We start from the raw sequence: 57,671 nt of genomic DNA on the forward strand, positions 1-57,671 counted from the left end.
AGGAAGTCAGGGCTCAATCTACGTCACAGCATTTTCACACTCTGGTTGGGTACGAGCTCACTGTCTTCCCGATGTGACAAGTGCTAGCTAAACACTCATCAAGAAGAGATACAAGGTTGGGTTGAATGGAACGAAACCCAACAGGCTTAATATTTAAGCGCTAGTCGTTAGCCCCATGCTCCGTAGGAGATGGCTTTAAACCGCAAAAATCTATACCGCAAATAATTTCACCATCAAGAACATCGAGGCGCTTCGCTGCACAGAGCGATTACAACGCCTCAGAAAAACTTAAGTTTTTTATTGCCAAATCGATATCTGATTTATTTTCTTGATTATCTTTAAGCTCTGCAAGTATCTGTAAAATGTTTTCTCTCTGCCCAGGTGAAAGCTCTGAAAAATGCTCTTGCAAATGTTCAATTGTTAAATGTTGAGATGATGCTGCTCTAACTAAAAACTCAACAGTCCGTGTATTTTTATTTTTGATTACAACTTCTAATAGATTTTTCATTAGCCTATTTAAAAAGTTAAATTCACCATCGGCTAACTGCGCAAAAGTTATAAACCTTAGGCACAGGTAAAAAGACTGTTCAGACAATTTATGTGCGTTTTCACTTAAAAAATTAACTATATTAACGCCTTGAAAAAGTTTATGACTATAGCTTGCAGCTTCCCTTCTGTGGGCTTCATCTTTAATGTCCCTATAATGCCCATTCCCATCTATTATTTTGGTTTTTTCCTCAAAATTTCGTTGCAACCTTTCCAGTTGTAACTCAAGCAACTTTTCTCCACTTTCTAAATTTACAAGCCTGTTTAAAACGCTTTCCAAATTACCACTATCGATAATTTGCTTTGTATACTCTTCAAAAAGGCCTTCAGTTAAAAAACCATTTGGATCTTTTCCAATATGCTCTAAAACATCAAAAACTATTTGTTTTACTCTATCTTGATTTTTATCATCTGAAAAAAGTGTCCTACCAAAACGATCAAATCCCTCTTGCAAACGATAATCACTGCAGATACTTTTTGCTAATTCTTGTGTTGATAAAGATTTTATAGAATCAATAACAATTTGATCCCTGAGCTCATTTTCAGGAACAATTTCAAGTAAAAAACGCTTTAAATAATCAACCGTGTTTGGCTTTATACCTAAATGTTGCTCACCGCTATTTTTATTACTTTTAAGGTCGTTTTTACTTTTATCAGTTATATCTTCCTTAAGATTCAATAATTCCTTAAATAATGCATTATAGACATGCGCAGTTCCACTATTTGTTAAGTCAGCTATCAAATTAGAGAGGGTTTCATTTATTGTTTTTTGCTTGCCATCTTCTATCTTAGCTATTGGTAACGATTTACCATTAACTAAGCTTGTGTACGAGTTTACAAAAGCATTAAATAACGCAGGCTCCGCCTCACGTAATGTAGTGAGTAATAATAAAGAGCCAAAATCGATCTCTCCCAATAACTTTTCTTTAGTCCAGCATTTACTAATACGCCGCATTACTCGTTTCAACATTCGAATTGAAACTATAAAGTTATTAGAAATAATTGCTGGCCGATAAAAAGCCTCATGAAAAGCAAGTGGTTTTTGCTTAAAATATTGTTCAGAGCTACTTATTGATGAATGTGTTAACAACATATCATTATCGAATATTTTACTTGTGCATAACTTTGCCCAATTACACAGTATGTTTTTGAAGTCTTGGGATATTATTGTCTCTATATGATCAGCAACTTTACTTAAAGCTACAGCATATTCCAGCTTGTCATTAGCCATTGCAGCAATAAAGTTGATATTACTTAAACCCCTGTTTTTTAACCTATTAAGCAACACAGCTATATCATTTAAGCGTTTTTCGTTCTCATCGCTTGTTCCGCGATCTACATCTTGCAGGGTGATCAGTAATTTATGATTAGTTGCCTCAAGAACATCATTAAGCTTTTGAAAGCTTTGCTCAATATCAATTGGGCCTGCGAGTAGTGTGGATGCAAATTGAAATATGCTGCCGCCTGACTTTAGCGCTTCGGTATAATGTTTAGGTAGCGCACGAAATGCGCACATATCGATATGCTGGCTGATATCATCAATAATATGGCTAAGTACTACATGTGCAACACTGCCGCTTGTTGTGCCCCATGTTGAAATATCACTGTGGATCCAGACCCCATTTTGCTTAGGGGTTTTAGCTAAATCATTTGCAATGCAATCAACTATACTGCTTTTTCCACATCCAAATGGCCCACACAGCGCGATATGTTGCGCTCCTCTTTTCTCATATCCTTCCTTATCACCACCTGTTAGCAACCGCTCGGTAATACGCTTTGTATAAGCCTGCAAATTTGGTTCTAATTGCACTGTGTCTTTAATGATTGAATCGTCTTTAAACCAGCCTTTAAACTCATCTAATATTTTAAAATCATTTGAACTAAGGCTTCTCGTGCGCTTCAAAGTTATTTGATTACGATTCCATTTAGCTTTAATGCATTCATTTACATATTTGCCTATCAAAAATATTGCAGAGAATATGTAAACATCCACTGTTATAAAAAGCGGCCAGCTAAAGCCTATCTGACTGATATGCCAATAAATGAAAGCTGTACTAGTCGCTGCGATAAGAGAGAAGCATACAACTAAATTAAGGCTAATTCTTTCATTGCTTTGTTGATAAGCTGTAATTATAGAAGAGCCTAAAATTAATACGATGAAATACTCAAAACAAGAAGTAGCAGCTATTAACTCTTCTTGGTTTGAAGTGAAATACAAAATCGCCCCTATAATAGTTACCGATAACCATAAGCTCATTGTCACCGGCGGATATCGCCAGCTAAATACAACACTGCGTATGGGGTGCGATATATAAAACCTATCAAGCAGGAGCTTTATGCCAATACCCGCTAAAAATGCGCTACTGTAATACAGGATTGGATTGGCATTTAAAATAGCGCTCCAACTTGAATATGCCTTTTGCACAAAGCCGACTTTGCTTAAAAATACAGTAATTGTTGCGGCGGTAATTGCGCACAATAAAAGAGAAAGCCAGCGTCTGGCTGTAATGGGGAGTGTTTTAACTTGTGACAACTTAATATCCTTATCAATACGTTACCTAACCAGTCTATATCAATTGAACATTATTGAATAAGCAAGTTTAATAAATAAAACCGCCTATCTTGGCTTCACACTCGGATGGCGCTATGACTTGTTGGGTTTCGCTTCGCTCTACCCAACCTACGCTTTGATATAAAAATGGAGTTTTATTCCTTTAGGTCTTGTTTTGAGTTTAGGGCGAAAATCAAAAAAGAATGTACCGATCTTATTCCTTCTACAACCCTTAGCGATTTTGCTGGGCGATAAATGCAAGCGAGTGCTGGTTGAATAAGTCAGGGCGTTCCACATTACAAACATGGCCGCAATGGTGAATAGTTTGCAGTACGCTGTTTTTATGGCGCTTAACCATTTCTTTAACAGGGCCAAGGAACATATGATCCTCCTTACCCATAATGTAAAGAATGGGAATATCAATGTCTTTTTCTTTGAAGTATTGCATTAAAGGATTTACGTCCATGGCTAATTTAAACCATTTTATAAACTCTTTTTGGCACAAGCGTTTTGCTTCACGAACAAACAAAAGTCGAGATTCTTTATGGCGCTTTTTAGGCATCATAATAAAAGCAAATAAGCGATACAGCCACATATAAGGCAAGAAGTGTTTAAAAGTATTGCCTAAATAAACCAAGGTATTACTGCGAGTATTAAAACGAGTAACCGCTCCACCTAGCACCATGCTAGAAACATATTGCGGCGCAATTTCAGCAATATTTCGAATGAGTATTGTGCCCAATGAAATACCAACAAAGTGTGCGCTGGTGATATTGTTGTGATCTAACACATCAATGATGTCTTTAGAGACATTATTAAATGAATAATTATTATCAACAAAGTTTTGTACTAAGTTATTCGATTTACCGTGACCACGAAGATCTAGTAACAACACATTATATTCTTTTTTATAGGCTTTAAGCTGACGAAACCAAATTGCCGAACTACCACCTGCTCCATGGACAAATACAACCCATGTTTTACTGGTTTCGTGCGCAAAAGTAGTATGGAAAAGAATGTCTTTGCTCATTACAGTTAGTGGCCTATTTACTTCGTTTGGCATATTCAATTGTAGGAAGTATAACGGAGTTTAATAAAAATCTCTTATGAAGTTCAGATCAATGGCTTCTACTTAACAGCTTTTCGGTGCAGATTCTGATTTTTAAATGCAAACCAATAAAAATGACCTTCCCCTATTTTTACGTTATGAAAACCGCCTACCTCGCTTTGCTGCTCGCGTGACACTATAGCGTGTTGGGTTTCGCTGCGCTCTAACCAACCTACTTTAAAATTATAATGTGGTGCTGCCGCTTAAGGGGTTGCTCACTTTTACACCGCTGTTTCGTATTCATGACACTTACCCTTCAATTTGGTCTAATTAATTAGTCTACAAATCCTCTCAAAACATGAAATTTTTAGCTAAAAACTATATTCTTGCGCGCGATTATTATTTAAATAATGGATAAACACACACATGACAACATCTCAAGATGCAACGCTTTCAAATGCATCAACAACAGGTGCACACACACCTTCAAACACACCCACTTCTAAATGGAACCTGCACGATACGCAGTGGACTTTAAGCCTTTTTGGTACCGCCGTTGGTGCGGGTATTTTATTTTTACCTATTAACATTGGTATTGGCGGTTTTTGGCCGTTAATTATTTTGGCATGCTTAGCATTTCCAATGACCTTTTGTGCACACCGTGGATTAGCGCGTTTTGTACTTTCATCAAAAAATAAAGATGCCGATTTTACCGATGTAGTTGAAGAGCACTTTGGTGTGACTGCGGGGCGGTTAATTTCTTTATTATACTTTTTATCTATATTCCCAATTTTGCTTATTTACGGTGTGGGCTTAACTAATACCGTTGATAGCTTTATGGTTAATCAAATGGGGATGGAATCACCTTCTCGCGTGTTGCTTTCGGGTGTATTAGTTGCAGGTATGATTAGCTTAATGATGGGCGGCGAGCGCTTAATGCTGCGTGCCTTTGCTATTTTAGTTTACCCGCTTGTGGGTATATTGTTCTTTTTATCACTTTATTTAATCCCAAGCTGGCAAATGCCAGATATGACAATGCCTGAAATGGGCAGCTTTGGAAAAACATTGTGGTTATCGATTCCTATTATTGTGTTTTCGTTTAGCCACGCAGCGGCTATCTCAAGCTTTGTAAACGTGCAACGCGGTCACTACGGTGAACAAGCTACACATAAGTCTGAGGCGATTTTAAAGCGCACTAGCTTACTACTTATTACCTTTGTACTGTTATTTGTGTTCTCTTGCGTGCTGTCGCTTACAGGCGAGCAAATGGCAGCGGCTAAAGCCGCTAACGTATCGGTTTTATCCTACCTTGCTAATATTACTGATAACTCGTTTATTGCCACACTTGGGCCGCTTGTGGCCTTTATTGCTATTACATCGTCGTTTTTGGGTCACTTTTTAGGGGCACGTGAGAGCTTTACGGGTTTAGTAACTAAACAAACAAGCTTAAGCGCAAAAGCGGCTGATAAAATTGGTGTGTTAATTATGTTTTTAGCTATTTGGTTTTGCGCTGTTAAAAACCCAAGTATTTTAGACATGATGGATCAGTTATCGGGCCCTATCATCGCAATGATTTTATTCATCATGCCAATGATTGCAGTTTATAAAGTGCCTGCACTTCATAAATACCGCAACCGTTTAAGCACGCTATTTATATTAGCGGTTGGCTCACTTGCTGTATTTGCACTTATTTACAGCATGATTAATTAATACGCTATATATTCAAAAGCCCAGCTAATTTAATTAGCTGGGCTTTTTTAGGCATAAAAAAATGGCGCTCACTGAGCGCCATTTTTAATTTAATTCGTTGCTATTATTCTGTATCTGGCAGGTTACGGCCATAGAATATTTCTTGCATTTCGCGAGTCAGCTTAGAGCGGATCTCGTCTTCTTCTTCATCCGATAACTCATCAGTAGAAAGGCCGAATAAATAGGTATTTAAGTCGGTTTCTTTTAACATCATTTTAGTATGGAACAGGTTTTCTTGATACACGTTCACGTCCATCATTTGGTACGCTTCTTTTGTATCTTCTGTCATGAAGTTTTGAATCGAGCTAATAGCATGATCAATGTAGTGCTTAACACCGTTTATGTCGCGGGTAAAACCACGAACGCGGTAGTCTATTGTTACTACGTCTGACTCAAGGCTATGAATTAAGAAGTTTAACGCTTTAAGTGGCGAAATAATGCCACAGGTAGATACTTCAATATCAGCACGGAATGTACAAATACCATCATCAGGGTGAGCTTCTGGGTATGTGTGTACACAAATATGGCTTTTATCTAGGTGTGCAACAACTGAATCAGGTAATGGGCCTGGTGCTTCGTCAGCATCGTAATTTTGCTGCTCTTCTACTGGTTCTTCTGAAACCAAAATAGTTACACTTGCGCCTTGCGGTTCATAATCTTGGCGCGCTACATTTAAAATGTTAGCACCAATAATATCAACAACTTCACCTAAAATATCGGTTAGTCTATCTGCACTGTACTGCTCATCGATATATTCAATATATTCTTTACGTTGTTGCTCGGTCTTTGCGTAACAAATATCATAAATACTAAAGCTTAAACTTTTGGTTAAATTGTTAAAGCCATGAAGTTTAAGTTTATCGAAGGGTTTGTTCATAATAAACCAACCTATAAATTAGTGGGTTCTGCACCTGCAGAATGAAAAGTTCGCGGATTTTATACGAATTTTCCTCGTGGAAAAAGCGTTATTTTGCTTGATCTTGCACAACTTCGTGGCTATGCGTAATTTCTACTGTTTTATCAAGCATTAATGCAACCGAGCAATACTTTTCAGCAGAGAGTGAAACTGCACGTGCAAGGTGCTTTTCAGACACATTATTGCCTTTAACAACAAAGTGTAAGTTGATTTTGGTAAACACGCGCGGTGCTGTTTCGGCGCGTTCTGCACTGAGTTGCACTTGTACGTCTGAAAAATCTTGTTTAGCTTTTTTTAAAATACTAACCACATCAACTGATGAGCAACAGCCAACTGACATTAAAACCATTTCCATTGGGCTTGGTGCTGCGCTATCGCTGCCGCCATCAAACACAACATTGTGGTTAGAATTAGAACGGCCAATAAACGTATCGCCTTCAACCCATTTTACATTTGCTTGCATTGTTATATCTCAAAAAAATATTTTCTTGATTGTAAGCAACTTAGCCGTAGTTGCAAATGAAAATGCAACGCAGGGCTATAAAATGGCTAAGATTGTTGTGCTAATGCGCTATCAAAGAGGTTTTTCACTAAACCTGCAAATTCATCTATAAAGGCATGCTGTTCAACCGTGACAGGCTGTGAGGTGATGCTGCTGAGGACTTCTTCTAAATCGTAAACTATGCCATCAACTTCACGTACAATTTGACTACGCTGCTCTGTGTTGAGGTCTGTGTGCTGCTCGCAAATAAGCATCACATTTTGTGCAATAACGTCTTCGATTAATTCCATTACTGTTGGAGCGCCTGGTTTTATTTCGCCTGGCTTCTCAAACAATGCTAAATTTTGAGTTAGATACATGATCAAATCATCGTACCCTTGCCTATCTAAAACCATTATGCGAACCACCTAAATATATTTAATTATGCTGATTTAAGCAGAAAGAGTCGATAATTACTAGCCTTGTACGATAGCAATACAAAAAAAGCAGCCGAAGCTGCTTTTATAATAATTAAGTAGTATTACTACTTAATCTATTTTTAAGCCTGGGCTTAGTGTTGCTGGCATCGCTACTTTTTCAAGCTCTACTGAAGCAACTGGGTATGCACAGTAATCAGCTGCGTAATACGCGCTTGCTCTGTGATTGCCCGATGCGCCAATACCACCAAATGGTGCTGCGCTTGATGCGCCAGTAATTGGGCGGTTCCAGTTAACAATACCAGCGCGAATACGACGTAAAAAATGGTCGTAATCTGCTGCACTATCACTTAATAAACCAGCCGATAAACCAAAGGTTGTATCGTTTGCTTTATCAATGGCTTGGTCAAAGTCATCAAAGCGGAATACTTTTAAAAGTGGTCCAAAATGTTCTTCATCTGGGAAATCACTAATATTTGTACACTCAATAATACCTGGTGTTACAAAACCGGTATTGGCTGTGTGCTCAAGCTCTACTAATACTTGAGCGCCAAGCTCGACAAGCTCGTTTTGCGCTTTAACCATGCCTGCAGCTGCCGCTGATGAGATCATAGAGCCCATAAATGGCTGGTCTGCATCATCGTAGTTGCCTACTTTAATTGCTTTAGTTGCAGTGATAAGGCGCTCTAAAATTGCATCGCCTTTGCTACCTTTAGGTAAAAACAATTTACGTGCACAGGTACAACGCTGGCCGCTTGAGATAAACGCTGATTGAATAATATCGTGAACAACTGCTTTAGTGTCTTCAACGTCAGTAATAATAAGTGGATTATTACCACCCATTTCTAGCGCTAAAATTTTACCCGGTTGACCCGCAAACTGTTCATGTAAAATATGACCAGTACGCGAAGAACCCGTAAAGAACAAGCCATCAATCCCTTTGTGAGCAGCAAGGGCTTTACCCGTTTCTACTTCACCTTGAACGAGGTTAATTACACCAGCTGGTAAGCCTGCTTTTTCCCACAGTTTAAGCGTAAGCTCGGCAACTTTAGGAGTAAGCTCAGACGGTTTAAATACAACCGTGTTACCTGCTAAAAGCGCTGGCACAATGTGGCCATTAGGTAAGTGACCCGGAAAGTTATACGGACCAAATACGGCTACAACCCCATGTGGCTTATGACGAATCATCGCACGCCCAAGTGGCATTGCGTTTTCTACGTCGCCAGTGCGCTCTAAAAATGCTTTTTCAGAAATGGCAATTTTACCAACCATAGCACCCGCTTCTGTGCGCGTTTCCCACAGTGGCTTACCTGTTTCTTGTGCAATAGTAATAGCGAGCTCTTCGCTGTTTTCTTTTAATTGCGCTGCGAATGCTTTAATTATTTCTAAACGCTCAGTAAAGCTTTTATCAGCCCATGCATAAAACGCTTCGCGCGCTGCATTTACTGCGGTGTCTACTTGCGCCGCAGTTGCTGATGATGCCTGCCAAATAACGTCGTTATTTGCAGGATTTACTGAATTAAATTCTGTGCCTTGGCCTTGTGACCATTGACCATTAATAAATTGTGCAGGATGAGTCATATACTTTCTCCTAAATTAAATCGTGGTTGCACTAACAATATCGCCAGTTTGCAAATGCAATGCATCTGCTACTTCTTGCGATAAAATAAGGCTTTTTGCGCGCTCGTCAAATGTCATTGGTGCAACGGTTGCTCTAAAATCTTCAAGCTTTTCGTTAGCTAGTAACACCATGGTGTCGCCAGTCATTTCGCCAATTTCAACGTTAAAGTTATTTGCATTACGAATCGTCGCAATGTTATCTACTTTTGCTTCAACCGTTGGGCCGCCGTCAAAAATGTCTACGTAGCCATTAAACGTAAAGCCTTCGCTTTTTAATAACTCGATTGCTGGGCGTGTGTTGTCGTGTACTTTACCTATTACGGCTTGCGCATCTTTACTTAGCAAATTTACATAAATTGGGTATTTAGGCATTAGTTCAGCAATGAAAACCTTTTGACCAATACCTGTTAGGTAATCGGCTGTTGGAAAATCCATTGAGAAAAAGTGCTCTTCAAGCCACTGCCAAAAAGGGCTACTGCCGTTTTCGTCAGACACACCGCGCATTTCTGCAATCACTGTTTGTGCAAAACGCTCTTGATGCTGCTTTATAAACATAAAGCGCGCTTTTGAAAGTAGCTTACCGTTACAATTTTTACGATAGCCATCTTTTAAAAACAATGTGCAAAGCTCTGTAGCGCCTGTGTAGTCGTTACATAGCGTTAAAATATCAACCGCTTTGTATACGTCTAATGTGCGCGAAGAGTGAATCACTTTACTTAAGTGATAATGATAAAATGCATCATCAAGCCCTACCGCAGCTTCAATTGCAGACGTACCTACAACATCACCGGTTTCGCTATCTTCAAGAACAAACAGGTAGCCTTCGTCACCGGGTTGTGACGTTTGCTTAGCAAATGAACTTACAGAATGGTCTATTTTCTTTTGCAATAGTTCTTCGTTTAATGGCAAAGACGTAAAACCATGCCCAGATTCGTGGGCAATTTTCAGTAATGCTGAGTAATCATTTTGCTGGATTGGGCGAAGGATCATCATGAGTCCGCTTGCTCCCTTATAAATAACGGTAAATAGGAATTGCAGGGCAAGCGGTGCTTGCCCTTAATTGGTTGGCTTAAGTCGCTTATGCGCTTACTACGCTTGCTACTGCTTTTTCGAAGCGTGCCATACCTTCGCGAATGTCCGCTTCAGGAATTACTAAAGATGGAGTGAAACGTACTACGTCTGCACCGGCAACTAGTGACATAAGGCCTTGCTCAGTACCCGCCACTAAAAACTCTTTTGCACGACCTTTGTATTGCTCGTTCACTACTGCACCAATTAATAAACCTTGGCCACGGATTTCGCTAAATACGTTGTATTTTTTGTTAACCGCGCTAAGTAGTTCATTAAATAATGCGGCTTTTTCTTTTACGCCAGCCAGTACTTCTGGAGTATTTACTGTATCAAATACAGCTTCTGCAACAGCACACGCAAGCGGGTTACCGCCATAAGTAGAACCATGTGTGCCTACTTTAAGGTGCTGTGCAATTTCAGTTGTTGTGATCATAGCGCCAATAGGAAAACCGCCGCCAAGTGCTTTAGCCGAAGTTAAAATATCAGGTACTACGTTTAAGCCTTGGTATGCATATAAATCGCCAGTACGGCCAACACCTGTTTGAACTTCATCAAAAATAAGCAGTGCGTTATGTTTAGTACATAAATCGCGAACACCTTGAGCAAACTCATCAGTTGGTGAAACAATACCGCCTTCACCTTGTAGAGGTTCCATCATTACGGCACATGTTTTATCGCTGATAAGTGCTTCAAAAGCAGCAAGGTCATTGTAATCGCAATGTACAATGTCGCCAGGCTTAGGGCCAAAACCATCTGAATATGCAGCTTGGCCGCCAACAGTTACGGTAAAGAATGTACGACCGTGGAAACCTTTGTTGAACGCGATAATTTGTGATTTTTCTGCGCCAAACTTATCAAGTGCAAAACGACGCGCTAATTTAAGCGCGGCTTCATTTGCTTCTGCGCCAGAGTTGGCAAAGTAAACTTTTTCAGCAAATGTCGCATCAACCATTTTTTTAGCTAGGCGAAGTGCCGGCTCATTGGTCATTACGTTAGATAGATGCCAGATTTTTTCGCCTTGCTCTTTTAATGCGCCTACTAATGCAGGGTGGCAATGGCCAAGACAGTTAACTGCAATACCACCAGCAAAGTCGATAAACTCTCGACCTTGTTGATCCCACACGCGAGAGCCTTCGCCTCGAACAGGAATTACGCTTGAAGGTGCGTAGTTAGGAACCATTACGTGATCAAATAATTCGCGATTGACTGTCATTTTATTTCCTCTTAATTGTGAGCAACACAAAACATCAAAATAGGTGTTTGGTTAATATTTGTAACCAACTTTATAGGCAAGATCAGTAACCTGATAATTGCGCAAAATTGCTTTGTGGTTCAATTTTCAGACGCACATTATTTCAGAATTACTTATATCTGTCTCGTTAAAAACTTTCATGTATCCCTTGAAAATAAAGGGCTAAAGATATTATTTCATAGATAGTGAATAACTATTTGCATAGCTATTTATGCTTATTTTTAGGCAACTAACCGCATGAGTACAGAGGCGCACACGCTTTAATCGGCAAATATGTAATATAACAATAAGATGAGAATGAATGGTTAGTCGCAAAAAAATTAACAAAAAATTCAGATTTTTAGTCAATTTGAATAGCTAAATTGGTAAAATTACTCGATTGGAGGGTTTTTAGTTCCGTTTTAGTGAACTTAAAGTGCGAAAACCAGCTTAGAGCTTCATCAGGTTCTATAAGTTGATGTTCTTTTAAATTAAGATATTGAGAATAGCACCGTGCCTTTAGCATTACTTCTGTTAATGGCAGTAATGTATCGCCCTTATCTACCCCATTTACTAGCTGCTGCATTACCCCTTTAAACGGTAAATATTTAAAAGCCATTTTGTCTATTACCTTAGCGCTTACTTCTATCGATTTATTGCTAAGTAGAGTAGTTAAAAATAGCGGGTCGGGCTGAAGCTCTAATAATGCGGTGTGTAAATCTTTTTGGTTTTCATTTCGGGCTAGCTGTACTTTACGTTGCCATATTTGCTCAAACGTTTTTAAGTACAAGCGCACTAATGCAATTCGCCCTACATCTAAAAGCATCCCAAGGGTAAATGCATGAACGTCATTTACATTATTAATTTGTGCAATTTTTTGCGCAGCAATGGCGTTTGCCATGGCACTGTCACGTAAACGACGTTTTAATAACGAAAATGGTTCGGTGCTATGTGGCATCCAATGACGAGCAGCAAATGTAGGAATAACTAGCTGTAAGTTATCAAGGCCAATATAACGAAGGGCAAGCGATGGCTTATCTACTTTTACAGACGTGTTTTTACTACGTTGATTACGATAGTAAGGTAAATTAACGAGCGTTACTAACTCCCTACCCAACCAGCTTATATCATTAACCAATGGCTCTAAACGCCCTACCGACGCTGACTTTACCGCTAATATATCGAGTATATTGGCAATGCCATCTTCAATACCTATGGTGCTATGAATTACGCCATCTATATCTTCGAGCTGCTTATATATAGCTGTTTCAATTGTTTTGTGCAGTTGCTCACTGGCTTGAGCGCGGTACTTATGATGTGCAGTACTGCTTTGCTGGCGTTTATTCTGTGCGGCCACTTCAACCTGCAGCAAGGTACGCTGCTTCATGGGTTCGCCGTAATCTATATCTAATGTATGAATGAAACCAATTTGCTGATGCGCAAAGCTATGCCCAAGCAATAAGTCATGAGCTCGTTGGCTTAGTATTTTGGCAGTACGCTGCTGGGCTAAAAGTTCAGTCATGACATCCATTAATAAAGTATAAAATGCTATGTGTATTACAACATTAGAAGCGAGTTAAAAAGTTATCAAGCAGTTCTAAGCCTTGAGCAGTTAAAATAGCTTCGGGGTGAAACTGCACACCTTCGATAGCAAGTTCATTGTGTAACAACCCCATAATTTCGTCAAACTCGCCTTGCTCAGTTTGAGTCCATGCGGTTACTTCAAGCTCTTTAGGCAGAGTTTGCGCTTTAACCACTAAAGAATGATAACGACATACCGTTAACGGATTAGCTAAGCCTTTAAACACCCCTTTATTAGTATGAACTATGGGTGATGTTTTACCGTGCATTACTTTTTTAGCACGAATTACATCTCCACCTAAAGCTTGTGCGATAGTTTGATGCCCCAAGCAAATCCCTAAAATAGGATATTGCCCTTTTAGTTGCTCAACAACATTTAGTGAAATACCCGCTTCGTTAGGGGTGCATGGCCCTGGCGATAACACGATGTGCTGCGGGTTTAACTGTTTTATTTGTGCAATACTTAGCTCGTCATTACGTTTTACTAAAACGTCTTGATCTAAACGCTGAAAATATTGCACTAAGTTGTAAGTAAACGAATCGTAGTTGTCGATCATCAACAGCATTACACAACAGACCTTATAAATTATTGACCACTACTTTACACAAGTGGTACTAAGCGCTGCATTCTACCACTATTAATTAACCAACATAAATTAGCAAAAAGCGTTAAAAATTAACTCTTTTAGCTAAAATGCTTAAAAGCCTTTAGCGGGTATTGGTTTACTTAACCTAAACTTTGGTTAAGAGGTTTACTAACGTATTGAATCATGATGATATTTAAATTTATTTTCTCTAGCCAGAGATTCCTTGCACCTTGAGCAATAATATCGAACCCTAAGCTTTTTACGATTAGTTAATACACCTACGTAGGCTGTATACCCCAACAATAAATTATTGACCTCTAAAGTACGTGCGTTTATTGATCGCACTATTAAATACTTTGGTGAAATGCCTTACTGAGCAAAATAAACGGATTGCTTGTGCTACATCAAATTAGCGGCTCGATGGTTGAATTATATCTATGTAAGCCCCAGTGTATTATATGAAAGGCAGTAATCCACTTATACAACTCACTTACTTGTGAGCTCATTTATATCCTACTAAGGAGCGAATATGTTAGGCGAAGATCACTCATTAACAAATGACTTTCCAGAGTACTTAAAGACCATTGCCGAGTTAAATGAAAGCGATACTGAATTTGCAAAAAAAGCAGATAAGTACGACAAGCTAGATAAAGAGATTAGAGTGTTAGAGCTCAAAGATGCGCCCATAAGCGATGAACAAATGCATCTATTAAAACACGAACGTACAGAACTAAAAGATTGGCTATACGAACGCTTGCAGCAAGAGCAGTAATGCAACTAAAAAAAGAGCTCACTGATGAGGTGAGCTCTTTAGATCAACAATGGGTATTTTCTCTAAAACTTTACAAAGCCACCCACAGGTTTCATAAATACACTGCTTGCGCCCGCAAAGGCTTGTGCAAACTCTTCTGATAATTGACTAAATACCCTTACTTTATCCATATCAACTACGCTTAAAAATAGTGGGCCACTTTCGCCCCAACCAGCAAGATGCGCTTTAGCAGCATCTTCATCTTGGTAACGCTCATAAATATGTACATTGCGCTTGTCTTCACTTACTGTCCACTCATACATTAAAGTGCCCGCTTCACTTTTAGCCAAAGTAACTAATCGTGCCATTACCAGTAAAAACTCATCGTATTTACCTTCTTTAATTTGGCCTTGTACTGTCCAGGTAACATGATTTTTCATTATGCTTTACCTAATTTAAGCTGTGCTAAAATACTGTCTAACGTATCTACCAGTTGTTGATTTTTCGCATTATTAAGTGCATCAACATGAGGAGGCGCGAAGCGTCCTGTATCGTTATCAAAATACAGGCCTGCGGCATCTTTAAATTCATCACTAAGCGCTGCGCGACAAAAAATATCTGCGCCAATTTTTAAATCCCCACCATCTATACCGTAAGCGTCTTTTACCATTTTGCTTCCCAGTAAAGATTTAGGGTTTACCGATACAACTAATGGCCCAGTATCTTTAAGCTCAAGCCCTAAATGACGCGACCACATAGTAATAGCCAATTTACTTTGTGCATAAGCCGCACTATCAGAAAGTTCAGTGTTACCCATAAGTGCATTTAAGTTAACGCTTGATTGCGCAGCTGATGACACATTAACCACTCGCGAATCATGACCAAGAACAGGTAACAATAGTTTTGTAAGAAGATATGGCGCAATCGTGTTTACAACAAAGCGAGCATCAAGGCCATCAATTGTTGTAGCATCAACTAATTGATAAACGCCTGCATTATTAATAAGTACGTCAAGCTGGTTATTATTTTCGGCCAAATCGGCTAATACATTTTTTGCCAAAGTTTGAACTTGGCTCATATCGCTTAAATCAGCAATATAAGTATGTGTACTTGCATTTGGATATTGCTCGGTTAAAGCTACTTGTAGCGCATTGAGCTTTGCTTGGCTGCGGCCATGTAATAATACGGTGTGACATTGTGCTAATAACATCTTTGCAGTTTCTAGCCCAATGCCATCGGTTGCGCCGGTAAGTAAAATTGTTTTGTTCATGTTGATCTCTCCTTACTTTATTTTCGCTATATTAGCACCCCGACTTACTGCTGATAATTAGGCCAATAGTTGAATCAGTTTATAGAATTAATTGATAAAGCTAAGCCTATGTTAGTTAATATAAAAGCATTCCTTTAAAAGGCAGATGAGTGTTTAAGCTGAATATTTTTTATGCTTTTATTTGAATTACTCAGCAATCATAACTATTGTTTTTAAACCACCTTAATAGTAGTATTTATCATATAAATACACTTTTCGAGAAATAACATGAAAGTTTTAATTACTGGCGGCATGGGTTACATAGGTAGCCACACATGTATTGCATTGCATGAAGCAGGTATTACGCCTGTTATTTATGATAACTTGTCTAATGCAAGTGCGCGGGTACTTGACCAACTCGAAAAGATTACAGGTACTCGGTTTGAGTTTATTTTGGGCGACATACAAGACGAGCAACAGTTTAAGCTCGCTCTAAAACACACTAAAGCCGAAGCTGTTTTTCACTTTGCAGCTTTAAAAGCCGTTGGCGAATCTACCGAGCAACCGCTGCGTTATTATCAAAATAACGTGTCGGGCACATTAAGCATGCTACAAAACATGCAAGATGAAGGCGTTAACCATATTATATTTAGCTCATCGGCTACAGTATATGGCGAGCCAGACTACCTCCCTATTGACGAAAAGCATCCTATACGCGCAACTAATCCTTATGGTTGGACTAAAGTCATGGTTGAACAAGCCATGCAAGACGTATGTAATGCCAACAGACAATTTATGGGTATTGCGCTTCGTTACTTTAACCCAGTAGGTGCACACCCAAGTGGTTTATTAGGTGAAAGTCCTAATGGTATTCCTAATAACTTAATGCCATTTATTGCCCAAACTGCAGTAGGTAAACGTGACGTGGTTAATATTTTTGGTGACGACTACGACACCGAAGATGGCACAGGTGTGCGCGACTATATTCATGTTTTAGATTTAGCTAAAGGTCATGTTGCGGCATTTATGCAGCATAAAACAGATACCGCATTTCATGCTTACAACTTAGGCACAGGGCAAGGTTATTCTGTGCTTGATATGATCAACGCATTTAGCGCATCAGCCAATAAAGATATTCCGTATAAGATTGCGCCGCGCCGAGCAGGTGATATTGCCTGTAACTACGCCGATGCCACAAAAGCGCAAAACACACTTAACTGGCACGCAGAACTAACACTTAGCGACATGACAAACGACACATGGCGCTGGCAAACTAATTACCCAAGTGGGTTGGAGAGTTAACATGGCTTTATTAGAAAGTACTCACAGACGTAAAAATCCGCTAACGGGTCGTTGGGTATTAGTGTCACCACATCGTAATAACCGCCCATGGTTAGGCGCAACAGAAGCCGTTAACGAAAACGTATTACCAAAACACGATGAAAACTGCCCACTTTGCCCAACTAATACCCGTGCAAATGGCGACAGTAACCCTGATTATAAATACACACACGTATTTAGAAATGACTTTGGTGCATTAACGCCTAATGCCAGCGAGCAATTACAAAGCTTAGAATCAGACAGCGATTTATTTATTGCCGACGAAGCCAGTGGCGAATGCCGCGTAATTTGTTTTTCTCCAGAGCATAATAAAACACTTCCAGAGCTTGAGCACGATGCATTGCACGAAGTAGTGAAAACCTGGAAACAAAATTACACAGAGCTTGCACAGCAGTACGAATGTGTACAAGTTTTTGAAAATAAAGGCGAGATCATGGGTTGTTCGCAACCTCATCCTCACGGCCAAGTATGGGCTCACTCGCATTTATCAACCGAAATAGAAGCCGAAGATACCCAGCAGCTTGCTTATTATAAAAAGCATGGCACAGCTATGCTTGCCGATTACGCACAAAAAGAGCAAGCGGATCAAACACGTGTTGTATTTGAAAACGAACATTGGCTTGTTGTGGTGCCATTTTGGGCAGCGTGGCCGTTTGAAACAATGCTAGTAACTAAAGATAATATTCAAAACTTTAGCCAGTTAAACGATGCGCAAACAGACGCTTTAGCACAGGCACTTAAAGTATTAACCACTAAGTACGACAACGTATTTAATTGCAGCTTCCCATACTCAATGGGATGGCACAATGCACCCGCTAACAGAGGCTCTGATGAGCAACATTGGCGCTTACATGCACACTTTTATCCGCCGCTACTTCGCTCTGCTACTGTTAAAAAACACATGGTAGGCTACGAAATGCTAGGCGAAAGCCAACGCGATTTAAGCGCAGAAACCGCTGCTTCTATTTTAAAAGCAGCCAGTACAACACACTATAAAGATACAGCAGGACACACAGATGAAGCTTAACGAATTCCAACAACAATTTTTGTCACTGTATGGCGCGCCTGCTCAAGGTATTGCTGCAGCACCGGGGCGTGTAAACCTTATTGGCGAATTTACCGACTACAACGACGGTTTTGTTTTACCGTGTTCGTTAGAGTTTCGAACCCAAGTGATGTTTAAAGAACGCGACGACAATATTATTACTGTGCATTCTTTAAATTACCCAGGCGAAAAAGACAGCTTTAGTGTTGATGAAGAAATCACTGAAGGCCAGTCGCAGTGGGGTAACTACATTCGTGCTGTTACTTATGTTCTTAAAAGAGCGGGCTACACACTGCGTGGTGCCGACCTACTAATTGACAGCAACTTACCGCAAGGTAGTGGCTTGTCGTCATCGGCCGCACTAGAAGTTGCAGTTGGCGGTATGTTTAACCATATTGCACAGCTTGGTTTACCGCCAGAGCAAATTGCGCTATTTGGTCAAGAAGCCGAAAACGACTTTATGCATTGCCAATGCGGCATTATGGATCAGCTTATTTCAGCTAAAGGCGAGAACGGTCATGCACTATTAATCGACTGTGAAAACCTCGCAACTAAATCAGTTAAAGTTCCTGATGATTTAAATATTGTTATTGTTAATTCAAACTACCCGCGTAAGTTGGTTGATAGCGAATACAACCAGCGCCGCATTGACTGCGAACAAGCTGCTGTAAAAATGGGTGTAGAAACACTTCGCCAAGCCACCATGGCTGGCCTGCAAGCAGTAAAAGCGACATTAAGCGAAAACGAATATAAACGTGCACACCACGTAATTAGCGAAAACGACCGTGTAATTGCAGCAACTACTGCACTACAAAATAACGATATGGATGCACTTCGTACGCTAATGGCTGCATCGCATCAATCTCTTAAACACGACTTTGAAGTAACCGTACCTGCAACCGATGGCCTAGTAGAAATTTGTAAGGAAGCGATGGGCGATCGCGGCGCAGTACGTATGACGGGTGGCGGCTTTGGTGGCGCAATTGTATGTTTGTGTCGTGATGCTGAAGTACCTCTTATTAAAGCAGCGGTAGAAAAGCATTACTTTGAACGCTTTAATTTAAATGCTGATATTTACGTATGTTCAGCGGGTTCAGGATTACAAATTACGTCTTTTTAAATAAACTTAAGGAATAAGCATGGCAAAGGTTAATTGGGGAATTATTGGGTGTGGCAATATAGCTCACACCTTTGCTAAAAGCATTGCGCATTGTAGTGATGCACAGCTTATTGGCGCAGCTTCAACGAGTATGCAGCGCGCTAAAGAATTTGCAACACCGTACAATATTCAAGGCTACGAGAGCTATCAAGCTCTTATGCAGTGCCCAAATATAGACGCTATTTATATTGCCAATACGCACGATCAACACTTTAAAACTATCGCCCAATGCTTAACACACAATAAGCACGTGCTAAGCGAAAAACCAATTACCGTTAATGCTGAGCAGTTACAAAGCCTCACTGAGCTTGCAAAACAACAAAACTGCTTTTTAATGGAAGGCGTTTGGATGCGGTTTTTACCAGCCATAGTAAAATTACAACAGCTCCTAAGTGAAGGTGTTATTGGTAATGTGCACAGTGTTAATGCCAACTTTAGTTTACCTGGCAGCTTTGCCGACACTCACCGATTAATGAACCCTGTAACAGCGGGTGGTGCCCTGCTCGATTTAGGTATTTACCCTATTTCGATTGCTGATGTGGTATTTAATAAAGCCCCTGAACACATCAAATCCTTTGTACATAAAAGCACAACCGGCGTTGATGAGCGAAGCACTGCTATAGTTGATTACGGTAACGGGCAATTTGCATCTCTTGCCAGCGCACTGCAGCAAAATGGCCCAACAGAAGCATGTATTAATGGTGAGCTTGGCTATATTCGAATACCTCAGTTTGTAGGTGCAAAAACACTAGAGCTACACATAAACGACCAAGACCCTCAGTACTTTGAATACAACTTTAGTGACGATGAAAACTTTAAGTTTGAAATTGCACATGTCACGCAGTGTATATTACAAAAACAAACCCAAAGCAGCGCGTTGCCCCTCGGTACTAGCTTACGAGTTATGAACATAATGGATACCTTGCGAGCACAGTGGTTGCTGCAATATAGCAATGTCGTCGAGTCGGCTGAACTGACAAATTAAAAAATAAAAATACACAACAAGGACACACAATGACACACACACTCAAGGCGCTTTCAAAAGCCATATTACTTGCAACGTGCAGTTTATCTGCCAGTGTAGCTGTTGCTGAATCTAATAAACCAGAGCAGCTATACCCGCCAATCACTAGCGAAGTACTGCCAGAGCTTGCAGCTAAAGGTAGCTACAATGTAGGTGTGCAAACACTTAATTTAGTTAACCCTGCGCAATTTGACCCCGCTACACAAGGCCGTAAAGATCGTCCTTTAAAAGTAGAGGTATGGTATCCGGCTGCAAATACAGCAAAAGCGCCACTTACCAGCTACACAGATGAAACTCGCTCAGGTAAAGAGTTTACTTTGCAAGCCGATGCAATGCGTGATGTCGCCATTAATAATAAAGAGCACTACCCTGTCATTGTGCTTTCGCACGGTTATACCGGTTACCGTACAATTATGTACTACCTTGGCGAGCATTTAGCGTCGCACGGTTACATTGTGGTAGCTATTGACCATACTGACTCAACCAATGCCGATGTTGATTTTAAAAACGCACCGTTCTCTGGCTTTTTTAGCACGCTTATAAATCGCTCACGCGATCAGCAGTTTGTAATTAATTACTTTAATGAGCAAAACAACTTTGCCAGCAAGCAGGTAGATAACAAAAGCGCAGGTGTAATTGGTTACTCAATGGGTGGCTATGGCGCGGTAAATACAATAGGTGGTTGTTTCGCTTTCAATGAGCAAACTACGGCTATGTTTACGGGTATGAAAGACCCAGCTCAAATTAAAAAAGTACAGCAATTACTAAACAGCTGCGCTGGTGGACAATACCAAAATCCAAAAGTAGACCCTCGTATAAAAGCCATGGTGGCCTTTGCACCGTGGGGCGGACAGCACGCTATATTTGATGCCAAAGCAATGGAAAATATTAAAGTACCTTCGCTTTATGTGGCCGGTGACTTAGATGACATTTCAGGCTATGAAGGCATTAAAAGTCTTTATGAACAAACAGGCAGCAAAGATAAGTACATGCTTACTTACAAAAATGCACGCCATAATATAGCACCACACCCAGCCCCTGCTATTGCACAAAGCAGCAGTGAGCTAGATATAGGCCATTACTATGAGCCTTCGTGGTCTATGCGCACACTAAACGAGACCAACAAACACTTTGTACTTGCCATGATGGATTGCCACGTAAAAGGCATAGACCGCGAGTGTAAATACTTAGATTTACCACAAAACGGCGACCAAGCTGTTGTTGACGGTAAACCGCTGCCACAGTGGCGCGGGTTTGATAATCGCTTTTCTACCGGTATGGATTGGCAACAAGCTAAACCTCACACCAAGCAATAATAAACTTTAAGCGGTTGTTTTAATCAATAGCCGCATACGCCCTTAAAATAATGCAAAAATAAAACGCCTTTTATATAAAAGAGTTACCAGCAAATATTAGCGTGTTTATTTTTTAATCTGCTATTTTAAGAAAAAACCATTGCCATTAACTTCGGTTAAAGGCAATCTAGTCATATATAAGATAAGATAAATAACATAAATATCATGTCCAAATACATACTCTCAATTGATCAAGGAACCACAAGCTCTCGGGCCATCTTGTTTACAAAAGATGCAGACGTTTTTGGTACAGCACAACAAGAGTTTTCGCAGCACTTTCCACAAAATGGTTGGGTAGAACACGACCCTAACGATATTTGGCAAACAGTGCTTAGCACTAGTCGCGAAGTCTTAACTAAAAACGATGTAAAGCCTGAAGAAATTATTGCCATTGGTATCACCAATCAGCGCGAAACCACTTTGGTATGGAACAAAAAAACAGGCAAAACAATTTATAACGCTATTGTATGGCAAGACCGTCGCACCAGTGACTATTGCGAAAGCCTAACAACTGATGAGCTTTGCCAAACAATAAGCGATAAAACAGGCTTACTGCTCGACCCTTATTTTTCGGCCACTAAAATTCGTTGGATTTTAGATAACGTTGAAGGCGCACGCGAACAGGCCCTTGCAGGTGAGCTCGCCTTCGGTACGGTTGACACTTACCTACTTTGGCAGCTAACAGGCGGCAAAGAGCACCGCACCGATGCAACCAATGCATCGCGCACCATGTTATTTAATATTCATACCCAGCAGTGGGATCAAGAGCTTCTAGAGTTATTCGATATTCCAGAATCTATGCTGCCAGAAGTAATGGATTCAGCTGACGAGTTTGGTTCAACCAGCGCTGATATTTTTGGCGCGCCAATTCGCGTATGTGGTATTGCAGGCGATCAACAAGCTGCGCTTGTAGGACACGCATGTTTTGAACAAGGCATGGCTAAAAGTACTTACGGTACTGGCTGTTTTTTAATGCTTAACACTGGCGAAAAAGCACTGACCTCAGAAAACCGCTTATTGACCACTGTTGCCTATAGATTAAACGGCAAGCCAACTTACGCCATTGAAGGCAGTATATTTATGGCTGGCGCAACTATGCAGTGGATTGTTGAAGGCTTAAAGCTACTTAGCCATGCTGGCGAAAGTGAGTCGATGGTTAAAGATGTACCGCTCGACCATGGTGTATTTTTAGTGCCTTCGTTTACGGGTTTAGGCGCTCCTTACTGGGACCCTAATGCACGTGGCGCTATTTTAGGGCTAACACGCGACTCTGGTATTAGCACTATTGTTGCTGCAGCGCTGCAATCAGTTGGCTACCAGACCAAAGATTTACAAAAAGCGATGGAGCGTGATGGCCTTCGCCCAAGTGTGCTTCGTGTAGATGGCGGTATGGTAAAAAATAATTGGGTTATGACCTTTTTATCAAATATTTTAGGTGCAACAGTTGAGCGCCCAACAGTGACCGAAACCACTTCTTTAGGGGTCGCTTATTTAGCAGGCTTGCAAGCAGGTGTGTACGAGTCGACTGAACAGTTATCTAAAATGTGGACATGCGACCGTCGCTTTGAGCCCACCATGAGTGCCGACGAGCGTAACGATCTATACGCAAAATGGCAGCACTGCGTAGCTCAAGTCTGCTTAACGAATAAAAACTGCCCGCAGTAAATACCAAGTGGCTAAGGCCAGTACTTTAGCCACTTTGCTTTTTTAACTTAGCTAAATGCTAGATTTAAAAGGCATGCTTTACTGCTTAAAATTGAAAATGGATTGGCGTCAAAATTAACGAATAAAAAACTGGGTTTTCTATTGTCAAATGAAAACAGCAGCTTTATGATGCTTATGTCTTATTTATATTACAAATAAAAAGGTTAGCTCGGTGGAATTAGCAGATAACGAATATGACTTACTAGTCATCGGTGGCGGTGTAAACGGCACTGGAATAGCAGCTGATGCAGCTGGCAGAGGGTTAAAAGTTCTATTGTGCGAACAATCAGACCTTGCCTGTGCAACATCTTCAAACAGTTCTAAGCTGATCCACGGCGGTCTGCGCTACCTTGAGCATTACGAATTTAGATTAGTAAAAGAAGCGCTAGCAGAGCGTGAAGTGCTACTTAAAAACGCACCTCATATTATGTGGCCGCTAACCTTTAGATTGCCGCATCAAAAACACCTGCGCCCAGCTTGGATGATTCGTATTGGCTTGTTTATGTATGACAACCTAGCAAAACGCGAAACACTAGCGGGTTCTCGAAGCATTAAATTTGGTGAAAATAGCGTTTTAGAACCCTCTATTACTAAAGGTTTTGAATACTCAGATGGCTGGGTTGATGACTCTCGCCTAGTCGTTTTAAACGCCCTAGCAGCGCAGCAAAAAGGCGCCGTTATTACCACGCAAACTAAGTGTGTAAATGCTAAACGTGAGCAAGATAAATGGCAGGTAACCCTTGAGCAGCAAAAGAGCAAAGCTAAATACACCATTTCTGCCAAAGGGATTGTTAATGCTGCGGGTCCTTGGGTAGCTAAATTATTTGACGAAGCACTAACAGAAAAATCACCACAAAATATTCGCCTTGTAAAAGGTAGCCACATTGTAGTGCCTCGCATTCACGATGAAAAACAAGCTTATATTTTACAAAATAAAGATCAGCGTATTGTGTTTGTTATTCCGTTTGAAGATGACTTCTCACTTATTGGCACAACCGATGTAGAGCACAAAGGTGAAGCACAAGACGTTAAAATTAGTGATGAAGAAATTGATTACTTAATTGATATTACTAATACCTACTTTAAACAACCGATTAAACGCGAAGACATAGTACATACCTTTTCTGGTGTACGCCCATTACTTGATGACGAATCAGTTAATGCACAAGCCGTTACTCGCGATTATAAATTAGAGCTTTCGAGTGATGCTAAGCAAACACCTCTACTGAGTGTGTTTGGCGGAAAAATTACAACTTATCGCAAACTTGCCGAAGCTGCGGTTAATAAGCTTGAAGACTTTTACCCACAAATGAGCAAAGCGTGGACCAAACATAGTCCGCTCCCTGGTGGTGATTTTAGCTCTGTAGAAGCACTTAAATCAGAGCTAAAAGCAAAATACGAATGGCTACCTGAAATAACACTTAAACGCTTTGTACGCACTTATGGTACTCGTGCTAAACATATTTTAGGTAGTGCAACTGGGTTGAGTGATTTAGGCCAAGATTTTGGCCATGGTTTATTTGCAGCAGAAGTAGATTACTTGCTAAATGAAGAGTGGGCAGAAAACGCATACAATATTTTATGGCGCCGCAGCAAATTAGGACTACGTTTTAATGAGGCGCAAGTTGCTGCGCTTAATGATTATATTGAGCATAACCAAGCAGCTAAAAGCGCTTAACTATCAAGTTATAATAGCTTCCTGTTAACCCCTTCATAATTTAACCGCTATAAAGGGGTTTATTTTTTTGACTCTAAATTAAATAAATAATTAAAGCCACTAAGCGTCGCTGTTTTAATATCAAACTCAACACACTTCACACCTATTTGGTTAAGCGCCGTAGTAAAACACTTATTGAGCTGCTTTGTGCCAATCACCACAACTTGTGTATCACTTAATAATTGCCATTCGCTAGCGTGGCGAGCTGCTCGTACATCGCTGCCAATTAATACACCCGATAAATAGGCTTTGGCTTGTACTGGCGTTAACTCCTTTGAAAGCTGGCGGGTACGCACACTAAAAATACCATGTGCCAAGTTACCGCTATCACTACCTAAAGTTAGCTCACAGCCTTGCTCAAATGCTTTAAAGTCAAACTCACCCTCTGCGCAGTCGTTAGGAATTAAAACACTTTGATGACATAACAAATCATATAACTCACCGGTCATGGCTGTTTTAAAGCAAATGATTTCGCCATTGTTTATGAGCACCCATTTGGTATGTGTGCCAGGCAAACAGAGTAATATTTTACCTTGTTGATACTCTGGGTTTTGCTTTAAAAACCCTAAAATTTGCAGCTCTTCGCCGCGCATTACATCAAACAAGCCATTTTGCAGCGTACACTTTGTGCCAGGTAGCGCTTTAATAATATGTCCATCGCAATCAAAGCTAACCGCAGCATTAAGTAGCCCTTCGGGATTAATTGGGCATTCTAAATAAGGCGTTTCGTGCCAGCCGATGCTTGAGGTAATTTGTCCTGCAATATATATAGGTAAGCTGCCATATTCTTGCATCCACACTGCAATGGTGTCGATTAGGGTTTGCTCAAAATTTTGATTTGCTTTAACAACGCCAGGGCCATCACGTTGTGCTAATAGTTTAAGTGTTGATTGCGCTCGTACTTCGCACAAATAAGCGCGTAAATGGCTCGTGCCCCAGTCAACAGCAATAAAAAGAGATGAAGTAGCCAAGCTTTAAAGCCTCCCACCGTCAATTTTAATACTTTGCCCGGTGATCATACTGCTTTCATCGGCGGCTAAAAAGAGTGCCAAATTAGCAACATCTTCAGGAGTTACTAATTTTTTAAGCGCCATGGCTTCCATCCACTTAACTTGCTCTTCTTCGGTAAACCAGCTTGCTAGTTGACGGTCGGTAGCCACCCACCCTGGTAAAATAGCGTTAACGCGAATACCAAACTCGCCGTAATCGCGAGCCAGTGCCTTAGTCATACCTATTAGGCCTGCTTTTGCGGTTACATAGCCTGCCATTTGAGGTTGTCCCATAATAGCGTTAATAGAACTAAAGTTAATGATACTGCCCGCTCCATCGCTCTTCATAAAAGACATAGCAACTTGAGAGGCAAAAAATGCAGGGTTTAAGTTTATTTGTAAGCACTGATCCCAGTCTTGCACTGTAACGTCTTCGCTTGCTTGACGGCGATCGTTCGCTACATTATTAACTAGTACATTAATAGCACCAAAAGCGGCGCATGCATCCACAAGTGATTGCTGAAGTGCATGAGAGTCAGTTACATCAACTTGCCTATACCATAGTTTTGCATTAGGTAAATCACGAATAAGCGATTGCGCTGCCTTATCATCAATATCTATAAATGCCACTTTTGCATTTTGGTTTACAAAGGATTTAACCATTGCTCTACCAATGCCTGATGCACCGCCTGTAATAAAAATAACTTTACCAGAAAGACTATGATATTGAGCTAGGGTGTTCAAATTCAACTCTCCATACAGCGCATTTTCCATTTTAATTAAACCCTTTATAAACTTACATTTACAGTATAAAGAGCCAAACTAAGTTGTTAGTGCTGTGCTAAAATATTTAACTAATTAAAAGTTTATATCATATCCTTAAGTACATTAATATGATATATGATATATAATAAAGCAATATATCAACTCGGAATCCTGCGCAATGAAAAGCCAACCCCGTCAAAATTTAACACAACAATTAACCCACGATTTGGGTTTTGCTATTGTGCGTGGTGTTTACCCTGTAAGCGAAGGCCTGCCTTCTGAAGCCGATTTATGTATAAAGTATGATGTAAGTCGCAGCGCTACCCGCGAAGCGGTAAAAATGCTCTCTGCTAAAGGATTAATTTCATCGCGTCCTAAGCAAGGTATTCGTGTATTACCTGAAAGTAGCTGGAACATGTTTGATACCGACGTACTACGTTGGATTTTAAGCAGCAAACCATCACTGTCGTTATTAAAAGAGTTTACTCAAGTACGCGTAGCCCTTGAACCACAAGCGGCCGCTCTTGCAGCACTAAATGCAACCGCAGAACAACTCGCTGATATAGATAGTGCCTTAGCCCGTATGGCTGAAGCAGACGAAGGCTTAGACGACCCACTAGAAGCCGACATTGCTTTTCATACCAGCATATTAGTGGCCAGTAACAATCGCTTTTTTGTGCAGTTAACTGAGTTTATTAGTACAGCCCTTAGAGTAAGTATTCGTTATACAAACCACATTAAAGGTGTACCGGGCGCAGATGTTGCTAAGCACGCTGATATTTTAGAGACCATAAAGTCACGCGACCCTGAGCGCGCTAAAAAAGCAGTAGAAACAATTTTAGAAGAAGCACTACAGTTAATTGAATCTAAATTAGTGTAATGTTAGTTCAACATATTATATAAATATTGAGTCCATCGAATTTACTCTTTGCAGTATATTTTATGGACTTTTTTATTGCCTATAAAACTTAAATTACAGGCATTAAAAAATCCGATATCAGTCTCCTGATATCGGATTTTTAATTATTTAAATCAGCTTAATAACTCGGGTTATTAACTAAGATAAAACGCCTTTTTACAGGCTAGAATTACAATCCTAATTTCTTCTCAAGATAGTGGATGTTAGTACCACCATTTTGGAAGTTTTCATCTGCAAGAATTCTTTTATGCAAAGGAGTATTAGTTTTAATTCCGTCAATTACTAGCTCGTTAAGTGCATTGCGCGCGCGGGCAATAGCTACGTCACGGTTTTCACCGTAAGTAATTAACTTTCCAACCATTGAATCGTAATGTGGTGGAACCGTGTAGTCAGCGTAAATATGGCTGTCCCAACGAATACCTAAACCACCAGCAGGATGGAAACGTGTAATTTTACCCGGTGAAGGGATAAACGTTTCAGGGTCTTCAGCATTAATACGACACTCAATAGCATGACCACGAATAACAACGTCGTCTTGCGTGAATGATAATGGCTGACCCGCAGCAATTTTTAACTGCTCTTTGATTAAATCAATACCAGTAACCATTTCAGTTACAGGGTGTTCAACCTGAATACGTGTATTCATTTCTATGAAGTAAAACTCGCCGTTTTCGTATAAAAACTCAAACGTACCTGCACCGCGGTAACCGATTTCGATACATGCACGTGTACAGCGCTCACCAATAAACTTACGTGTTTCTGCAGTAATACCTGGCGCTGGTGCTTCTTCAACTACTTTTTGGTGACGACGTTGCATAGAACAATCACGTTCACCTAAATGTACTGCATTACCTTGGCCATCTGCTAATACTTGAACTTCGATATGGCGTGGGTTTTCAAGGAATTTCTCCATGTAAACCATGCTATTACCAAAGAACTGCTTAGCTTCTTGCTGTGTTAATGCAATTGAATCAATAAGTTCAGATTCGCTACGAACAACACGCATACCACGACCACCACCGCCACCAGCGGCTTTGATGATTACCGGGTAACCGATTCGTTTAGCGATTTGCATGTTACGTTCTTTATCATCTGATACCGGACCATCAGACCCTGGTACACATGGAACGCCTGCTTTACGCATTGCTGAAATAGCAGAAACTTTATCACCCATAAGGCGAATAGTGTCACCTTTTGGACCAATAAATACAAAACCACTTTGCTCAACTTGGTCGGCAAAATCAGCGTTTTCTGCAAGGAAACCGTAACCTGGATGAATCGCTACAGCGTCAGTTATTTCAGCCGCAGCAATAATGCGCGGGATATCTAAATAACTTTCAGTTGCTGATGGTCTACCAATACAGATGGTTTCATCTGCAAGCAATACATGCTTAAGATCGCGATCCGCCGTTGAATGCACAGCAACCGTTTTGATCCCAAGCTCTTTGCAGGCGCGCAATATACGAAGTGCAATTTCACCTCGGTTTGCAATGACTACTTTATCTAACATTAGAGTTGGCCTTTTAGGTTACGCTATTATTCAATGATGAATAGAGGTTGATCAAATTCTATTGGCTCGCCATTTTCAGCTAAGATAGCTCTTACTGTACCGGCTTTATCTGACTCAATTTGGTTCATCATTTTCATAGCTTCGATAATACAAAGCGTATCGCCAACTTTAACTTGCTGACCAACTTCTACATACGCTGGAGCTTCAGGAGACGCTGCTGCATAGAAAGATCCAACCATTGGTGATTTAACTTGATGGCCAGTAGGTTCTGCTGGAGCTGCTGCTTCAACTGCTACAGGAGCTGCTGCAACTGGAGCTGGGGCTGCTGGCGCTGGTGCATATTGCTGTGGAGCAAATTGCGGGTAACCAGGGCCTGCGCTCATGTTGTTACGGTTAATACGTACTGATTCTTCACCTTCAGTGATTTCTAGCTCAGCAATACCTGATTCTTCTACTAATTCGATAAGCTTCTTTATCTTGCGAATATCCATTACACGACCCGCCTGTTTGTTTGTGTGTTAATTTAAAATTAAATCGAGTTTTTCAACCGGCTCACAGCGGCATTTAATGCTGCGTGGTAACCCATTGCACCTAATCCACATATCACGCCTTGTGCCACATCAGAAAAATACGAATGATGACGAAAGGCTTCACGTGCGTGCACATTACTTAAGTGCACTTCAAAAAACGGAATATCAACACTTAGCAATGCATCACGTAATGCAACGCTTGTATGCGTAAATGCAGCAGGGTTAATTATTATGTAATCAACCGCTTGCCAAGCACTGTGTATTCGCTCAATGAGGGCTTGCTCACTATTACTTTGAAAATGTGCTAACTCAACATCTAGACTATCAGCGGCACTGGTTAGTTCGCTCATAATTTCACTTAGCGTTTTAAAACCGTATTTATCCGGTTCACGCTTGCCAAGCATGTTCAAATTTGGACCATTTATAACTAAAAGGTTAAATTTTGCAGCCATAATACGCGATATATCCTATAAGTAATGAGTTAAGCGGTTGCTAAGTAGTTTTTCGCTTTTAAGCAAGCAGAAAAAAGTAATGTAGCAACAAATTCTCACGTTAACCAACTATTATAGTGATTTCGATGTAAATAGCAGCAAAATACTGGTCCAATCTCTGTTTTGGGAACGGATAACTAGGAGGGAGTCGTAAGCCACTTGGTATATCCAAGTGGCTCTATTGCACTATTATTGTGCGCTGGCGCGCACTGTAGCAAGGTGTTTAGCAAAATCGTCTGCGTTTAAAAAGCCGGTTACACGTTGTGTAGTTAGCTCTTTACCTTGGCTGTTAAAAAACAAAATACTAGGTAAACCAAACACGGTGTACTCTTCCATTAGCTCAATTGTTTTATTGTCACTGTTAGTTAAATCAACTTGAATTAACTGATAATGGCTAAATTCACTTTGCACTTTGGCATCTGGAAACGTGTAATGCTCAAACTCTTTACACGCCACACACCAGTCAGCATATAAGTCGACCATAACCATTCGACCTTCATTACTCGCTTGCGCTACGGCCTCTTTTAGCTCAGCTAAATCCGCCACCTTTTTAAACTCATTACTTTGTGAGCTTACTTGCACAGCTTGTACTGGCCAAAAGTAGTTTTTAGTTAACGTAAACCCTGTCATAACTAATAGCGTTGCAGCAAACCATAATGCAGTTTTTAACTTGCTTTGTGTTTGGCTACTTTGCCAGTGATGTAGGTAAAGTGCCGTTGCTAATGCAAGCACACCGGCCATTAATAATATAATGTCGGCGCTTACTAGTCGCTCAAGTAATATAAGCGGCACAACAAGCATTACAAAGCCAAACAAGGTTTTAACTTGCTCCATCCAACCACCGGCTTTAGGCAGTAATTTACCACCAGATGTACCAAGTAATAAAAGTGGTAACCCCATACCTAAACTAAGCACGTATAGCGTTAAACCACCTACTAAGTAATCACCACTTTGCGCTACAAATAAGAGCGCTGCCGACAGTGGCGCAGTAGTACACGGTGATGCTATTAATCCCGACAGTACACCCATTAAAAATACGCCAACGTAGTTGCCGCCTTTTTGATTGTTACTTACTTGAGTTAGCTTGCTCATCATACTGCTTGGCAGTTTTATTTCGTACCAACCAAACATCGACATAGCCAATAATACAAATAGTAAACTAAAGCTAACTAATACAAATGGATGCTGTAAATACCCCTGCACTTGCCCACCAAGCGCCGCAACAACTAAACCAAGTGCTGCATAGGTAACTGCCATACCTTGTATATATACAAACGACAACGCAAACGCTTTTTTAGTTGAAAGGTTTTGCTGACCCGCAATTAAGCTCGACAAAATAGGAAACATAGGGAATACGCAGGGCGTAAAAGCAAGGCCTACACCAACAACAAAAAATATAAGTAAATTAGTTATTAAGCCCTGACTTGCTAACTGTTCAGTAAAAGTAAGCTCTTTTTCGGTATCATCAGAATTTGTTGTAGGTTCAGTAGCTGGCTCGCTAAGTGCTGCAAATGTACTTTGCGCAGTTGCTGCTTCATCTGTAGTGTTATTTTGGTCTACATTTTTAATCTGTGCGCCACTAATAACACTAAGTGGGATGCTAATTACTTCTGGTGGATAGCAAAGCCCTGCTTTTGCACAGCCTTGGTAACGAACTTTAACCACGGCGCCTTCGGTTACATTACTTAGCTTACTAATAACACTCGCGGAATTAAAAAAAACCTCTGTTTTACCAAAAAATTCATCTTCAATAATTTCGCCACTGCCAGAGTCGCCTACTTGAATGTTTGCACCTTTGGCGATAATTTCTATTTTCTTTTTATATAAATAATAGTCTGGCGCTATATCCCAACCTACAAACAAGGTACTGCCTTGTTGGTCAAAATCAAAAACAAACGCTTGGTCTACAGGTAAAAAAGTCTGTTGCGGAGGCCCAAGTAGATCACCAAGCACATTATTAGTCGCAGCCTTTACGGGTACAGTTAATAATGTAACCAACAATAAAAAGAAAAAACGCATTAATTCAGTACCTCGTCCATCCAATTAAAATACGCCAAATTACCAGTTGAAACTTCTACAACCTGAATCTCCGGCACTTCGTAGCTATGTAGCTCTTTTATTGTTAAAAACACATCGTTCATTTTATCTGCTTTTGTTTTTATAAGTAGCTTGGCTTCAGTTGCTTCTGCTACTTCGCCCTCCCACATATAAATAGAGCCCATGTTAGGTAAAATATTTACACAAGCTGCTAGCTTTTTTTCTACCAACGCCCTTGCTAGGCTGCGTGCTTCTGCTTCATCTTTGCAGGTCGTAAAAATCATTTTAAAATGCGTAGTCATTATGAACCTATACTTATTGGACAGTGTCTAGCTTCATAGTATCTGATAGCCGATACAATGTGTAGACGCTTAAATATCAGTAAAATGACTATACCTATGCCCTAACCTTGAAAAGAGACCTAGTCACCCTCATTTATATTTCATCAACTCTTTTGAGTGTCATTATTTAGAGAGCGCTATGTTTAGATTTTTATTTGTGTTGTTTATCATCATCCCTATTATCGAAATCGCCTTACTGATTCAAGTAAGCGATGTGATTGGCGGATTTGCAACAATTGCACTTGTTGTTATTACCGCGATTTTAGGTGCCAAAATGGTTAAAACACAAGGTATGGGTGCGCTGCAAAACGTACAAGCGCAAATGGCGCAAGGGCAAATGCCAGCCAAAGAATTATTTACCGGAATATGCGTTGTAATTGCAGGGGTATTATTACTTACCCCTGGCATTATGACCGACGTGTTTGGATTACTATTATTAACGCCTGCAATTCGTAACAAACTGGCCGCAGGCCTTGCTAGCCAAGCAACTGTTAGAATGAGCGCAGGTAGGCAACAAGGGCCATCGCCGTTTGCTGGGCAGCAACATGCTGAACGAGAGCAAGGGCAAATGGAACGACCAACGACTATTGATGGCGAATATGAGCGAAAAGATTAAAAATTTATCATTTTTTCTCTTGGAATTTTACACTCTACCCCCATTAATGAATGCAAATTAGAAAAGCTTTTTTCTGTACTGTTCAGAAACTGTTAGGAGAACTAAAAAACATGAACATTCGTCCTTTACAAGATCGCGTAATCGTTAAACGTCTAGAAGAAGAAACAAAATCTGCTGGCGGTATTGTATTAACTGGCTCTGCAGCTGAAAAATCAACTCGCGGAGAAGTTGTAGCCGTAGGTAATGGTCGCGTTTTAGATAACGGTGACGTGAGAGCGTTAGAAGTTAAAGCCGGTGACACTGTGTTATTTGGCTCATATGTTGAAAAAGTTGAAAAGATCGAAGGTCAAGAGTACCTGATCATGCGTGAAGATAATATTTTAGGCATTGTAGGCTAAACCTACTTTTCGTTTATAAACATTTAAGAATTTAGAGGAATTTAAAACATGGCAGCAAAAGAAGTACTTTTTGCAGGTGACGCACGCGCTAAAATGCTAACTGGCGTAAACATCCTGGCAAACGCAGTAAAAGTTACATTAGGTCCTAAAGGCCGTAACGTTGTACTAGACAAATCATTTGGCTCTCCAGTTATTACTAAAGATGGTGTATCTGTAGCAAAAGAAATCGAACTTGAAGACAAGTTTGAGAACATGGGCGCACAAATGGTTAAAGAAGTTGCATCTAAAGCAAATGATGCAGCCGGCGATGGTACAACTACCGCTACAGTACTTGCACAGTCTATTGTTAATGAAGGCCTTAAAGCTGTTGCAGCAGGCATGAATCCAATGGATCTTAAGCGCGGCATCGACAAAGCAGTTATTGCTGCTGTTGCAGAGCTTAAAGCGTTATCTGTTCCTTGTTCTGATACTAAAGCAATTGCACAAGTAGGTACTATTTCAGCTAACTCTGATCAAGAGATTGGTAATATCATTGCTCAAGCAATGGAAAAAGTAGGCCGCAACAGTGGTGTTATTACTGTAGAAGAAGGTCAATCACTTGAAAACGAACTAGATGTTGTTGAAGGCATGCAGTTTGACCGTGGTTACTTATCTCCTTACTTTATCAACAGCCCAGAAAAAGGCACTGTTGAACTAGATAACCCATTTATTCTACTTGTAGATAAAAAAATATCTAACATCCGCGAATTGTTACCAACATTAGAAGCGGTTGCTAAAGCAAGTAAACCACTACTAATCATCGCAGAAGACCTTGAAGGCGAAGCACTAGCTACATTAGTAGTTAATAACATGCGCGGTATTGTTAAAGTATCAGCTGTTAAAGCACCTGGCTTTGGCGATCGTCGTAAAGCAATGCTACAAGATATCGCTGTATTAACTGGCGGTACTGTTATTTCTGAAGAAATCGGCTTAGAGCTTGAAAAAGCAACAGTTGAAGACCTAGGTACAGCTAAACGCGTAATTATCACTAAAGATGATACAACTATCATTGATGGTGCTGGTGAAGAAGCAGGTATTACTGGTCGTGTTTCTCAAATTAAAGCACAAATTGAAGAAGCTACATCTGATTACGATAAAGAAAAACTTCAAGAGCGCATGGCTAAACTAGCTGGCGGTGTTGCAGTAATCAAAGTAGGTGCTGCTACTGAAATCGAAATGAAAGAGAAAAAAGACCGCGTTGAAGATGCATTAAATGCAACTCGTGCAGCGGTTGAAGAAGGCGTAGTACCTGGCGGCGGTGTTGCACTTGTACGTGCTGCTAGCAAGCTAGTTGATTTAGTTGGCGACAACGAAGATCAAAACCACGGTATTAAAGTTGCACTTCGTGCGATGGAAGCACCACTTCGTCAAATCGTAACTAACGCAGGCGACGAAGCATCAGTTGTAATTAACGCAGTTAAAGGCGGCGATGGTAACTACGGTTACAACGCAGCAACTGGCGAATACAACGACATGATTGAAATGGGTATCCTAGATCCTACTAAAGTAACACGCTCTGCGCTACAGTTTGCAGGGTCTATTGCGGGTCTAATGATCACTACTGAAGCAATGGTAGCTGAAATCCCTAAAGACGAATCTGCTGGTGCACCTGATATGGGCGGCATGGGTGGAATGGGTGGTATGGGCGGCATGATGTAATCATCCCCTAAACACCTAGCTCAAATAAAAACCCAGCTTCGGCTGGGTTTTTAGCTATTGGGCACAAATAAAGTAAAAGCCACAGGTGTGGCTAATTAATAAAATGACTTCGCGTATCCCTTTGCTTCTTAAATGCATGCCAAGCCATACTCAGAGTTAATTTTATTTATTAAAAATTATTAAGGATATTAAGATGAATAAAAAACCTGAACTAATCATCTCATCACTCGATGCAGATAGATTGTATGACTTAATGGAATCATTGCCTGCAGGTAGCTTTGCTAATAAAGAAGAATTGGAAGCTGAACTGGCACGAGCGACAATAGTCGAACCTAAAGATATGCCATCGTCAGTTGTAACAATGAACTCAACTGTAAACTTTATTGTTGAGTCTTCTAAAGAAGAATTTACGTTAACCTTAGTGTACCCAAAAAACAGTGACTCTAGCGGCGATAAAATATCGATATTATCCCCCGTTGGTAGCGCATTACTTGGACTAAACCAAGGCGACGAAATTGAGTGGCCTAAACCGAGTGGCGGCTTAATAAAGGTAAAAATAAAAGAAGTAACCTATCAACCAGAACGTGCTGGCGAATTACACAGATAAACATTTTATGCATTTAACGCTAAAACTCGACTTAAAGTAAACCCAGCCTCGGCTGGGTTTTGCTTTTTATTATAAACCAGATTGTTACTGTTTAATTTATACCTATAAATAAGCTACATACTGCGAGCATATACCTTACTTGATCGTTTACTAAATATGATAAAAAGCACATTTATTTAATAGTACGGAGTGAGCTAAACATGGCTAACGTTCAACAGCATATCGGCAGCATTGCATTAGTTGTTAAGGACTACGACGATGCCATTGAGTTTTATACTCAAAAGCTCAACTTTAAGTTAGTCGAGGATACTAACTTAGGAGAGGGTAAACGCTGGGTGTTAATTTCACCACCAAATTCAAACGGGGCTTGTTCAAATGGGACTAATTCGAGCAGGACTAATCTACAGCTTGCTAAAGCCACAACGCCCGAACAAATTAGCGCTATTGGTAATCAAACGGGTGGTCGCGTGTTTTTATTTTTGCATACTAATGATTTCTGGCGAGATTATAATTTAATGCTTTCTAAAGGCGTTACATTTAACGAAGAGCCTAGAGTAGAACCCTATGGCACCGTAGTGGTTTTTGAAGACCTATATGGTACAAAATGGGATTTACTGCAGCTTAATAATTAGTTATGTAAAGTGACGCTTGAACTCACGTCACTTTATTAACTAACTCTCTTACAACTGGGAATAAATCACTGGGTAGCATTCCTCTTTGCCCGTCTCGCTCACTTGCGATATCACCGGCTTTAGCGTGCAGTGTTACACCATAGCGTGCTGCTTCATCAATAGTTAAACCTTGAGCAAGTAATGCCCCAATAATACCAGTGAGTACATCGCCACTGCCGCCAACTGCCAGTGCTGGGTTGCCATCTTCACATACCCACGTGTGCTGGGCATTATCTATTAATGTTCCAGCGCCTTTTAATACACAAGTCGCGTTATAGCGCTTGGCGCAAAGGCGGGCATAATTAAAACGGTCTGATTCTATGTCGCTAGTACTAACACTTAGCAGACGCGAAGCTTCGCCTGGATGTGGCGTAAGTACGCATTGCTCTAACATATACGATGAAGCTTGCTTAGCGAGTAAATTAAGGGCGTCTGCATCTATAACCAATGGCATTTTATTGTTTTGGCAATATTGCATTACTTCATCGAATGTTTGTTGTGCCCACTCGTCTTGCCCAAGCCCTGGGCCAATAACAACGCAGCTTGCCCACTCTAGCGCTTGATGTAAGTTATTACTGCTTACCATAAGTTCTGGTCTGCCAATACTAATAGGTGTTATTGAGCTTTCGTGTGTATACACCCTTACCATACCAGCACCCGTTCTAAGAGCTGCTTCACTACTTAACCTAATTGCACCTGCAGTACCTTGATTGCCACCAACACATAAAAGCTTGCCATGGCTGCCTTTGTGACTATTGATTGCCCGCGTGGCAATTCCTTTAAAGCTATTAATATTTATCAAGGTACCTGATGATTGAGCTATACAAGTAAACGCATCGCCAATTGCTAAATCATCAAAAACTAACTTACCGCTATGTTGTTTACCTGCCGTCGTTGTGAGCCCTTGCTTTATACCTACAAAAGTAACGGTTGAAGTAGCTTGTACTGCGCACCCTAAAGGCTGTCCTGTATTTGCTTCAATGCCTGATGGAATATCAATGCTTATTACGGGCTTACCACTGTTATTTACAGCGTTAATTATATTCGCAAAATTATCGCGCACGGCGCTATTAAGCCCAGTACCAAGGAGCGCATCAATAACGATATCGCACTCATTAAGAGCATCTTTTGTAAAATGAGAAACCACCCCACCCGCTTCTATCCATAGCTGCTGCGCTTTTGCAGCATCACCTTTTAATGTTTTTTCGGGTTCAGCAGCGCATACTGTTACCTTTTTACCTGATTGCATAATAAGCCTAGCTACAACGTAACCGTCTCCAGCATTGTTACCATGGCCAACAATGACTAATGTATGCTGCGCATCAAATAACTGCCATTGCTTATATACAGCCTCTCCTGCCCGCTGCATTAGGGTAAATAAATCGCAATGACTATTTTTAGCCGCTAAAGCTTCATTATCTCTTACTTGTTGTGCGGTAAATAAGGTTTTATTAAGCATAAAGGCTCCTTTAATAGGTGATAGTTCACCTTATCAAATACTTATATCTAGCGGCTAGTTCTGTTGGCAATTTTAAATTGCAATTTTATTTAAAGTCTAACACTGCCACTTCAATTTAAGCATGGCTCACTTGAGCACGTCTAACTTGAGCAAGGTGAGCTAATTAAAGTACAATGCAGTTAATTAAAGGCTTGGTTTACTTGTAATCCAAGCCTGTTTATTTTAGGTAGAGAAAAGCATGGCACAAACTCGCGGTAACTTATTTATTTTATCAGCCCCTTCAGGTGCTGGTAAATCAAGCTTAATCAATGCGTTATTAAAAAAACACGCTGATATGAAAGTATCTGTATCACATACAACTCGCGCCCCTCGCCCAGGCGAAGAAAATGGTGTGCATTATCACTTTGCATCTACAGATGAGTTTAAAGCGCTTATTGCCAAAGATGACTTTTTTGAATGGGCCCAAGTGTTTGACAATTACTACGGCACATCAAAGCAGGCTATTGAGTCGCAACTTGATGCGGGTATTGATGTGTTTTTAGATATTGATTGGCAAGGCGCGCAACAAGTGCGCGAAATAATGCCAAGCGTGAAAACTATTTTTATACTACCTCCTTCAAAAGAAGAGTTAGAGCAACGCTTAAATAATCGTGGCCAAGATTCGGCTGAGGTTATTGCCTCTCGTATGGCAAAAGCACAATCTGAAACATCACATTATAACGAATACGACTATGTAATTGTTAATGATGACTTTGAGAGCGCGCTTGGCGACATAGAAATGATTGTAATGGCTCAGCGCTTAACCCTAAAAGCGCAAGAAGAACGCCATCAAGTTTTACTAAATAGCCTGCTTAAATAATTTAAGTCTATTTAAATCAGGCTTAGACAAGTAAAACTGATAAAAATTGAACACTGGCTATTGGCGAAAGTGGCTGCTTGCAGTAAACTACGTCTTTGATTTAAATTATTTTTGGAGTGCTGTGATGGCCCGCGTAACAGTTGAAGATGCAGTAGATGCAGTTGGTAATCGTTTTGACTTAATTTTAGTTGCGGCTCGTCGTGCCCGCCAAATTGCTGTTGGTGGTAAAACTCCACTAGTAGACCCTGAAAACGATAAGCCAACGGTAGTTGCTTTACGTGAAATTGAACTAGGTTTAGTTGATAGCTCTTCAATGGACTTAATTGACCGTGAAGAACAACAACACCAAGAAGCAGCTGAATTAGCTGCTGTTGCTGCTATTGTTGGTGGCAACCAATAATCGACCTCCCGGTCTGATTTAGCCAACGGCGCAGTATTTCTACTATAGCCGTTGGCAATCCTCTCTTTTCATCGTATATTCGTAACTTACCTAATTTGCTTCACTAGAACATTGGAGTGTGAATGTATCTTTTTGAAGGTCTTAAAAAGAAAATCTCAGAATACTTGCCCGCTGCTGATGTAGAGCTGGTTCAAAAATCTTACGTGGTAGCCCGAGAGGCCCATGAAGGACAAACTCGCTCGAGTGGCGAACCTTACATAACGCACCCAGTAGAAGTAACCCAAATTCTTGCAGGCATGCATCTTGACCATGAAACACTCATGGCCGCGCTAATGCATGATGTAATTGAAGATACTGATTTTAGTCAACAAGATTTAGCCGAGATATTTGGCGAAACTGTTGCAGAGCTAGTTGAAGGTGTGAGTAAGCTCGATAAGCTTAGCTTTAAAGATAAAAAAGAATTCCAAGCTGAAAACTACCGCAAAATGATTATGGCAATGACCCAGGATATTCGAGTCATTTTAATCAAGCTTGCTGATAGAACACACAATATGCGTACTTTAGGCGCATTGCGGCCAGATAAGCGCCGCAGAATAGCGCGTGAAACACTAGAAATTTACGCACCAATTGCAAACCGCTTAGGTATTCACGATATTAAAAATGAACTTGAAGACTTAGGTTTTCAAGCTTTATATCCTATGCGTCATCGCGCACTTAAATCGGAAGTTGCTAAAGCACGCGGTAATCGCAAAGAAGTTATTACTAATATCCAGCATGAAATAGAAGCACGTCTTGAAGAGTCAGGCATTAAAGCAACTGTGTCAGGCCGTGAAAAACATTTATATAGTATTTATAAAAAAATGCTTAATAAAGAACTGCTATTTAACGAGGTTATGGATATTTACGCGTTTAGAATTGCAGTTGACTCTATGGATACGTGTTATCGTGTATTAGGTGTAGCTCATAGTCTTTATAAACCTATTGAAACACGCTTTAAAGATTATATTGCAGTACCAAAAACAAACGGTTACCAATCGCTTCATACTTCATTAGTTGGTCCACACGGTATACCTGTTGAAATTCAAATTCGTACTCACGATATGGATCATATGGCCGACAAAGGTGTAGCGGCGCATTGGATGTATAAAAAAGCAGGTGATGGTGCAGGTAATACTTCGCAGCAACGTGCTCGCCAGTGGATGCAGAGCTTATTAGAGCTTCAGCAAAGTGCGGGTTCATCATTTGAATTTATTGAAAATGTAAAAACTGAGCTATTCCCAGAAGAAATTTACGTATTTACACCAGATGGGCGTATTGTTGAGCTACCGATGGGTGCTACCGCAGTCGATTTTGCTTATGCCGTGCATACAGATGTAGGCAACACCTGCGTAGGCGCGCGCGTTAATCGCAAGCCGCACCCTTTAAGTAGGCCCTTAGATACAGGGCAAACGATAGAGATAATAACAAGCTCAGGTGCTCACCCTAATGCAACATGGCTAAACTTTATTGTTACTGGTAAAGCGCGTTTGGGCGTTCGTAACTACCTTAGAAGCCAGCATCATGAAGAAGCTATGCTTTTAGGGCGCCGCTTACTTGATTCAGCATTAGGTGAAAACAAACTAGATAGCATTGCTGATGAAAATATAGCAAGAGTACTTGAGGAGCACGAACTAACAACGCTTCTTGAATTACTTGTAGAAATTGGCTCTGGTAACCTAATGAGCATGTTAATTGCCAAACGCCTATTACAAAATGACAGTGACGACTTAACTGATATTACCAGCCAAGCCAAAGCGACCATTATTGGTACTGAGGGCATGCTAGTTAATTACTCTAAGTGTTGCCGACCTGTACCTGGCGATGCTATTACAGCTCATGTAAGCCAAGGTAAGGGCCTGACCGTTCACCGCCAAGAATGTAAAAACATCCGTGGCTGGGAAAATGAGCGCTCTAAATACTTAGTTGTAAAATGGGACGACAACCCAGAGAAAGAATATATTGCAGCTCTGAGAGTTGAAATTATTAATCATCAGGGGGCTCTGGCTAAATTAACCAATGTTGTTACTACAACCCAAGCCAATATTGTAGAAATTACCACCGATGAAAAAGAAAGTAATTTATACGTGATAGATTTAGGGGTTACCGTTAAAAACCGTATCCACGTTGCTAACATTATGCGCCGCATTCGCGTTATGCCTGATGTACAAAAAGTCTATCGTAAAAAGTAAAATAGGAAACACATGAATAAAGCATTTATCTCTACCGACAAAGCACCTGCTGCCATTGGCACTTACAGCCAAGCAGTTAAAGTAGGCACCGCTGTTTATTTATCTGGTCAAATTCCATTAGTGCCAGAAACGATGGAAATGATTTCAGAAGACTTTAGTGAGCAAACGCATCAGGTATTTAAAAATATCACTGCGGTATGTGAAGAAGCTGGCGGAAAAATTCACGATTTAGTGAAAATAAATATTTATCTAACTGATTTATCTAACTTCGCCACTGTAAATGAAGTTATGAGCCAATACTTTAAGCAACCTTACCCAGCGAGAGCTGCATTAGGTGTTCGTGCACTTCCAAAAGGTGCACAAGTTGAAATAGATGGAATAATGGAACTTCCTTCTACCAATTAAGTATTACAGGCTATAGAGCCTCTCTATAGCCTTTCTTTCCCTCTTAGCACTTCGTTCTCTGTGACTTCTTGACTCAAATGTAAATTTCTAGCAATCTGTAGTTGTGTTTTAAAAAACAAACTTAACTTAAGTAGTAAAAAAGGATTAACTCGTGTTTAAGCTTGCCAACAATGGAAATGTTTTACTTGATGTAAAAGAACATATTCCTCCCAGCGCTGCATTTATTTTAGAGGCTCTCGAAAAGTCAGCTTTTTGCGACTGCAAAATAGATCATGACGCTATTAATGATTTTTTTAAAAACGAAAACACACAACACACTCTGGTTGTAGCAACAAAACACAATGCCACTTTAAATGTAACAATTAGCGACGATAAAATGCTGGCCATTGGCGAGCTAACCCTTGCCCAAGGCGGAAAATTATTAAGTTTAGAAGATGCAAAAAAACAACTCGTTAAAGCAGGAATTGTGCGTGGCTATAAGCAAGCATTTTTAGAGTTGCTACTGCAAAAACAGTTTGAGCATACAGCGGGTTCTGTCGTTAAGGGAGTATTAGCTAAAGGTAGGCTACCAAGTGATGGTTTGGCCACCAAACTAATAACAACCGTAGAGACTTTAAAAGACCGTTTAAAAACCCCCAAGCTCAAAGAAGATGGCAGCGTGGATATGCGCGACTTTGGCAAGCTTGCAAGCGTAGAGCCAGGCTCTGTGCTTATTCGCCAACAACCAGCAACCCCTGGTAAAGAAGGCTTCACCGTAATAGGTGACATACTGCCCGCAAAACCCGGAGAAAATAAACAATTAGTGGCAGGCGAAGGCACCGAAATATCAAAGCTAAATCCGCTTGAACTAGTCTCTACTATTGCAGGTGTTCCGGTTGAAATTAATAATGGTATGCGTGTCGACGATATTTTTACCATTTCAGATGTAAACGTAAAAAGCGGCCACATTGACTTTCAAGGCAGTGTTATTGTTACCCGTAATATAGACCCTGGAATGAAAGTAACAGCCAAAGGCGATATTACTATATTTGGCACTGTTGAATCAGGAGAGCTTACCGCAGGCGGAAACATCACCGTTAAACAAGGCATTATTGGCCATCAAAAAGCCGACGAACAATCACTGTCTTGTAAGCTTATTGCACGAGGTGATATTCACGTATCCCATTCACAGTATTGCTACCTAGAAGCAAATAATATTTTTATTGATCGCCAAACAAGCCACTGTGTAATGAAAGCTAAACGCTTACTGCAAGTTGGTCAATCCGACTTACCTAAGGGTAAAATATTTGGTGGCGAAATACTCGATGCAACGACCCTCATTGCTGGCGAAATAGGGAATGAATCAGGCGCTAAAATGATTATTAACCTAGCGGCTTCTGGCGCCGAAATAACCGCTGATACTGATAATTGCTTTAAAGACTTAGCTAAAACAGATGCACAGCTAGACACGTTGCAAGCAGCACTAGAAAAAACTGATTTAGTGAAAGATGCCGAAAAGAAAAAACTATTAATTACTAAAATTGGTGCTACTCAAAAGCATTATTGTGAGCAGGCAGAGCAATTAGAAAAACGTCTTTCAAACTTAGATCACGACTTACACGATTTACTTAACGACGCTAATTTAGCGGTAAATTCTGTTTTGCATTCAGGTGTAGAGATTCATATTTTTGATAAAGTACTCAAAACAATCCGCAATTACCCTCCGTGCAACGTTAAACTTTTGAATAACAAAATTGAAATAGAGTTCAAAACAAGCTAATAACAGAGTGCTCTATTGAGCACTCAAATTTATTCACATTTAAAGTAGACCGCTTACCTCAGCATGTGTTTGCTGCGGCCATACACCCACTTGTACTTGACCAATATGCTGCTTTTGTAGCAAGAGCATAGCCAAGCGCGACTGCCCTATTCCACCGCCAATTGTTTGCGGAAATTTACTTTGTAGTAGCGCTTTATGCCAATCAAACTCTAAGCGGTCTTCATCTCCAGTAACCCTTAACTGCGCTTTTAAAACTTCAGGACTTACACGTATACCCATTGATGAAATTTCAAAGGCGTCTTCAAGTACTGGGTTCCATACTAAAATATCACCATTTAAACCCATGTATTGCTCGCATGTCGGCGTAGACCAATCATCGTAATCAGGGGCTCTTACATCATGGATTTTGCCATCACCAAGCGCGCCACCAATACCAATTAAAAATACAGCACCATACTCTTGTGCAATGGCTTTTTCGCGTTGTTTAGCGCTAAAGTCAGGGTACATTTTACGTAGCTCTTCACTGTGCACAAACTTAATGTCGTCCGGTAAAAAAGGCGTCAAACCATAAGACTCACTTACAAAAGCTTCCGTCTCTTTTATCCCTTTATAAATAGATTGAACAGTTTGCTTTAGTGTTGCCAGCGAACGCTCTGTGGTTTCGTTAATTACTTTTTCCCAATCCCATTGATCAACATATACAGAATGAATAGGACTTAATGAATCTTCATCTGGGCGCAAAGCTTTCATTTGAGTGTAAATACCCTCACCAACACCAAAGCCATAAGTTGCGAGTGTTTTACGTTTCCACTTAGCCAGTGAATGCACCACTTCGTAGCGGCTATCTGTAATCGCTTTTACATTTACAGCAACTGCGTTTTCATGGCCGCTTAAGTTATCTTGCGTGCCGTCACCTACTTTAGCCAAAATAGGGGCTTGAACCTCAACCAGCCCAAGTTGGGTTTCTAGTTGCTGTGAAAAAAATTGCTTAACTTTACTTATTTGCTGCTGTTGCTGCACATAGTGTGAACTCATAATAATTGGCCTCATTCCCAGTTATTGTTACTTGCTTAATTGATAAAAAGCGCCCTAATGAGCGCCTTTAATGAGGTTAATGTAACGATTTGATTAATTAATTCAATATCCCATAACAAAAATAGCTTTAACATATTAAAACCATCAATTAAGTGGTATAAAAATCATATATTCGATAATTTTATGAGAAAAATATAATGGAAAATTATTTAATCGATAATCTCGATAAACAGATACTTCATGCATTAATGGAAAATGCCCGTACTGCGTACGCCGAATTAGCAAAAAGATTTAATGTAAGCGCAGGGACAATTCACGTAAGAATTGAAAAAATGAAGCAAGCAGGGATCATTACAGGCACCCAATTAACGATTAATACTAAACAGTTAGGCTACGATGTGTGTTGCTTTATAGGTATTAATTTAAATAACGCACGTGATTACCCACAAACACTTATAAAGCTAGAAGCATTGGAGGAAGTGGTAGAGGCTTATTACACAACAGGTAACTACAGTATATTTATAAAGGTAATGACAAAGTCCATTGATCACTTACAAGATGTGCTGATTAATAAGATACAAGCAATAGAAGCCATTCAATCAACAGAAACACTGATTTCTCTACAAAATCCAATTAGCCGTACGGTAATGCCTTAACTGTAAAAATCTCGTATAATTGCCGAAAAAAGAGGATAACCATGCAGCAAACTCGCTACCAAAGAATCGAAGACGTACTTTCGCGCCGTCAAACAGACTTAACCGTGTGCTTAGAAGACGTGCACAAACACCATAACTTATCTGCAATAGTACGAAGTGCTGATGCGGTTGGTTGTCATCACGTACATGCTGTATGGCCTGAAAAGCAAAAATGGCTAACTAATAACACCTCAGGTGGCAGTAAAAACTGGCTAGAGACGCACTTACATAGAAATATTGATGATGCTGTTACTGCAATGCGTGAACGCAATCCAGAAATACAAATACTCGCGACTCACTTATCAGAAGATGCCGTTGATTTTAGAGAAGTAGATTACACCAAGCCAACGGCTATTATTGTTGGACAAGAAAAAACAGGGATCTCAGAAAAAGCCCTAGAATATGCCGATCAAAATATTATTATTCCAATGCAAGGCATGGTGCAATCGCTAAATGTTTCAGTTGCTGCTGCGCTAATATTGTTTGAAGCACAGCGCCAACGTGAGCTGGCTGGTTTATATAATAGAGATATGTTGAGCGCCGAAGTTAAACATCCACTCTACTTTGAAGGCTGCCACCCTATTATCGCAAGGCAGTGTAAACAAAAAAAATTACCTTATCCTGCACTTGATGAAAACGGCGAAATAGTCGCTGACGAGCAATTTTGGCAAGCTTTAAAACATACTTGATGGACTAAAGCTCTGTAAGTACACTTAACTTATTCACAAATAATAAGATTGATATAATTTGTCTAAACCTAGCTTAAATCAATACCCAATTACAGAGCTCAAAGGGGTCGGCCCAAAAATGGCTGAGCGTTTGTTAAAGCTAGGTATTTTAACTGTGCAAGATATGCTTTTTCATTTGCCACTTCGCTATGAAGATCGCACTCGCTTATACGCGATTAATGAGTTGTCACTACATAGCCACGTGAGTGTTGAAGCAACAATTGAAACAAGCCAAATCACGTTTGGAAAAAGGCGCATGCTTGTTTGCCAAATCAATGATGGTACTGGCAGGCTAACACTACGATTTTTTAATTTTACCGCCGCACAAAAAAACGCATTTAGCGCTGGTAAAATAATACGTTGTTTTGGTGAAGTGCGCCGTGGCCGTGTTGGCTTTGAAATGAGTCATCCTGAATACAGCATCAGCGATACCTCTAACGAGCAGCCGGTAGCGACAACATTAACGCCCGTTTATTCAACAACCGAAGGCTTAAAGCAACTATCGATTAGAGCTTTAAGCGAACAGGCTATTGATTTACTAAATAAATACTCAGTAGAAGAACTACTGCCTTCACAGTGGCAGCCATCAAATATGCCGCTAAGTGACGCCTTATTATTACTGCACCGCCCACCAAATGATGTTGATGTAACTGCATTAGAGCAAGGTACTCACCCTGCTCAACAGCGCCTTGTATTTGAGGAGTTACTTGCTCAAAACCTCAGCTTATTAAAAGTACGAGAGCAAGGGCAACAAGTTAAAGCCGTGGCATTAAATCCGGTAAACACATTAGAAAGCCAGTTTTTAGAGCAACTTCCTTTTGCCCCCACAAATGCGCAAAGCCGCGTAGTTGCTGAGATTAAAGGTGACATGCAACACGCGTATCCCATGATGCGTTTAGTACAAGGCGATGTAGGCTCTGGTAAAACCTTAGTAGCAGCACTTAGTGCACTAACAGCCATTGCGCAGGGCTTTCAAGTCGCTTTAATGGCTCCTACTGAAATTTTATCAGAGCAACATGGTGTTAATTTTACAACGTGGTTTAATCAACTAGGTATAACCGTTGCTTGGCTTGGCGGTAAAACAAAAGGCAAAGAGCGCGTAGCAACACTTGAAAAAATAGCCTCCGGTGAGGCGCAAATGATTGTAGGTACTCACGCTTTATTTCAAAATGAAGTTAAGTTTAATAACTTAGTGCTTATCGTTATTGATGAACAACACCGCTTTGGTGTCCACCAGCGTTTATCACTGCGTGAAAAAGGTAAATTTGGTGATTGTTACCCTCATCAACTAGTCATGACCGCAACACCCATTCCACGTACACTCGCCATGACCGCCTATGCCGACTTAGAAACCTCTGTGATTGACGAGCTGCCACCTGGGCGTACGCCAATCACAACAGTGGCACTTCCTGATACTCGCAGAGACGATATTATTGCCCGCGTTAAATTAGCGTGCAACGAGCAAGGCCGCCAAGTTTACTGGGTATGTACACTTATTGATGAATCTGAAGTACTGCAATGCCAAGCAGCTGAAGATAGTGCACTGCAGTTAAAAGAAGCATTACCAGAGCTAAACGTAGGCTTAGTACATGGGCGAATGAAATCAGCTGAAAAACAAGCCATTATGAGCGAGTTTAAAGCAGGTAATATACACGTATTAGTAGCCACTACGGTTATTGAAGTTGGTGTAGATGTCCCTAATGCGAGCTTAATCATTATAGAAAACCCCGAGCGCTTAGGCTTAGCACAGCTGCATCAGTTACGTGGGCGGGTTGGCCGTGGCGCTACTGCATCGCATTGCGTGCTTTTATACCACGCACCACTGTCTCATACTGCTCAAAAGCGATTAGGTGTACTACGCGATAGTAACGATGGCTTTGTGATAGCAGAGCGCGATTTAGAAATTCGTGGCCCTGGTGAAGTACTCGGTACAAAACAAACAGGGTTAGCCGAGTTTAAAATTGCCGATCTTACCCGCGATAAGCACATACTTAATCAAGTAAGGCCAATTGCACAGCAAATGCTTAAGCAACATCCAGAGGTTGTTGACCCACTAATTCAACGTTGGTTGGGTAACAAGCAAAATTACGCGCAAGCGTAACCACTCTATTTTATACTTTTGAGTTTACTAAGTTAATTTACTAAATTAGCTTACTAAAGATATAAAAAAGTCAGCTCTAAACAATATAAAGCTGACTACTGATATCTCAATAGAGCAGCATAAAAGCGATTTTCGCCCTTTACTGCTCTTAGTTAAATTTAAGCTTTGTTAAGCTCAAATATAAGCGATGTTTGCGGGAATGAAATTGGCATTTGTAAACCAAACTGCATTAACGCTTCACCGGTAAATGTTTGACCATTTACCGCAGCAATAGAAGATGGACGATACTCTTCAAATTTTACCGGCCACACTAAATTAAGTGTGTACTGCGCATCGGCATCTAGGCCAACAAAACGAAGCTTATTAGGCGCTGTACGCGGTGTTTCGCGAACGCTGTTATAGGCGAATAACGCTTTTGTTTTTTGCTCATCGATTAAACCAAAGTTAATAGATAAATCGTCGCTATCTAGGCGGTATAAATCGGCAGCATGAATAAACTCACGATGCTCTTTGTGAAGTGCTATTGCCGCTTTAAGTGCATTGTATTCGTGATCGGTCAGCTCACGTGGGTCCATTTCGATTCCCATGTGGCCAAACATTGATACCGCAACACGCATTTCAATACTTACATTACGCCCTGTAATATGACAATCGCGTGGGCCTACGTGAGCGCCCATTACCGACGATGGGAAAAAGAACGAACATCCACGCTGTATTTCAAGGCGATCAAGCGCATCATTTGAATCTGACGTCCATACACGGTCTGTGTGTGCAAGTACGCCGTAATCTACACGTGCACCACCTGACGAACAGCTTTCTATTTCAAGACCAGGGTGCGCCGCTTTAATACGGTCAATTAAACGATAAAGTGCCAATGTTTGCTGATGAACAGCAGGCTTGCCATCAAAATTACCCGCATGGTTAATATCGCGGTTCATATCCCATTTAATGTACTTAATAGTTGGGTATTCAACTAAAATATCGTCAATCGCTTTGTATAGGTACTCAACAACCTCAGAGCGCGTTAAATCAAGTACGAGCTGATTTCTAAAGCTTAACTGCTCGTTATTTTCTGAGCCTAAAACCCAATCAGGATGCGCGCGGTATAAATCGCTATCTGGGTTGACCATTTCTGGTTCAAACCAAATACCAAACTCCATACCTAAGCTATTAACATGATCAATGACTGGCGATAAGCCATCTGGGTAAATTTTGTAATCTACTGTCCAATCACCTAAGCCTGCATTGTCGCCACGGCGGCCTTTAAACCAGCCATCATCAAGTACAAAACGCTCAATACCTAACGGCGCTACTTTGTCGGCTAACTGCTTAAGCGTGTCTACGTCGTGATCAAAGTAAATACCTTCCCACGTGTTGTAATGCACAGGGCGCGCTTTTTCACGTTGAGCTTGGCTAAGTAAATTAGCTTTAACAAAACGATGAAAATTACGAGAAAGTGCGCTAAAACCTTCACTTGAAAACGAGCCATAAATGCTCGGGCTTTGATACGTTTGACCTTTAGCAAGCGTAAGCTCACCAGGAAGTAATAGCTCACCCATTTGTACATAACGACGACCTTCAGCTAGAAGCTCTGCGCGTAGTTTATTGTTGCCGCTCCAACCTAAATGAAAGCCGTAACATTCGCCGTGGTGCTCGCCTGCATTTTCGTTATGCACTAATAAACCAGGAAACACATCGTGTGATGTTTTGCCTTTACGGTTTTCACGTACAAAGCTGCCAAGCACTAAATCAACAGATTGACGCTGGAATTCGTTTGACCAACGACCTTCAAAGCTCACTATTTTACTTACGCTGTCTGGCAATTGAAATGTTGGCGCGGCGCAAAAATTAACGCTCAGTGGTGAGTCACCTAAATTAGTTAATACAGTATGTGCACTTAGTACGTCACTGTTGTTGTCAAGCGTAATGCTGTGCACGACTTCAATACCACGAAGCTTATCTACACTTACAAACTCAACAGTCGCACTTGAAGGCTGACGCACTTCTTGAAGCTCTGGCCCAACTGACCATGCAATTGAATCATTTACTAGCTCAAGCCCTGGCGCGCCAGTAAAGCCTTCGCCTAATAAAGGAGATAGAGAAATAGGCGCTTCTTCAACCACGGCACATTTTACTTCTTGACGGGTAGCAAGCTGAGTAAGCATTGTTTCTGTTGTTTGCTCAGATAGGCGCTTACCAAAGTACAGTAACGCCGGTGTTTTGCTCTGGCAGTCGAAAATAACGGTGCTGTTTACACTGTCTAATCGATAAAATGATTTAGTGTCGGCCATGATTTTCCTATCCTCTTGTTCATTGTGTGAGTTATAAATATAACGAAAATTAGTAAGCTACACTATTTACTAAATGTATCTCTTTGCTTGAGCCACAATCTATCAGATGGTGACACTCAATAATAATAGTATATATCATACAAATTAGGTTTTGATAGTCTTTACATCGCAAATAGTCAGATAAACTCACTGGAAGTACCACTGTAATAAAAGGTATTAAACTAACCTTTACTTTAAAGCTCTGTTATTGCTTTTAATATATATAAAAAATCGGCCAGAGTTGCCCCATGACCGATTTTGTCAGCTTAAACTATTTACAATCTATTTTTGTACTTGTACTTGTCCTGCGTCATCAAGTGCCGGTGTTTTACCTGCCCACTGCGCATTCAAACCAAATACCACTTTATTTACTATCAATGCAAAAGCTACACATACAATCAGTGTAATTGGCATTAAGTGAATGTAATGAATGTCAGTATGTAGTGGGGAGTTTGCAAACGTAAGCATGCCGTACATTACAACACCTAAAATTACTGCTGCAATACCTGCACGTGCATCAACATTTTTAAATAATAAGCCCACTACAAAAATTGAGAATATAGGCATACTTAATAAGCCATTTAATTGCTGTAGCAAGTTAATAATACTGTCTGCTTGCTGGTAAATTGGTACAAGTACCAGTGTTAAGCTTGTTAGTAGCAATGTTACGTAACCACTTAGCTTTACAACACTTGGCTCTTTATTAAAGTAAGCTTCGTGAATGTCACATACATATAGTGCTGTAGCTGAATTTAATAAGCTGTTGTAAGTAGACAGCACTGCCGCTGCCATTGCCGCTGCAAACACACCAGTTAACCATGCTGGCATTACATCACCTACAATTCGACCATAAGCAGCGTCGCCAATATCGCCGTAAAGTTTAAATGAAATAATACCCGGTAATACCACAATGGCAGGGACGATTAAAAAACGAATTCCCGCTGCGGCAAATATACCTTTTTGCGCTTCTTTAACATTAGGTGCTGCCATGGCTCGTTGCGTAATTGTTTGGTTAGTACCCCAGTAATACATTTGAATAAAGATCATACCGGTTAAAAGTGTTGGCCACGGAATAGGTGAGTCAGCATCGCCTATGAGTGTTAAGCGCTCCTCAGGAATACCCGTAAAGTCATAATTAATCGCATTAAGTGCTAAAAACACCACTAAAACAGCCATACCCAGTACCAGTAAACCGTTGTATGTATCAGACACTGCAACTGCACGTAGACCACCAAAAAACGCATAAATAGCACCTACAATGGCAAATGCGGTGGCAATATACATTAGCGGAATATCAACCTTAAACATGGTTTGCATAAATAGCGCACCTGAGTAAATTACCGCTGGCATGTAAATAAGTGCATTACCTAAAAAGAATAATCCCCCAATAACAGCGCGAATATGTTTGTTGTTATAGCGCTTTTCTAAAAGCTCTGTGGTGGTAGTACAATTGTATTTGTAATAAACAGGAATGAAGACTTTAGCTAAAATAATTAAGCCAATAATCGCTGCAAGCTCCCACCAAACAAGCAAAGCCATTTGGTTGCCATTCATACCTACAAGCTGATCAGTACTTAAATTAGTTAATGTGATTGAACCTGCAACAAACATCCAAGTAAGGCCACCGCCCGCTAAAAAATACTCTTTGGTTTGGCTTTGTCCGTTATTACGATTTTGGCCTCGGCATTTCCAATAAGTAAGGCCACCGATTAAAGCGGTGACAAAAACAAAAACCACCAGCTGTAAAATGTTATCTGACATGTGTGTGTCTCCTACGCGTTACGCGCAATGTCTGTGTAATAAAAAAGTGCACGCTACAGCGCGTGCGCATCTCGACTTAGTTCTAACTTAATTTGCTTTAAAGGCATAAGTTCGGGACGTTGGTTGTGCAGCTTTACCAATGCATTTAACTGAAACAGAGCAATAAGCATACTGTTAAGCACACTTAGGTAACCTTGCTTGAGTAAGTTTGCAACGGTATCGCTATCTAAAGTTTGCAGTTTGTCTTCATCAACGGTGCTCAAACCTTGAATAGTTTGGGTTTCGCCTTGTTCAAACTGCAATACAATATCTATGTTTTTAATAAGCCCTAAGCGCGCTACTTCTTGGGTAAATTGATACGTTTGATAATCATTTTTTAAATCGCTCTCAAGTAGCTTTTGCTGTGAATTCAAAAATAAGCTTGGCTTACCTTTAGCATCAAATAGTGCCTCGCCTTGCTGCGTATTTACGGCTGAGCTTTGATCATCAATCGCAATAAAGTAGTCGCTGTTATTTGCTTCACGGGTCATTAAATAAAGAGGGTGAGTTTGTATACATACCGGTGTGTAAAGCGCCTGCCACTGGTTGTTATTAACCAATAAACTTTGCCCAGCACTAAAGCTTGTTAAACCCGATACGGTATAACTGCCGTTTTGCGCATTTCGCGCTAAAAATATAGGTAAGTCGCATGCAGCTTTTGCCACTTCGTTAGCTCTTAAATTAACTAAATGCTGCGTTTTTGCATATTCAACACCTGCATTAGGGTTAATTTTTAATGTTTGGTGTTTGGTGTTTACTAGTTCACTAATAGCCATAGTTACACATCCTTAAACTGGGTTAGCCGCTAACCACTGCTCAATATAAGCGCGGTGTGGCGGCAAAGTTTGCAACATCTGCTGTGTAAGCTGGCTGTTACGTTCAATTATTTGTTTGGCTTGAGCGTCTTGTGAATACAAATAAGCCTGTTTAGTAAAGTCTGGTTTGAAGCCCATACCATATAAAACGTACTGGTAGCTGGCGGCTGGGAATAACTCTAATGCGCCATGAAAATCTTGAATAAGCGGGCCACGGCTTCCCCAAAGCAGTAAATCTTCTTGCAGGGTTTGTGGAATAGTGTCCGGATGTACATGCGCTTGCCAGTAAGGTTCTGGACGCTTGGTTAGCATGTAATGGAGCTTTAAAAAGTCGATAATGCGCTGCCAGCGGTAGTCCATTTGCTCGTTAAAGCGTTTAGCTACAATAGGCATTACTTGTGTATCTGCTGGCATATGCTCTGCTACAAAGCGTGCTGAAATTTCAACAAGCATAATAGCGGTTGCTTCAAGCGGCTCTACAAACCCTGCTGACATACCCACTGCAACACAGTTTTTATGCCAAAACTTCTCACGGTAGCCCGACTCAAAGCTAATTTTACGGGCAGTTAAACCGTTTGCTGCATCGCCTAAATAGTTTCGTAAGTTTTGCTCTGCTTCATCGTCTGATAAAAATTTGCTTGAATAAACATGCCCTACACCACGGCGATGCGTTAAACCTATATCCCAAATCCATCCAGCATTTTGCGCTGTTGCTATGGTATGGCTGGCTAAGGAGTCATCGTTTTCATCGTAAGGGACTTGCATCGCCAGTGCGCTGTCGTTAAATAGCACGTGGTCCATTTTTTTAAACGCTACGTTGAGCGCTTGGCCTAATAACAATGATGAAAAACCAGTACAGTCTATGAATAAATCGGCGCTTATAATGCGGGTTTGATCTTTTAGAGTAAGCTCATTTATTGCACCATCGTCATCAAGTTTTACCTGATCAACAGTACCAACAATATGCTCTACGCCAAGCTTACTTTTACAATGCTGTTTAAGCATTTCTGCAAAAGCGCCGGCATCTAAGTGATAAGCGTAATTACAGTTACCTTGATATTCACCCTGAGCTATACCTCTTGGGGCTAAGCTTGCTTCGCAAATATCATGTTGAAAATTAGTTTGCTGTGCAAAGTCTTCAACATTATCTAAATAAGGGGCTAAATCTATGCGGCCGTAGCCTAGCGGTACAGTAAATGGATGGTAGTAAAAGTCGTTGTTGCCGTGCGTCCAATTTACAAATTTACCACCTTGCTTAAAGGTAGCGTTACAGGCTTTAAATACATCAACTTCACGCAAACCTATTTGCTGAAGTGTGTTTTTCATCGTGGGCCAGGTACCTTCACCTACACCAATTGTTGGAATATCTGACGATTCAACCAACATCACTTTTAAGCCATCACCATTTTTACCTTGGTGATACGAAGCTATAATTGCAGCGCTCAACCATCCTGCTGTGCCGCCACCAATTACTGCGATTGTTTTTATTGTTTTATTCATAATGGACTACTCTTTGAGTATCTTTGATAACGTTTTATACAACAAATGCCCGGTAGGGCATTTGGATTTAATGTGGTTTCATTTTAGCCAATTAGGTTAACTAATATACACTACTGTTAAATTAACCTAATTGGTATTAGCACTAATGTGCTGCAATGAAACAAGAGGCGAGAAATTCGCCTCAAACATTAATTAAAACGATCCGCGAATACCAAACGCGTAACGTGAGCCATTATCTTCCACTGAATAAATTTGGTTAGCAAAACGACCTGTTTGTACTAACTCTTCCTCAGTGATATTGATGCCTTCTGCAAAAATAGTGAAGTTTTCGTTAATATCGTAGCTTGCACTAATATCCCACTGGCCGTACGTTTCTACGTTCACTGGTTCACCATTGAAGCCGTTATCAACTAAGCGTAAAAAGCCTTCACGGTTGTTAAATGCAACACGTGCTTGCCAGTTGTCTTGCTCATAAAACAATACTAAGTTTTGTGAATCGCCCAAACCTTCAAGTGCAAATGTTTGAGTTGTATCATCACCTACACTAATGTCGCTATTCACAACGGTCGCATTAGCGATAAAACCAAAGCCATTTTCAAACATGTGAGTAACACCCACTTCGAAGCCGGTTACAGTTGCAGACTCACCATTTTGAGGACGGCTTACAGTGTAAACTTCTGAGCTACCAATAAGCTCATCATCTGTTTGGTCTGTACATGTAGTACACGCAAAATCAGGGCCCGAACGGTCAGACATTTCGTATGTTTCAGCACCTGTTAACGTAACAATAAAGTCGTCAACTTCTTTACTAAATACAGCAAAGCTAAATAAGTTAGCATCGTTATAGTACCACTCGTAAGAGATATCCCAGTTTTCTGATTGGAATGGTTTTAGCGCTGGGTTACCACCACTTGCTGTTAAGTTTTGACGACGTGGCTCGTTAAAGTTTGTTGCTGGAGATAACTGAGACATAGTTGGACGAGTAATACTATCGTACGCGGCAAAACGTAAAATCATATTATCTTGTAGCTCAAGCTTAACGTTGAAAGACGGTAGTAAGTTTGAGTAGCTAGTACCTTGTTCAATATTAGTCGCAGGGCCAAATACATTAGCAAACAATGTCGCATCTGACGTTGGAACTACATCGCTAATAAAGCTTTGTATTGCAGCAACTTCAATATCAGTTTCAGAATAACGAGCACCCATATTAACGGTTACTGGCATATCTGCTAGGTCAAAACCAAGCGTAAAGTCCATGTATAAGCTAGTGATGTCTTCGTTAATTGTGTAACGGTTATTTTGTAGTGTTGGCTCTACTGGAAAACCTTGATCGGCTAAGTAATCAAGCATCTTATCGCCATCGTAGCTATAAAATGTATCGATTAAACCAGGGAAGTAATTACTCGCTGTGTATGCTTCAAAATCAATTTCATCAAGCGGTGCTTGTGTACCGTAACCACAAAATTGACATTGGCTACCAAAAATTTGGAAGCTAGATTTTTCACGCTCTTGGCGATAAGCACCAAAGTTAATACGCTCTACTGGACCTTTATCTGGTACGTATTCAAAGTCGGCTTTTACTTCAGTGATTTCATCTTCATCAGTAAATTGGTTACCAATTTCATTGTAGTGAAGACGCGCTAGGCTTGGATCTGGCAATGACCCATTTTCAAAGCCATCATGCTGTACGGTAGGAATACTGCCTGTACCGTCAAAGCTGTAGCTGTTAATCATACCTACAACGTTAAAGCGATCATTACCTGCACGGTCGTTTTCAGCTGTTGAGCGAGATACATCAAATTTTGCTTTTAGTGACTCGTTTACTTGCCAATCAACATTGATACCAAATGCTTTGTTAGTTACATCACGTGAGTTACGTGTATGCGATACAAAGTCACTTGCAGGGTCGCCACTTGGTGCGCCTAGGCCTACATCTTGAGAGAAAGTTAAAAGCGTACCTGTTTCAGCATCAATTGTTGCACTGCCTACACGGTCTGGTTCAAACCAAGATGCTAAATCACGCACTGACGAATCAACTTCAAATTTTGAAATCATTCCATCAACAGTAATTGTAACATCGTCAGATGGTGCATATTGAAGCACTAAACTTGCGTTTGTACGTTCACGATCTTGCTCATCAACGACTTGATCCCAGTTACGTGGAATGTATGCATTTTCAAACAGTACACCATCAGTAGGGTTAGAAATTGTTTGGCCGCCGCGCCAACCTGCCGTTAAAATTTGGTTATTTTGAAGCTTACGTTGTTGATTAGTGATGGCAAAAAGCACACCTAGCTTGTCATCGTTAAACGTATTACTTATTAAAAATGATGCTGATGGAGATACTTCTTCAGATAAGCTTTCGTACATGCCTTTAACAGAGCCTAAAACATGTAAACCGCCAAAGTCAAAAGGACGAGCAGTAGTTACGTTAACCGTACCACCAATGCCGCCTTCTTGAAGCGTTGCTGTATTACTTTTATAAATATCAGCACCGGTGATTTGATCTGCCGCTAATACATCAAAATTAAATTCACGACCTGCACTGTCTGTCGCAATTTGACGGCCGTTAACAAGTACAGTATTAAATTGTGGACCAAAACCACGAATAGTTACCGCTTGGCCTTCACCACCACTACGGTCAATTGCTACACCTGTAATACGTTGCAGAGACTCTGCTACGTTTAAATCAGGAAATTTACCAAGATCTTCTGCTTTAATCCCGTCTGTAACAACATTAGATGCTTTTTTATCTAACATTGATGAACGTAAGCTGCTGCGGATACCCGTTACTGCGATAACTTCAACATCTTCATTTACTA

Annotated in this window: 49 protein-coding genes (1 of these 49 running past the window's edge); 23 read left to right on the plus strand and 26 right to left on the minus strand. The window is 40.5% G+C overall.

From position 1 onward, the window contains the following. Window positions 1–268 precede the first annotated feature (268 nt). On the minus strand, window positions 269–3,079 hold the full coding sequence (locus H5115_RS09710; protein WP_182754980.1) for a P-loop NTPase fold protein: 2,811 nt from the start codon (window positions 3,077–3,079) through the stop codon (window positions 269–271). 250 nt (window positions 3,080–3,329) lie between these two features. Further along, on the minus strand, window positions 3,330–4,127 hold the full coding sequence (locus H5115_RS09715) for an alpha/beta fold hydrolase (protein WP_182674104.1): 798 nt from the start codon (window positions 4,125–4,127) through the stop codon (window positions 3,330–3,332). A gap of 444 nt (window positions 4,128–4,571) precedes the next feature. Between H5115_RS09715 and H5115_RS09720 the strand changes: the two genes are divergently transcribed. After that, window positions 4,572–5,855: an aromatic amino acid transport family protein gene (locus H5115_RS09720; protein WP_039488583.1), complete on the plus strand. Its 1,284-nt coding sequence runs from the start codon at window positions 4,572–4,574 to the stop codon at window positions 5,853–5,855. A 103-nt stretch (window positions 5,856–5,958) separates the two neighbouring features. On the opposite strand, the gene speD is transcribed toward H5115_RS09720, so the two are convergent. The 8 genes from speD to H5115_RS09760 form a co-directional block, all read right to left on the minus strand. Then, window positions 5,959–6,771, minus strand: coding sequence for an adenosylmethionine decarboxylase (gene speD / locus H5115_RS09725; protein WP_024597058.1), 813 nt, complete (start codon window positions 6,769–6,771; stop codon window positions 5,959–5,961). Between the two features lie 88 nt (window positions 6,772–6,859). After that, window positions 6,860–7,273, minus strand: coding sequence for an OsmC family protein (locus H5115_RS09730; protein ID WP_002958863.1), 414 nt, complete (start codon window positions 7,271–7,273; stop codon window positions 6,860–6,862). Window positions 7,274–7,359: 86 nt separating this feature from the next. Continuing rightward, entirely contained in the window at window positions 7,360–7,707 is a 348-nt protein-coding gene (locus tag H5115_RS09735; protein ID WP_002958862.1) for a DUF3802 family protein, read from the minus strand. A gap of 132 nt (window positions 7,708–7,839) precedes the next feature. Next, window positions 7,840–9,309 carry a succinylglutamate-semialdehyde dehydrogenase gene (gene astD / locus H5115_RS09740; RefSeq protein WP_024603338.1) on the minus strand — a complete coding sequence of 490 codons (1,470 nt, stop codon included), beginning with the start codon at window positions 9,307–9,309 and terminating at the stop codon, window positions 7,840–7,842. Window positions 9,310–9,324: 15 nt separating this feature from the next. After that, entirely contained in the window at window positions 9,325–10,341 is a 1,017-nt protein-coding gene (astA, locus tag H5115_RS09745) for an arginine N-succinyltransferase (RefSeq protein WP_002958860.1), read from the minus strand. Window positions 10,342–10,426: 85 nt separating this feature from the next. Then, window positions 10,427–11,632 carry an aspartate aminotransferase family protein gene (locus H5115_RS09750; protein ID WP_182754982.1) on the minus strand — a complete coding sequence of 402 codons (1,206 nt, stop codon included), beginning with the start codon at window positions 11,630–11,632 and terminating at the stop codon, window positions 10,427–10,429. 379 nt (window positions 11,633–12,011) lie between these two features. Continuing rightward, entirely contained in the window at window positions 12,012–13,172 is a 1,161-nt protein-coding gene (locus tag H5115_RS09755) for an HDOD domain-containing protein (protein ID WP_182754984.1), read from the minus strand. 43 nt (window positions 13,173–13,215) lie between these two features. Next, window positions 13,216–13,797 (minus strand): aminodeoxychorismate/anthranilate synthase component II, encoded by a 582-nt coding sequence (locus tag H5115_RS09760; RefSeq protein ID WP_024596662.1) that lies wholly within the window; start codon window positions 13,795–13,797, stop codon window positions 13,216–13,218. A gap of 550 nt (window positions 13,798–14,347) precedes the next feature. On the opposite strand from H5115_RS09760, the gene H5115_RS09765 reads away from it, so the two are divergent. Continuing rightward, window positions 14,348–14,590 carry a YdcH family protein gene (locus H5115_RS09765; protein ID WP_002958856.1) on the plus strand — a complete coding sequence of 81 codons (243 nt, stop codon included), beginning with the start codon at window positions 14,348–14,350 and terminating at the stop codon, window positions 14,588–14,590. A gap of 62 nt (window positions 14,591–14,652) precedes the next feature. Here H5115_RS09765 and H5115_RS09770 read toward each other — a convergent pair whose 3' ends face one another. Together H5115_RS09770 and H5115_RS09775 are read right to left on the minus strand one after the other, a co-directional pair. Further along, window positions 14,653–15,009, minus strand: coding sequence for a putative quinol monooxygenase (locus tag H5115_RS09770; protein WP_182754987.1), 357 nt, complete (start codon window positions 15,007–15,009; stop codon window positions 14,653–14,655). Then, window positions 15,009–15,839 carry an SDR family NAD(P)-dependent oxidoreductase gene (locus tag H5115_RS09775; RefSeq protein WP_182754989.1) on the minus strand — a complete coding sequence of 277 codons (831 nt, stop codon included), beginning with the start codon at window positions 15,837–15,839 and terminating at the stop codon, window positions 15,009–15,011. Before H5115_RS09775 ends, H5115_RS09770 begins: the two co-directional genes overlap by 1 nt. 267 nt (window positions 15,840–16,106) lie before the next feature. On the opposite strand from H5115_RS09775, the gene galE reads away from it, so the two are divergent. From galE to glpD, 7 genes are all read left to right on the plus strand, one after another. Next, window positions 16,107–17,120, plus strand: a complete 1,014-nt coding sequence (gene galE, locus H5115_RS09780) for a UDP-glucose 4-epimerase GalE (protein WP_182754991.1) — start codon at window positions 16,107–16,109, stop codon at window positions 17,118–17,120. Between the two features lies 1 nt (window position 17,121). Continuing rightward, window positions 17,122–18,186 carry a UDP-glucose--hexose-1-phosphate uridylyltransferase gene (locus tag H5115_RS09785; protein ID WP_182754992.1) on the plus strand — a complete coding sequence of 355 codons (1,065 nt, stop codon included), beginning with the start codon at window positions 17,122–17,124 and terminating at the stop codon, window positions 18,184–18,186. Then, window positions 18,176–19,324, plus strand: coding sequence for a galactokinase (gene galK / locus H5115_RS09790; protein WP_002958851.1), 1,149 nt, complete (start codon window positions 18,176–18,178; stop codon window positions 19,322–19,324). Before H5115_RS09785 ends, galK begins: the two co-directional genes overlap by 11 nt. Window positions 19,325–19,343: 19 nt before the next feature. Next, a complete protein-coding gene (locus tag H5115_RS09795) occupies window positions 19,344–20,348 on the plus strand; it encodes a Gfo/Idh/MocA family protein (RefSeq protein WP_182754994.1) in 1,005 nt (334 codons plus the stop codon). Between the two features lie 29 nt (window positions 20,349–20,377). Continuing rightward, window positions 20,378–21,703: a dienelactone hydrolase family protein gene (locus tag H5115_RS09800; protein WP_182754996.1), complete on the plus strand. Its 1,326-nt coding sequence runs from the start codon at window positions 20,378–20,380 to the stop codon at window positions 21,701–21,703. Between the two features lie 204 nt (window positions 21,704–21,907). Continuing rightward, window positions 21,908–23,407, plus strand: coding sequence for a glycerol kinase GlpK (glpK, locus tag H5115_RS09805; protein WP_182754998.1), 1,500 nt, complete (start codon window positions 21,908–21,910; stop codon window positions 23,405–23,407). A 211-nt stretch (window positions 23,408–23,618) separates the two neighbouring features. Further along, window positions 23,619–25,124 carry a glycerol-3-phosphate dehydrogenase gene (glpD, locus tag H5115_RS09810; RefSeq protein WP_182755000.1) on the plus strand — a complete coding sequence of 502 codons (1,506 nt, stop codon included), beginning with the start codon at window positions 23,619–23,621 and terminating at the stop codon, window positions 25,122–25,124. 59 nt (window positions 25,125–25,183) lie between these two features. Here the strand turns inward: glpD and H5115_RS09815 are convergent, their stop codons facing one another. Further along, window positions 25,184–26,134 carry a 2-dehydro-3-deoxygalactonokinase gene (locus H5115_RS09815; protein WP_182755002.1) on the minus strand — a complete coding sequence of 317 codons (951 nt, stop codon included), beginning with the start codon at window positions 26,132–26,134 and terminating at the stop codon, window positions 25,184–25,186. Window positions 26,135–26,137: 3 nt separating this feature from the next. After that, window positions 26,138–26,896, minus strand: coding sequence for an SDR family NAD(P)-dependent oxidoreductase (locus tag H5115_RS09820; protein ID WP_149601989.1), 759 nt, complete (start codon window positions 26,894–26,896; stop codon window positions 26,138–26,140). 199 nt (window positions 26,897–27,095) lie between these two features. Between H5115_RS09820 and H5115_RS09825 the strand changes: the two genes are divergently transcribed. Beyond that, on the plus strand, window positions 27,096–27,797 hold the full coding sequence (locus H5115_RS09825; RefSeq protein ID WP_024596672.1) for a FadR/GntR family transcriptional regulator: 702 nt from the start codon (window positions 27,096–27,098) through the stop codon (window positions 27,795–27,797). Window positions 27,798–28,005: 208 nt separating this feature from the next. On the opposite strand, the gene accC is transcribed toward H5115_RS09825, so the two are convergent. The 5 genes from accC to cutA form a co-directional block, all read right to left on the minus strand. Beyond that, window positions 28,006–29,346 (minus strand): acetyl-CoA carboxylase biotin carboxylase subunit, encoded by a 1,341-nt coding sequence (gene accC / locus H5115_RS09830; protein WP_182755004.1) that lies wholly within the window; start codon window positions 29,344–29,346, stop codon window positions 28,006–28,008. Window positions 29,347–29,372: 26 nt separating this feature from the next. After that, window positions 29,373–29,837, minus strand: a complete 465-nt coding sequence (gene accB / locus H5115_RS09835) for an acetyl-CoA carboxylase biotin carboxyl carrier protein (RefSeq protein WP_002958842.1) — start codon at window positions 29,835–29,837, stop codon at window positions 29,373–29,375. Between the two features lie 38 nt (window positions 29,838–29,875). Then, window positions 29,876–30,328: a type II 3-dehydroquinate dehydratase gene (aroQ, locus tag H5115_RS09840; protein ID WP_182755006.1), complete on the minus strand. Its 453-nt coding sequence runs from the start codon at window positions 30,326–30,328 to the stop codon at window positions 29,876–29,878. 228 nt (window positions 30,329–30,556) lie between these two features. Next, window positions 30,557–32,386, minus strand: coding sequence for a protein-disulfide reductase DsbD (locus H5115_RS09845; protein ID WP_182755008.1), 1,830 nt, complete (start codon window positions 32,384–32,386; stop codon window positions 30,557–30,559). Next, window positions 32,386–32,706, minus strand: a complete 321-nt coding sequence (gene cutA / locus H5115_RS09850) for a divalent-cation tolerance protein CutA (RefSeq protein WP_002958839.1) — start codon at window positions 32,704–32,706, stop codon at window positions 32,386–32,388. The genes H5115_RS09845 and cutA overlap by 1 nt, the downstream gene beginning before the upstream one ends. 178 nt (window positions 32,707–32,884) lie before the next feature. Between cutA and H5115_RS09855 the strand changes: the two genes are divergently transcribed. The 5 genes from H5115_RS09855 (at window position 32,885) to H5115_RS09875 (ending at window position 36,696) form a co-directional block, all read left to right on the plus strand. After that, a complete protein-coding gene (locus H5115_RS09855; protein ID WP_002958838.1) occupies window positions 32,885–33,361 on the plus strand; it encodes an FxsA family protein in 477 nt (158 codons plus the stop codon). Between the two features lie 110 nt (window positions 33,362–33,471). Continuing rightward, window positions 33,472–33,759 carry a co-chaperone GroES gene (locus H5115_RS09860; protein WP_002958836.1) on the plus strand — a complete coding sequence of 96 codons (288 nt, stop codon included), beginning with the start codon at window positions 33,472–33,474 and terminating at the stop codon, window positions 33,757–33,759. A 48-nt stretch (window positions 33,760–33,807) separates the two neighbouring features. Beyond that, a complete protein-coding gene (gene groL / locus H5115_RS09865; RefSeq protein WP_002958835.1) occupies window positions 33,808–35,457 on the plus strand; it encodes a chaperonin GroEL in 1,650 nt (549 codons plus the stop codon). A 193-nt stretch (window positions 35,458–35,650) separates the two neighbouring features. After that, the gene (gene rnk / locus H5115_RS09870; protein WP_010555031.1) at window positions 35,651–36,064 is read left to right on the plus strand and encodes a nucleoside diphosphate kinase regulator; all 414 of its coding nucleotides are present in this window, start codon (window positions 35,651–35,653) and stop codon (window positions 36,062–36,064) included. A gap of 200 nt (window positions 36,065–36,264) precedes the next feature. Next, on the plus strand, window positions 36,265–36,696 hold the full coding sequence (locus H5115_RS09875) for a VOC family protein (RefSeq protein ID WP_182755010.1): 432 nt from the start codon (window positions 36,265–36,267) through the stop codon (window positions 36,694–36,696). A gap of 22 nt (window positions 36,697–36,718) precedes the next feature. Here H5115_RS09875 and H5115_RS09880 read toward each other — a convergent pair whose 3' ends face one another. Next, the gene (locus H5115_RS09880) at window positions 36,719–38,194 is read right to left on the minus strand and encodes an NAD(P)H-hydrate dehydratase (protein WP_182755012.1); all 1,476 of its coding nucleotides are present in this window, start codon (window positions 38,192–38,194) and stop codon (window positions 36,719–36,721) included. Between the two features lie 238 nt (window positions 38,195–38,432). Here H5115_RS09880 and gmk point away from each other — a divergent pair, with 238 nt between their 5' ends. From gmk to H5115_RS09905, 5 genes are all read left to right on the plus strand, one after another. Further along, window positions 38,433–39,053, plus strand: a complete 621-nt coding sequence (gmk, locus tag H5115_RS09885; RefSeq protein WP_024596677.1) for a guanylate kinase — start codon at window positions 38,433–38,435, stop codon at window positions 39,051–39,053. A 124-nt stretch (window positions 39,054–39,177) separates the two neighbouring features. Further along, a complete protein-coding gene (rpoZ, locus tag H5115_RS09890) occupies window positions 39,178–39,453 on the plus strand; it encodes a DNA-directed RNA polymerase subunit omega (RefSeq protein ID WP_002958829.1) in 276 nt (91 codons plus the stop codon). A gap of 122 nt (window positions 39,454–39,575) precedes the next feature. Then, on the plus strand, window positions 39,576–41,681 hold the full coding sequence (gene spoT / locus H5115_RS09895) for a bifunctional GTP diphosphokinase/guanosine-3',5'-bis pyrophosphate 3'-pyrophosphohydrolase (protein WP_002958827.1): 2,106 nt from the start codon (window positions 39,576–39,578) through the stop codon (window positions 41,679–41,681). Window positions 41,682–41,693: 12 nt separating this feature from the next. Next, window positions 41,694–42,086, plus strand: a complete 393-nt coding sequence (locus H5115_RS09900) for a RidA family protein (RefSeq protein ID WP_182755014.1) — start codon at window positions 41,694–41,696, stop codon at window positions 42,084–42,086. Window positions 42,087–42,237: 151 nt separating this feature from the next. After that, the gene (locus H5115_RS09905; protein WP_182692454.1) at window positions 42,238–43,845 is read left to right on the plus strand and encodes a DUF342 domain-containing protein; all 1,608 of its coding nucleotides are present in this window, start codon (window positions 42,238–42,240) and stop codon (window positions 43,843–43,845) included. Between the two features lie 39 nt (window positions 43,846–43,884). On the opposite strand, the gene asnA is transcribed toward H5115_RS09905, so the two are convergent. Then, complete coding sequence (gene asnA / locus H5115_RS09910) at window positions 43,885–44,880, minus strand: aspartate--ammonia ligase (RefSeq protein ID WP_165743488.1); 996 nt, start codon at window positions 44,878–44,880, stop codon at window positions 43,885–43,887. A gap of 197 nt (window positions 44,881–45,077) precedes the next feature. Here asnA and asnC point away from each other — a divergent pair, with 197 nt between their 5' ends. The 3 genes from asnC to recG are packed head-to-tail and all read left to right on the plus strand — an operon-like array spanning window position 45,078 to window position 48,404. Next, window positions 45,078–45,536, plus strand: coding sequence for a transcriptional regulator AsnC (gene asnC / locus H5115_RS09915; RefSeq protein ID WP_024595831.1), 459 nt, complete (start codon window positions 45,078–45,080; stop codon window positions 45,534–45,536). Between the two features lie 41 nt (window positions 45,537–45,577). Further along, window positions 45,578–46,264 (plus strand): tRNA (guanosine(18)-2'-O)-methyltransferase TrmH, encoded by a 687-nt coding sequence (gene trmH, locus H5115_RS09920; RefSeq protein ID WP_007580009.1) that lies wholly within the window; start codon window positions 45,578–45,580, stop codon window positions 46,262–46,264. A 58-nt stretch (window positions 46,265–46,322) separates the two neighbouring features. After that, window positions 46,323–48,404, plus strand: coding sequence for an ATP-dependent DNA helicase RecG (recG, locus tag H5115_RS09925; protein WP_182755016.1), 2,082 nt, complete (start codon window positions 46,323–46,325; stop codon window positions 48,402–48,404). A gap of 158 nt (window positions 48,405–48,562) precedes the next feature. Here the strand turns inward: recG and H5115_RS09930 are convergent, their stop codons facing one another. From H5115_RS09930 to H5115_RS09950, 5 genes are all read right to left on the minus strand, one after another. Then, complete coding sequence (locus tag H5115_RS09930; protein ID WP_182755018.1) at window positions 48,563–50,695, minus strand: alpha-galactosidase; 2,133 nt, start codon at window positions 50,693–50,695, stop codon at window positions 48,563–48,565. Between the two features lie 321 nt (window positions 50,696–51,016). After that, a complete protein-coding gene (locus H5115_RS09935; protein WP_182682444.1) occupies window positions 51,017–52,495 on the minus strand; it encodes an SLC5 family protein in 1,479 nt (492 codons plus the stop codon). A 53-nt stretch (window positions 52,496–52,548) separates the two neighbouring features. Further along, window positions 52,549–53,310: a SapC family protein gene (locus H5115_RS09940; RefSeq protein ID WP_182755020.1), complete on the minus strand. Its 762-nt coding sequence runs from the start codon at window positions 53,308–53,310 to the stop codon at window positions 52,549–52,551. Between the two features lie 12 nt (window positions 53,311–53,322). After that, the gene (locus tag H5115_RS09945; protein WP_182755022.1) at window positions 53,323–54,849 is read right to left on the minus strand and encodes a tryptophan halogenase family protein; all 1,527 of its coding nucleotides are present in this window, start codon (window positions 54,847–54,849) and stop codon (window positions 53,323–53,325) included. Window positions 54,850–55,041: 192 nt separating this feature from the next. After that, window positions 55,042–57,671, minus strand: partial view of a TonB-dependent receptor gene (locus tag H5115_RS09950; RefSeq protein ID WP_182755024.1) — the 3' portion only. 118 nt of this gene lie beyond the right edge of the window; the window shows 2,630 of its 2,748 coding nt (coding positions 119–2,748); the start codon falls outside the window, past its right edge; its stop codon occupies window positions 55,042–55,044.

Origin of the sequence: Pseudoalteromonas sp. SR44-2, from assembly GCF_014163745.1 — a bacterium.
GTDB lineage: Bacteria > Pseudomonadota > Gammaproteobacteria > Enterobacterales > Alteromonadaceae > Pseudoalteromonas > Pseudoalteromonas distincta.

Bases quoted from the DNA above. Each gene is read 5' to 3' on its own strand.
- astA (WP_002958860.1), bottom strand. From the start codon at position 10,341: ATGATGATCCTTCGCCCAATCCAGCAAAATGATTACTCAGCATTACTG.
- H5115_RS09940 (WP_182755020.1), bottom strand. From the start codon at position 53,310: ATGGCTATTAGTGAACTAGTAAACACCAAACACCAAACATTAAAAATT.
- cutA (WP_002958839.1), bottom strand. From the start codon at position 32,706: ATGACTACGCATTTTAAAATGATTTTTACGACCTGCAAAGATGAAGCA.
- H5115_RS09750 (WP_182754982.1), bottom strand. From the start codon at position 11,632: ATGACAGTCAATCGCGAATTATTTGATCACGTAATGGTTCCTAACTAC.
- rnk (WP_010555031.1), top strand. From the start codon at position 35,651: ATGAATAAAAAACCTGAACTAATCATCTCATCACTCGATGCAGATAGA.
- H5115_RS09935 (WP_182682444.1), bottom strand. From the start codon at position 52,495: ATGTCAGATAACATTTTACAGCTGGTGGTTTTTGTTTTTGTCACCGCT.
- H5115_RS09855 (WP_002958838.1), top strand. From the start codon at position 32,885: ATGTTTAGATTTTTATTTGTGTTGTTTATCATCATCCCTATTATCGAA.
- H5115_RS09800 (WP_182754996.1), top strand. From the start codon at position 20,378: ATGACACACACACTCAAGGCGCTTTCAAAAGCCATATTACTTGCAACG.
- H5115_RS09930 (WP_182755018.1), bottom strand. From the start codon at position 50,695: ATGGCCGACACTAAATCATTTTATCGATTAGACAGTGTAAACAGCACC.
- rpoZ (WP_002958829.1), top strand. From the start codon at position 39,178: ATGGCCCGCGTAACAGTTGAAGATGCAGTAGATGCAGTTGGTAATCGT.
- galK (WP_002958851.1), top strand. From the start codon at position 18,176: ATGAAGCTTAACGAATTCCAACAACAATTTTTGTCACTGTATGGCGCG.
- H5115_RS09875 (WP_182755010.1), top strand. From the start codon at position 36,265: ATGGCTAACGTTCAACAGCATATCGGCAGCATTGCATTAGTTGTTAAG.
- H5115_RS09715 (WP_182674104.1), bottom strand. From the start codon at position 4,127: ATGAGCAAAGACATTCTTTTCCATACTACTTTTGCGCACGAAACCAGT.
- H5115_RS09900 (WP_182755014.1), top strand. From the start codon at position 41,694: ATGAATAAAGCATTTATCTCTACCGACAAAGCACCTGCTGCCATTGGC.
- asnA (WP_165743488.1), bottom strand. From the start codon at position 44,880: ATGAGTTCACACTATGTGCAGCAACAGCAGCAAATAAGTAAAGTTAAG.
- astD (WP_024603338.1), bottom strand. From the start codon at position 9,309: ATGACTCATCCTGCACAATTTATTAATGGTCAATGGTCACAAGGCCAA.
- speD (WP_024597058.1), bottom strand. From the start codon at position 6,771: ATGAACAAACCCTTCGATAAACTTAAACTTCATGGCTTTAACAATTTA.
- accC (WP_182755004.1), bottom strand. From the start codon at position 29,346: ATGTTAGATAAAGTAGTCATTGCAAACCGAGGTGAAATTGCACTTCGT.
- H5115_RS09770 (WP_182754987.1), bottom strand. From the start codon at position 15,009: ATGAAAAATCATGTTACCTGGACAGTACAAGGCCAAATTAAAGAAGGT.
- gmk (WP_024596677.1), top strand. From the start codon at position 38,433: ATGGCACAAACTCGCGGTAACTTATTTATTTTATCAGCCCCTTCAGGT.
- H5115_RS09795 (WP_182754994.1), top strand. From the start codon at position 19,344: ATGGCAAAGGTTAATTGGGGAATTATTGGGTGTGGCAATATAGCTCAC.
- H5115_RS09735 (WP_002958862.1), bottom strand. From the start codon at position 7,707: ATGGTTTTAGATAGGCAAGGGTACGATGATTTGATCATGTATCTAACT.
- glpK (WP_182754998.1), top strand. From the start codon at position 21,908: ATGTCCAAATACATACTCTCAATTGATCAAGGAACCACAAGCTCTCGG.
- H5115_RS09785 (WP_182754992.1), top strand. From the start codon at position 17,122: ATGGCTTTATTAGAAAGTACTCACAGACGTAAAAATCCGCTAACGGGT.
- H5115_RS09760 (WP_024596662.1), bottom strand. From the start codon at position 13,797: ATGCTGTTGATGATCGACAACTACGATTCGTTTACTTACAACTTAGTG.
- H5115_RS09945 (WP_182755022.1), bottom strand. From the start codon at position 54,849: ATGAATAAAACAATAAAAACAATCGCAGTAATTGGTGGCGGCACAGCA.
- H5115_RS09845 (WP_182755008.1), bottom strand. From the start codon at position 32,386: ATGCGTTTTTTCTTTTTATTGTTGGTTACATTATTAACTGTACCCGTA.
- spoT (WP_002958827.1), top strand. From the start codon at position 39,576: ATGTATCTTTTTGAAGGTCTTAAAAAGAAAATCTCAGAATACTTGCCC.
- groL (WP_002958835.1), top strand. From the start codon at position 33,808: ATGGCAGCAAAAGAAGTACTTTTTGCAGGTGACGCACGCGCTAAAATG.
- H5115_RS09720 (WP_039488583.1), top strand. From the start codon at position 4,572: ATGACAACATCTCAAGATGCAACGCTTTCAAATGCATCAACAACAGGT.
- H5115_RS09860 (WP_002958836.1), top strand. From the start codon at position 33,472: ATGAACATTCGTCCTTTACAAGATCGCGTAATCGTTAAACGTCTAGAA.
- asnC (WP_024595831.1), top strand. From the start codon at position 45,078: ATGGAAAATTATTTAATCGATAATCTCGATAAACAGATACTTCATGCA.
- trmH (WP_007580009.1), top strand. From the start codon at position 45,578: ATGCAGCAAACTCGCTACCAAAGAATCGAAGACGTACTTTCGCGCCGT.
- aroQ (WP_182755006.1), bottom strand. From the start codon at position 30,328: ATGGCTGCAAAATTTAACCTTTTAGTTATAAATGGTCCAAATTTGAAC.
- H5115_RS09755 (WP_182754984.1), bottom strand. From the start codon at position 13,172: ATGACTGAACTTTTAGCCCAGCAGCGTACTGCCAAAATACTAAGCCAA.
- accB (WP_002958842.1), bottom strand. From the start codon at position 29,837: ATGGATATTCGCAAGATAAAGAAGCTTATCGAATTAGTAGAAGAATCA.
- H5115_RS09880 (WP_182755012.1), bottom strand. From the start codon at position 38,194: ATGCTTAATAAAACCTTATTTACCGCACAACAAGTAAGAGATAATGAA.
- H5115_RS09775 (WP_182754989.1), bottom strand. From the start codon at position 15,839: ATGAACAAAACAATTTTACTTACCGGCGCAACCGATGGCATTGGGCTA.
- H5115_RS09730 (WP_002958863.1), bottom strand. From the start codon at position 7,273: ATGCAAGCAAATGTAAAATGGGTTGAAGGCGATACGTTTATTGGCCGT.
- galE (WP_182754991.1), top strand. From the start codon at position 16,107: ATGAAAGTTTTAATTACTGGCGGCATGGGTTACATAGGTAGCCACACA.
- H5115_RS09765 (WP_002958856.1), top strand. From the start codon at position 14,348: ATGTTAGGCGAAGATCACTCATTAACAAATGACTTTCCAGAGTACTTA.
- H5115_RS09825 (WP_024596672.1), top strand. From the start codon at position 27,096: ATGAAAAGCCAACCCCGTCAAAATTTAACACAACAATTAACCCACGAT.